This is a genomic window from Nonomuraea jabiensis, assembly GCF_014204795.1.
Taxonomy (GTDB): domain Bacteria; phylum Actinomycetota; class Actinomycetes; order Streptosporangiales; family Streptosporangiaceae; genus Nonomuraea; species Nonomuraea jabiensis.
The window spans coordinates 10,691,643-10,747,299 of the sequence record NZ_JACHMB010000001.1; the positions used below are offsets into that span (position 1 = coordinate 10,691,643).

At 72.5% G+C, this 55,657-nt stretch carries 56 protein-coding genes (2 of these 56 only partly in view); 18 read left to right on the forward strand and 38 right to left on the reverse strand.

The features are described 5' to 3' along the window. The 5 genes in view from HD596_RS48955 to HD596_RS48975 are tightly spaced (at most 3 nt apart) and all read right to left on the reverse strand, a layout consistent with a single transcriptional unit that may run on beyond the window. Positions 1-1,022 carry the 5' portion of a dipeptide ABC transporter ATP-binding protein gene (locus HD596_RS48955; protein WP_185076156.1) on the reverse strand. 547 nt of this gene lie to the left of the window's left edge, so only the first 1,022 of its 1,569 coding nucleotides appear in the window; its start codon is at positions 1,020-1,022; its stop codon lies off the left edge, out of view. Continuing rightward, the gene (locus HD596_RS48960; protein ID WP_185076157.1) at positions 1,019-1,822 is read right to left on the reverse strand and encodes an ABC transporter permease; all 804 of its coding nucleotides are present in this window, start codon (positions 1,820-1,822) and stop codon (positions 1,019-1,021) included. The genes HD596_RS48955 and HD596_RS48960 overlap by 4 nt, the downstream gene beginning before the upstream one ends. After that, positions 1,819-2,751: an ABC transporter permease gene (locus HD596_RS48965; protein ID WP_185076158.1), complete on the reverse strand. Its 933-nt coding sequence runs from the start codon at positions 2,749-2,751 to the stop codon at positions 1,819-1,821. Before HD596_RS48965 ends, HD596_RS48960 begins: the two co-directional genes overlap by 4 nt. Beyond that, complete coding sequence (locus HD596_RS48970; protein ID WP_185076159.1) at positions 2,748-4,367, reverse strand: ABC transporter substrate-binding protein; 1,620 nt, start codon at positions 4,365-4,367, stop codon at positions 2,748-2,750. Before HD596_RS48970 ends, HD596_RS48965 begins: the two co-directional genes overlap by 4 nt. Positions 4,368-4,370: 3 nt before the next feature. Then, positions 4,371-5,984, reverse strand: a complete 1,614-nt coding sequence (locus tag HD596_RS48975) for an ABC transporter substrate-binding protein (protein ID WP_185076160.1) — start codon at positions 5,982-5,984, stop codon at positions 4,371-4,373. 83 nt (positions 5,985-6,067) lie between these two features. Between HD596_RS48975 and HD596_RS48980 the strand changes: the two genes are divergently transcribed. Genes HD596_RS48980 through ssuE form a run of 4 tightly spaced genes read left to right on the forward strand, consistent with a single transcriptional unit; the run spans position 6,068 to position 10,081 of the window. Continuing rightward, positions 6,068-7,249 carry an SfnB family sulfur acquisition oxidoreductase gene (locus HD596_RS48980; protein WP_185076161.1) on the forward strand — a complete coding sequence of 394 codons (1,182 nt, stop codon included), beginning with the start codon at positions 6,068-6,070 and terminating at the stop codon, positions 7,247-7,249. An 8-nt stretch (positions 7,250-7,257) separates the two neighbouring features. Next, on the forward strand, positions 7,258-8,412 hold the full coding sequence (locus HD596_RS48985) for an LLM class flavin-dependent oxidoreductase (RefSeq protein ID WP_185076162.1): 1,155 nt from the start codon (positions 7,258-7,260) through the stop codon (positions 8,410-8,412). Beyond that, entirely contained in the window at positions 8,409-9,560 is a 1,152-nt protein-coding gene (locus tag HD596_RS48990; protein ID WP_221519944.1) for an acyl-CoA dehydrogenase family protein, read from the forward strand. Before HD596_RS48985 ends, HD596_RS48990 begins: the two co-directional genes overlap by 4 nt. Positions 9,561-9,574: 14 nt before the next feature. Next, the gene (gene ssuE / locus HD596_RS48995) at positions 9,575-10,081 is read left to right on the forward strand and encodes an NADPH-dependent FMN reductase (protein WP_185076164.1); all 507 of its coding nucleotides are present in this window, start codon (positions 9,575-9,577) and stop codon (positions 10,079-10,081) included. A gap of 9 nt (positions 10,082-10,090) precedes the next feature. Here ssuE and HD596_RS49000 read toward each other — a convergent pair whose 3' ends face one another. Beyond that, positions 10,091-10,390 (reverse strand): winged helix-turn-helix transcriptional regulator, encoded by a 300-nt coding sequence (locus HD596_RS49000; RefSeq protein WP_313046510.1) that lies wholly within the window; start codon positions 10,388-10,390, stop codon positions 10,091-10,093. A 26-nt stretch (positions 10,391-10,416) separates the two neighbouring features. Here HD596_RS49000 and HD596_RS49005 point away from each other — a divergent pair, with 26 nt between their 5' ends. After that, a complete protein-coding gene (locus HD596_RS49005; RefSeq protein ID WP_313046512.1) occupies positions 10,417-10,932 on the forward strand; it encodes an LUD domain-containing protein in 516 nt (171 codons plus the stop codon). A 29-nt stretch (positions 10,933-10,961) separates the two neighbouring features. On the opposite strand, the gene HD596_RS49010 is transcribed toward HD596_RS49005, so the two are convergent. From HD596_RS49010 to HD596_RS49090, 17 genes are all read right to left on the reverse strand, one after another. Then, on the reverse strand, positions 10,962-11,879 hold the full coding sequence (locus HD596_RS49010; RefSeq protein ID WP_185076165.1) for an MBL fold metallo-hydrolase: 918 nt from the start codon (positions 11,877-11,879) through the stop codon (positions 10,962-10,964). A gap of 51 nt (positions 11,880-11,930) precedes the next feature. Further along, positions 11,931-12,791: a dTDP-4-dehydrorhamnose reductase gene (gene rfbD, locus HD596_RS49015; protein ID WP_185076166.1), complete on the reverse strand. Its 861-nt coding sequence runs from the start codon at positions 12,789-12,791 to the stop codon at positions 11,931-11,933. Continuing rightward, positions 12,788-13,714, reverse strand: coding sequence for a dTDP-glucose 4,6-dehydratase (gene rfbB, locus HD596_RS49020; protein ID WP_185076167.1), 927 nt, complete (start codon positions 13,712-13,714; stop codon positions 12,788-12,790). Before rfbB ends, rfbD begins: the two co-directional genes overlap by 4 nt. Then, on the reverse strand, positions 13,711-14,778 hold the full coding sequence (locus HD596_RS49025; RefSeq protein ID WP_185076168.1) for a glucose-1-phosphate thymidylyltransferase: 1,068 nt from the start codon (positions 14,776-14,778) through the stop codon (positions 13,711-13,713). The genes rfbB and HD596_RS49025 overlap by 4 nt, the downstream gene beginning before the upstream one ends. Next, on the reverse strand, positions 14,775-16,133 hold the full coding sequence (locus tag HD596_RS49030) for an acetyl-CoA carboxylase biotin carboxylase subunit (RefSeq protein ID WP_185076169.1): 1,359 nt from the start codon (positions 16,131-16,133) through the stop codon (positions 14,775-14,777). Before HD596_RS49030 ends, HD596_RS49025 begins: the two co-directional genes overlap by 4 nt. Before the next feature lie 5 nt (positions 16,134-16,138). Further along, a complete protein-coding gene (locus HD596_RS49035; protein ID WP_185076170.1) occupies positions 16,139-16,717 on the reverse strand; it encodes an acetyl-CoA carboxylase biotin carboxyl carrier protein in 579 nt (192 codons plus the stop codon). After that, entirely contained in the window at positions 16,714-18,414 is a 1,701-nt protein-coding gene (accD, locus tag HD596_RS49040) for an acetyl-CoA carboxylase, carboxyltransferase subunit beta (protein ID WP_185076171.1), read from the reverse strand. Before accD ends, HD596_RS49035 begins: the two co-directional genes overlap by 4 nt. Further along, a complete protein-coding gene (locus tag HD596_RS49045; RefSeq protein WP_185076172.1) occupies positions 18,411-18,668 on the reverse strand; it encodes an acyl carrier protein in 258 nt (85 codons plus the stop codon). The genes accD and HD596_RS49045 overlap by 4 nt, the downstream gene beginning before the upstream one ends. A gap of 33 nt (positions 18,669-18,701) precedes the next feature. After that, complete coding sequence (locus HD596_RS49050) at positions 18,702-19,970, reverse strand: ketosynthase chain-length factor (protein ID WP_185076173.1); 1,269 nt, start codon at positions 19,968-19,970, stop codon at positions 18,702-18,704. Further along, positions 19,967-21,241 (reverse strand): beta-ketoacyl-[acyl-carrier-protein] synthase family protein, encoded by a 1,275-nt coding sequence (locus HD596_RS49055; protein ID WP_185076174.1) that lies wholly within the window; start codon positions 21,239-21,241, stop codon positions 19,967-19,969. Before HD596_RS49055 ends, HD596_RS49050 begins: the two co-directional genes overlap by 4 nt. Then, a complete protein-coding gene (locus HD596_RS49060) occupies positions 21,238-22,179 on the reverse strand; it encodes a 3-hydroxyacyl-CoA dehydrogenase NAD-binding domain-containing protein (RefSeq protein WP_185076175.1) in 942 nt (313 codons plus the stop codon). The genes HD596_RS49055 and HD596_RS49060 overlap by 4 nt, the downstream gene beginning before the upstream one ends. Positions 22,180-22,277: 98 nt before the next feature. Further along, positions 22,278-23,681 carry an MDR family MFS transporter gene (locus HD596_RS49065; protein ID WP_185076176.1) on the reverse strand — a complete coding sequence of 468 codons (1,404 nt, stop codon included), beginning with the start codon at positions 23,679-23,681 and terminating at the stop codon, positions 22,278-22,280. Beyond that, on the reverse strand, positions 23,674-24,735 hold the full coding sequence (locus HD596_RS49070; protein ID WP_185076177.1) for an LLM class flavin-dependent oxidoreductase: 1,062 nt from the start codon (positions 24,733-24,735) through the stop codon (positions 23,674-23,676). The genes HD596_RS49065 and HD596_RS49070 overlap by 8 nt, the downstream gene beginning before the upstream one ends. Continuing rightward, positions 24,720-25,181 (reverse strand): nuclear transport factor 2 family protein, encoded by a 462-nt coding sequence (locus HD596_RS49075; protein WP_221519945.1) that lies wholly within the window; start codon positions 25,179-25,181, stop codon positions 24,720-24,722. The genes HD596_RS49070 and HD596_RS49075 overlap by 16 nt, the downstream gene beginning before the upstream one ends. Further along, positions 25,178-26,134, reverse strand: coding sequence for an aromatase/cyclase (locus HD596_RS49080; RefSeq protein ID WP_185076179.1), 957 nt, complete (start codon positions 26,132-26,134; stop codon positions 25,178-25,180). The genes HD596_RS49075 and HD596_RS49080 overlap by 4 nt, the downstream gene beginning before the upstream one ends. Before the next feature lie 12 nt (positions 26,135-26,146). Next, positions 26,147-26,965: a 3-oxoacyl-ACP reductase FabG gene (gene fabG / locus HD596_RS49085; protein WP_185076180.1), complete on the reverse strand. Its 819-nt coding sequence runs from the start codon at positions 26,963-26,965 to the stop codon at positions 26,147-26,149. Between the two features lie 37 nt (positions 26,966-27,002). Then, entirely contained in the window at positions 27,003-28,211 is a 1,209-nt protein-coding gene (locus HD596_RS49090) for an acyl-CoA dehydrogenase family protein (protein ID WP_185076181.1), read from the reverse strand. A gap of 217 nt (positions 28,212-28,428) precedes the next feature. On the opposite strand from HD596_RS49090, the gene HD596_RS49095 reads away from it, so the two are divergent. Continuing rightward, the gene (locus HD596_RS49095) at positions 28,429-29,577 is read left to right on the forward strand and encodes a class I SAM-dependent methyltransferase (protein ID WP_185076182.1); all 1,149 of its coding nucleotides are present in this window, start codon (positions 28,429-28,431) and stop codon (positions 29,575-29,577) included. Positions 29,578-29,584: 7 nt separating this feature from the next. Here HD596_RS49095 and HD596_RS49100 read toward each other — a convergent pair whose 3' ends face one another. Then, on the reverse strand, positions 29,585-30,751 hold the full coding sequence (locus tag HD596_RS49100) for a nucleotide disphospho-sugar-binding domain-containing protein (RefSeq protein WP_185076183.1): 1,167 nt from the start codon (positions 30,749-30,751) through the stop codon (positions 29,585-29,587). A 63-nt stretch (positions 30,752-30,814) separates the two neighbouring features. After that, positions 30,815-31,666, reverse strand: coding sequence for an oxidoreductase (locus HD596_RS49105; RefSeq protein ID WP_185076184.1), 852 nt, complete (start codon positions 31,664-31,666; stop codon positions 30,815-30,817). Between the two features lie 143 nt (positions 31,667-31,809). On the opposite strand from HD596_RS49105, the gene HD596_RS49110 reads away from it, so the two are divergent. After that, positions 31,810-32,403 carry an NADPH-dependent FMN reductase gene (locus HD596_RS49110; RefSeq protein ID WP_185076185.1) on the forward strand — a complete coding sequence of 198 codons (594 nt, stop codon included), beginning with the start codon at positions 31,810-31,812 and terminating at the stop codon, positions 32,401-32,403. A 28-nt stretch (positions 32,404-32,431) separates the two neighbouring features. Here the strand turns inward: HD596_RS49110 and HD596_RS49115 are convergent, their stop codons facing one another. After that, positions 32,432-33,190 (reverse strand): TylF/MycF family methyltransferase, encoded by a 759-nt coding sequence (locus tag HD596_RS49115; RefSeq protein ID WP_185076186.1) that lies wholly within the window; start codon positions 33,188-33,190, stop codon positions 32,432-32,434. 183 nt (positions 33,191-33,373) lie between these two features. Between HD596_RS49115 and HD596_RS65335 the strand changes: the two genes are divergently transcribed. From HD596_RS65335 to HD596_RS49130, 4 genes are read left to right on the forward strand one after another with little or no spacing between them, the layout of a single operon-like run. Further along, the gene (locus HD596_RS65335) at positions 33,374-34,330 is read left to right on the forward strand and encodes an ABC transporter permease (protein ID WP_185076187.1); all 957 of its coding nucleotides are present in this window, start codon (positions 33,374-33,376) and stop codon (positions 34,328-34,330) included. Beyond that, entirely contained in the window at positions 34,330-35,145 is an 816-nt protein-coding gene (locus HD596_RS63025) for an ABC transporter permease (protein WP_246555390.1), read from the forward strand. Before HD596_RS65335 ends, HD596_RS63025 begins: the two co-directional genes overlap by 1 nt. Beyond that, positions 35,142-36,749 (forward strand): dipeptide ABC transporter ATP-binding protein, encoded by a 1,608-nt coding sequence (locus tag HD596_RS49125; RefSeq protein WP_313046525.1) that lies wholly within the window; start codon positions 35,142-35,144, stop codon positions 36,747-36,749. The genes HD596_RS63025 and HD596_RS49125 overlap by 4 nt, the downstream gene beginning before the upstream one ends. Continuing rightward, positions 36,746-37,612 carry a glutathione S-transferase C-terminal domain-containing protein gene (locus HD596_RS49130; protein WP_185076189.1) on the forward strand — a complete coding sequence of 289 codons (867 nt, stop codon included), beginning with the start codon at positions 36,746-36,748 and terminating at the stop codon, positions 37,610-37,612. The genes HD596_RS49125 and HD596_RS49130 overlap by 4 nt, the downstream gene beginning before the upstream one ends. 35 nt (positions 37,613-37,647) lie before the next feature. On the opposite strand, the gene HD596_RS49135 is transcribed toward HD596_RS49130, so the two are convergent. The 4 genes from HD596_RS49135 to HD596_RS49150 all read right to left on the reverse strand — a co-directional run bounded on the left by HD596_RS49135 (position 37,648) and on the right by HD596_RS49150 (position 41,347). Then, complete coding sequence (locus HD596_RS49135) at positions 37,648-38,493, reverse strand: SRPBCC family protein (protein WP_185076190.1); 846 nt, start codon at positions 38,491-38,493, stop codon at positions 37,648-37,650. A gap of 10 nt (positions 38,494-38,503) precedes the next feature. Continuing rightward, positions 38,504-39,529: a DUF6081 family protein gene (locus tag HD596_RS49140; RefSeq protein WP_185076191.1), complete on the reverse strand. Its 1,026-nt coding sequence runs from the start codon at positions 39,527-39,529 to the stop codon at positions 38,504-38,506. 120 nt (positions 39,530-39,649) lie between these two features. Continuing rightward, positions 39,650-40,564 (reverse strand): NADP-dependent oxidoreductase, encoded by a 915-nt coding sequence (locus HD596_RS49145; RefSeq protein ID WP_313046528.1) that lies wholly within the window; start codon positions 40,562-40,564, stop codon positions 39,650-39,652. Positions 40,565-40,684: 120 nt separating this feature from the next. Next, positions 40,685-41,347 (reverse strand): TetR/AcrR family transcriptional regulator, encoded by a 663-nt coding sequence (locus HD596_RS49150; protein ID WP_185076193.1) that lies wholly within the window; start codon positions 41,345-41,347, stop codon positions 40,685-40,687. 264 nt (positions 41,348-41,611) lie between these two features. Here HD596_RS49150 and HD596_RS49155 point away from each other — a divergent pair, with 264 nt between their 5' ends. The 4 genes from HD596_RS49155 to HD596_RS49170 all read left to right on the forward strand — a co-directional run bounded on the left by HD596_RS49155 (position 41,612) and on the right by HD596_RS49170 (position 46,590). Next, positions 41,612-43,225: an ABC transporter substrate-binding protein gene (locus tag HD596_RS49155; RefSeq protein ID WP_185076194.1), complete on the forward strand. Its 1,614-nt coding sequence runs from the start codon at positions 41,612-41,614 to the stop codon at positions 43,223-43,225. Continuing rightward, positions 43,222-44,361 carry an LLM class flavin-dependent oxidoreductase gene (locus tag HD596_RS49160; RefSeq protein WP_185076195.1) on the forward strand — a complete coding sequence of 380 codons (1,140 nt, stop codon included), beginning with the start codon at positions 43,222-43,224 and terminating at the stop codon, positions 44,359-44,361. Before HD596_RS49155 ends, HD596_RS49160 begins: the two co-directional genes overlap by 4 nt. A gap of 94 nt (positions 44,362-44,455) precedes the next feature. After that, positions 44,456-45,391: an aromatase/cyclase gene (locus HD596_RS49165; protein ID WP_185076196.1), complete on the forward strand. Its 936-nt coding sequence runs from the start codon at positions 44,456-44,458 to the stop codon at positions 45,389-45,391. 260 nt (positions 45,392-45,651) lie between these two features. Beyond that, positions 45,652-46,590: an AfsR/SARP family transcriptional regulator gene (locus HD596_RS49170; protein WP_185076197.1), complete on the forward strand. Its 939-nt coding sequence runs from the start codon at positions 45,652-45,654 to the stop codon at positions 46,588-46,590. A gap of 12 nt (positions 46,591-46,602) precedes the next feature. Here HD596_RS49170 and HD596_RS49175 read toward each other — a convergent pair whose 3' ends face one another. Then, positions 46,603-47,217: a class I SAM-dependent methyltransferase gene (locus HD596_RS49175; RefSeq protein ID WP_185076198.1), complete on the reverse strand. Its 615-nt coding sequence runs from the start codon at positions 47,215-47,217 to the stop codon at positions 46,603-46,605. Positions 47,218-47,485: 268 nt separating this feature from the next. On the opposite strand from HD596_RS49175, the gene HD596_RS49180 reads away from it, so the two are divergent. Further along, a complete protein-coding gene (locus HD596_RS49180) occupies positions 47,486-48,949 on the forward strand; it encodes a multicopper oxidase family protein (protein WP_185076199.1) in 1,464 nt (487 codons plus the stop codon). Between the two features lie 79 nt (positions 48,950-49,028). On the opposite strand, the gene HD596_RS49185 is transcribed toward HD596_RS49180, so the two are convergent. After that, positions 49,029-49,220, reverse strand: a complete 192-nt coding sequence (locus tag HD596_RS49185) for a hypothetical protein (RefSeq protein WP_185076200.1) — start codon at positions 49,218-49,220, stop codon at positions 49,029-49,031. Positions 49,221-49,279: 59 nt separating this feature from the next. Between HD596_RS49185 and HD596_RS49190 the strand changes: the two genes are divergently transcribed. Both HD596_RS49190 and HD596_RS49195 read left to right on the forward strand, forming a co-directional pair. After that, positions 49,280-50,200, forward strand: coding sequence for an NADP-dependent oxidoreductase (locus tag HD596_RS49190; protein ID WP_185076201.1), 921 nt, complete (start codon positions 49,280-49,282; stop codon positions 50,198-50,200). A gap of 48 nt (positions 50,201-50,248) precedes the next feature. Beyond that, positions 50,249-51,139, forward strand: a complete 891-nt coding sequence (locus HD596_RS49195; RefSeq protein ID WP_185076202.1) for a class I SAM-dependent methyltransferase — start codon at positions 50,249-50,251, stop codon at positions 51,137-51,139. Here HD596_RS49195 and HD596_RS49200 read toward each other — a convergent pair. The 6 genes in view from HD596_RS49200 to HD596_RS49225 are tightly spaced (at most 19 nt apart) and all read right to left on the reverse strand, a layout consistent with a single transcriptional unit that may run on beyond the window. Beyond that, the gene (locus HD596_RS49200; RefSeq protein WP_185076203.1) at positions 51,129-51,473 is read right to left on the reverse strand and encodes a 4Fe-4S dicluster domain-containing protein; all 345 of its coding nucleotides are present in this window, start codon (positions 51,471-51,473) and stop codon (positions 51,129-51,131) included. The genes HD596_RS49195 and HD596_RS49200 overlap by 11 nt on opposite strands. After that, on the reverse strand, positions 51,470-53,053 hold the full coding sequence (locus HD596_RS49205) for an FAD-dependent oxidoreductase (protein WP_185076204.1): 1,584 nt from the start codon (positions 53,051-53,053) through the stop codon (positions 51,470-51,472). The genes HD596_RS49200 and HD596_RS49205 overlap by 4 nt, the downstream gene beginning before the upstream one ends. 10 nt (positions 53,054-53,063) lie before the next feature. Then, positions 53,064-53,819 carry a DUF427 domain-containing protein gene (locus tag HD596_RS49210; RefSeq protein WP_185076205.1) on the reverse strand — a complete coding sequence of 252 codons (756 nt, stop codon included), beginning with the start codon at positions 53,817-53,819 and terminating at the stop codon, positions 53,064-53,066. Position 53,820: 1 nt separating this feature from the next. Further along, positions 53,821-54,846 (reverse strand): 2-oxoglutarate and iron-dependent oxygenase domain-containing protein, encoded by a 1,026-nt coding sequence (locus HD596_RS49215; protein WP_185076206.1) that lies wholly within the window; start codon positions 54,844-54,846, stop codon positions 53,821-53,823. Beyond that, complete coding sequence (locus HD596_RS49220; protein ID WP_185076207.1) at positions 54,843-55,514, reverse strand: alpha/beta fold hydrolase; 672 nt, start codon at positions 55,512-55,514, stop codon at positions 54,843-54,845. Before HD596_RS49220 ends, HD596_RS49215 begins: the two co-directional genes overlap by 4 nt. A 19-nt stretch (positions 55,515-55,533) precedes the next feature. Continuing rightward, positions 55,534-55,657, reverse strand: the final stretch of a protein-coding gene (locus tag HD596_RS49225; protein ID WP_185076208.1) for an ABC transporter ATP-binding protein. It continues 1,883 nt past the right edge of the window; 124 of the gene's 2,007 nt are visible here — the last part of the coding sequence; its start codon lies off the right edge, out of view; the stop codon is at positions 55,534-55,536.

Genomic DNA, 55,657 nt, shown 5'->3' on the forward strand with positions numbered 1-55,657 from the left:
GGGCGGCCGTGCACCTCGACCGTGCCGGTGTCGGGCCTGGTGAGCCCGAGGGCGATGCGGGCGGTGGTGGTCTTGCCCGAGCCTGACTCGCCGACGATCCCCAGGGTCTCGCCCGCGCGCAGTTCGAACGACACCCCCTGCACCGCGACCCGGCCGCCGAATGACTTGCCGACGCTGTCGGCCCGCACCACGACCTCGCCGGGGGCGGGGCGCGGGTCCGCGGGGGCGGTGCTGGACAGGCGGGTGCCCTTGGTGTGCTCGGCCGGGATCGCCCGCAACAGGCGCCGGGTGTACTCGTGAGCAGGACGGGTGAGCACCTCGCCGGTCGGCCCCTGCTCGACGATCACTCCGTCCTTCATGACGGCCACCCGGTCGGCCAGCCGGGCCACCACGGCCAGGTCGTGGCTGATCACCAGCAGCGACCTGCCCTCGGCTTTGATCCCGGCCAGCAGGTCCAGCACCTGCGCCTGGATCGTGACGTCCAGGGCCGTGGTGGGCTCGTCCGCGATGACGAGCTCGGGGTCTGCGGCCAGCGCGGCGGCGATCAGCGCGCGCTGCCGCAGCCCGCCCGACAGCTCGTACGGGAGCTGCCCGGCGCGCAGTTCGGGCTCCGGCACGCCGACGGCGGTCAGCAACTCCACCACCCGGGCCCGGCGGCGCGCGCCGGACAGGCCGGTGTGGGTGGTGAGGACCTCCTCGATCTCCTTGCCGACCTTGCGCAGCGGGTCCAGCGAGACCAGGGCGTCCTGGAGCACGAAGCCGATCCGGCCGCCGCGCAGGCGCCGCCAGCCGCGCTCGCGCAGGCGGGTGAGGTCCTGTCCGTCGAAGGTCAGCTCGCCGGCGGCGACGCGAGCGCCGCCTCCGGTGAGGCCGACCAGGGTGCGTGCGGTGACGCTCTTGCCGGAGCCGGACTCCCCGACCAGGGCCAGGCACTCCCCCGCCCCGATCTCGAACGACACCCCGTGCACGACCGGTGTCGCGCCGAAGGTGACGCGCAGGTCGTCCACCTTGACCAGGCTCACCCGGTCCTCCCTTCCGATCGCAATCTGAGTGCCCGGCCGACCACGGTCACGCTGATCACCGTCAGCGTGATCGCCAGGCCGGGGAAGACGCCGTACCACCAGGCCCGCGAGATGAAGTTGCGGGCGGTGGACAGCATGGAGCCCCACTCGGGTTCCGGAGGCGGCGTGCCGAGTCCCAGGAAGCTCAGCGCCGAGCCGGCCACCAGGGCGGTGCCGACGCCGATGGTGGCCAGGATCAGCACCGGCTTGACGGCGTTCGGCAGCACGTGGCGCAGGATCACGCGCGGCCCTGGCAGTCCCAGCGCGTACGCCGCCTCGACGTAGCTCGCCCGGCGGATGGCCAGCGTCTGGGCGCGGACGAGGCGGGCGTAGGAGGGGATGTTGGCCACGCCGATGGCGAGGATGGCGTTGGCGGTGCCGCCGCCCGCCACGGTGATGACGACGAGGGCCAGCAGCAGCTCGGGGAAGGCCATGCCGAAGTCGGACAGGCGCATGATGACGTTCTCGACGAGCCGGTTGCCCAGCCCGGCAGCCAGGCCGAGCAGCCCGCCGAAGACCAGGGCGACGGCGATCGCGCCGAAGCCGAGCAGCAGCGAGGCGCGCGTGCCGTGCACGACGCGGGCCAGCACGTCGCGGCCGTTCTCGTCGGTGCCGAGCAGGTGCGCGGCGCTGGGGGCCTGGAGGGTGGCGCCGCTGTCCACGGCGAGCGGGTCCTGGCCGGTGAACAGGCCCGGCGCGAGCGCGGCCAGGACCAGCACGGTCAGGACTGCCGCGGCGAGCCACACGCCGACCCGGTTCACGCTGTCTCCTTGAGGCGGGGGTCGATGACCAGGTAGAGCAGGTCGACCAGGAGGTTGACCAGGACGTAGACCAGCGCGGACAGCAGCACCACGCCGAGCACGAGCGGCAGGTCCTTGGCGTTCACGGCCGAGACGAGCAGACGGCCGATGCCCTGGCGGGTGAAGAGCGTCTCGGTGACGACGGCGCCGCCGAGCAGCGCGCCCAACCAGAAGCCGGTCATCGTGACCAGCGGGGTCAGGGCGTGCCGGAGCGCGTGACGCAGCCGTACGGCGGTGTCGCCCAGGCCGCGGGCGCGGGCGCTGACGATGAAGGGTTCGTCCAGCACCTCCTCCAGCGCCTCGCGCAGCACGTGGCCGAGCACGCCCGCGATCGGCAACGCCAGGCACAGCGCGGGCAGCACCAGCGAGGCCAGGCCCTGGCCGCCGGTCGAGGGGAACAGTCCCAGACCGAAGGAGAAGACGGTCAGCAGCACGATGCCCAGCCAGAACGTCGGCGTCGAGGCCGCCACCAGCTCCGCCGCCGAGGCCAGACCGCGCCACCGGCGGCGCCCGGCGGTGGCCAGCGCGACCGCGATCGCCAGGAGCAGCCCGGTGACGGCGGCGGCCACGGCCAGCTCCACCGTGGCGGCGGCCTGCTCGCCGATGGCCCGGGTGACCGGGGTGTGCAGGCGGTAGGAGGTGCCGAAGTCGCCGTGCGCGATGCGCCACAGGTGGGCGGCGTACTGCTCGTACCAAGGGCGGTCGAGCCCGTACTCGGCCCTGACCTGGGCGAGCACCTCCGGGGTGGGGGCGGCGCCCTCACCCCCGACGACGGCCTCGGCCGGGTCGCCGGGGGTGAAGTGCACCACCAGGAAGGTCAGGGTCGCCGCACCCCACAGCACGCCGACCCCGGCCAGCAGGCGCCATCCGATGAACTTCAGGGTCTTCATTCGTCCAGCCAGGTGTCGTAGAAGTACGGCGACGGGTAGGCGGGCGTGAAGGCCAGGTCGCGGACCTTCTTCTGGTAGGCGACCGGGCGCGGGTCGTCGTAGAAGGGGATGGCGGGGACGAGTTCGAGCAGCCTGGACTGCGCCTGGTTGTACAGCTCGGCCGGGTCCGCGGTGCCTCTCGCCTTCTCCAGGAGGTCGTCGAGCTTGGAGTCGGACAGGCGGGCGACGTTCTGGCCGCGTCGCTTGTCGGTGGTGATGTTCTTGGAGGAGTACTGGATCCACAGCACGTCGGCCGTGTTCGTGGCCCACAGGCCCGAGGTCAGGTCGTAGTCGCCCTTGATCGAGCGGTCCGTGAGCTCCTGCTCGGGCGGCGTCTGGATCTGGATGTCCAGGCCGATCTTCCTGGCCGCGGCCTGCGTCTGAACGGCGATCTGCATGCGCTGGGCCGGGAAGTTCGCCGCGATCGGGAAGTAGGCGGTCAGCCGCTTGCCGTCCTTGAGCCGGATGCCGTCCTTGTCCCTGGCCGTCCAGCCGGCCTCGTCGAGCAGCTTGCTCGCCTTGGCCGGGTCGTAGGCGATGGTGCCGGCCAGGCCCTGGGCGTAGCCGGGCGTGGAGGAGGTGACGAAGCCCTGGGCCACCTGGTACTGGCCGAAGGAGATGCCCTGGATGATGGACTCGCGGTCCACGGCGGCCAGCAGCGCCTGGCGCACCCGGATGTCGTCGAACGGCGGGCGCGAGGTGTTCAGCCAGAACGACATCGGGTGGCCGGGCCGGATCGCGGTGAGGAAACCGAGATCGGGGTTGGCCTTGACGTCCTCGACGTTCTGCGGCGGGGTGAAGTCGATGGCGTGCACCTCGCCGGCGGCCAGCGCGTTGTAGCGGGTCGCGTCCTCGGCCAGGAAGCGGATCTCCAGCTTCGCCAAATAGGCGGGGCCGGTGTGCTTGGCGCTCTTCGGACCCCACTTGTAGTCGGGGTTGCGGTGGTAGGTGATGCTCTGGCCCTTGGTCCACTTGTCGAAGACGAACGGGCCGGAGCCGATCGGGTGCTCGCAGATGGTCTGCGGTGACTCCTTGATCTGCTTGGGGGAGATCATGCCGAGGTAGCCCTGGGCGAGGATGTCGAGGAAGGGCCGGTACGGCGAGCTCAGGTGCACTTCGAGCGTGTAGTCGTCCACGATCTTCGCGTCCTTGTAGGGCGCGATGTACGAGGCGGCCAGCGGTGACTTGGTCGCCGGGTCGCGCATGTGCTCGAAGTTGACCTTGAGGGCCTCGGCGTTCCAGACCGCCCCGTCATGAAATTTCACGCCCTGGCGGAGCTTGAACGTATAGGTCCTGCCGTCGTTGGAGATCTCCCAGCTGTCCGCCAGCCACGGCTGGATCGTCCCGTCCGCGTCGAACCACACCAGCGAGTCGGCCACCGGGACCGTGCTCACCGGGCCGTCGGAGCTGGCGTTGCCGTGCGGGTCGAGGCAGGGCGGCTCCTGCCCGTTCTCGCCCAGGATCAGGGTGCCGCCGGACTTGGGGGTGTTCGTGGTGCCGCCCGAGGTCCCGGCCGCGCTGCCGCATCCGGCGAGCAGCAGCGCGAGGGTGAGGACGGCGAGAGGGGTCTTGGTCATGTGTCAGCTCACCCATGCGTCGTGGAAGGTGACGGCGCCGTAGGCGTAGTCCCAGGTCAGGCCGTGCACCCGCTTCTGTGAGGAGACGAGGCTGGGCCTGTTGTAGAGCGGGATGGCGGGCGCCAGTTCGAGCAGCCGGGCCTGCGCCCTGCCGTAGATTCCGGCCCGCTGGGCGGGGTCGGTGCTGGCCCTGGCCTCTTCGAGCAGCTTGTCGAGGTCGTCGTCGGAGAGCCTGGTGGTGTTCTGGCCGCGCCGCTCGGCGGTGGTGATGTTCTTGGAGGAGTACTGGATCCACAGCACGTCGGCGGTGTTCGTGGTCCAGATGCCGACGGACACGTCGAAGTCGCCCTTGGCCGTGCGGTCGGACGAGATCTGCGCCGTGACGTTCTCGATTTTGATTTCGATGCCCGCCTTGGCAGCGGCGGCCTGAGCCTGGACCAGGATCTGGGTGTTCTGCGGGTTCACGCCCGTGTCGAGGGCGACGGCGGTCAGGCGTTTGCCGTCCTTGAGGCGGATGCCGTCCTTGTCCTTCTGCGTCCAGCCCGCCTCGTCCAGCAGCTCGTTCACCCTGGCCGGGTCGTAGGCGATCTGCCCGCCCTGGGCGTGGTCGGGGGTGGAGGGGGTGACGAAGCCCGTGGCCACACTCCACTGTCCGAAGGAGACGCTGTCGATGATGGCCTTGCGGTCCACGGCCAGCGTGAGCGCCTGGCGTACCTTCTGGTCGCCGAACGGGGCGCGGCCGGTGTTGAGCCAGACCGAGAACGGGTGTCCCGGCCGGTCGATGGTGGCGAAGGCGAGGTCCGGGTTGGCTTTGACGTCCTCGACGCTGGCCGGCGGGGTGTTGTCGATCACATTGACCTCGCCGGCGAGCAGCGCGTTGTAGCGGGTCGCGTCCTCGGCCAGGAAGCGGATCTCCAGACCGTCCAGGTACGCGGGACCCGTGCGGCCGGTCGGCCCCCACGCGTAGCGGGGGTTCTTGCGGTAGGTGATGCTCTGCCCCTTGGCCCACTTGCCGAAGACGAACGGGCCGGAGCCGATCGGGTGCTCGCAGGTGCTCGCCGGGTCCTCCTTGAGCTGCTTGGGCGAGATCATGGCCAGGTACGACTGCGCGAGCACGTTCAGGAACGCCGAGTACGGCGAGCTCAGGCGCACTTCCAACGTGTGCTCGTCCACGACCTTCGCGTCCTTGTAGGGCGCGATGTACGAGGCGGCCAGCGGCGACTTGGTCGCCGGGTCGCGCATGTGCTCCAGGTTGAGCTTCAGCGCCTCGGCGTTCCAGGCCGACCCGTCGTGGAACGTCACGCCGTTCCGGAGAGTGAAGGTGTAGGTCAGGCCGTCGTCGGAGATCTTCCAGGCGGAGGCCAGCCAGGGCTTCAGGTTGCCCTCGGCGTCCTGCCACAGCAGGGAGTCGAAGATCGGGCGGCTCACGACCGTGGTGTTCGTGGTGGACAGCTGGTGGGGGTCGAGGCAGGCGGGCTCGTCGCCGTTCTCCCCGAGCACGAGCGTGCCTCCGGACTGCGGGCCGGCGTCGCCGACGACCGGTTGCGGCGTGGTGTCAGCGCCGCAACCGGCCAGCAGCAGGGCCGTGACGAGCAGCATTGTGAAGCGGGTCAGCATGGGAGTCCTTAAACAGATATTGCCTACCTGCATTGCAGGGATTACGGTGAACCATAACGTAACACGCAGAACGGACGAAACACATGACCCACGTGATCGCCGGCGACGCCGCGGCGCTTGCGGCGGCGCGCGAGCTCGCCGCCGGGTTCGCGGCCGAGGCGGCGGCCCGCGACGCCGAGCGCCGCCTGCCGGAGCCCGAGCTCGACAGGCTGTCGGCCAGCGGTCTGCTCGCCATCACCGTGCCGCGCGCGTACGGCGGTGCCGACGTGAGCGCGCGCACCCTCGCCGAGGTGTTCCGGCTGCTGGCCGCGGCCGACCCGAACCTCGCGCAGATCCCGCACAGCCACTTCGTCTACGTCAACGTCCTGCGGCAGCAGGGCACGGACATGCAGCGCAAGTTCTTCTTCGGCGAGGTGCTGGACGGCAGACGCTTCGGCAACGCGCAGTCCGAGGCGGGCACCAAGCACGTCCAGGACTACCGGACCTCGCTGACCGCCGCCCCCGCAGGGGGCTTCCTGCTGAACGGCATCAAGCACTACAGCACGGGCGCGCTGTTCGCGCACTGGATCCCGGTGCTGGCACGGCGGGAGGACCGAACGCTGCACGTGGCGTACGTGCCGCGAGACGCCCCCGGCCTGACCGTCGTGGACGACTGGGACGGCATGGGCCAGCGCACCACCGCCAGCGGCACGGTCCGGCTGGAGGACGTGCACGTGCCCGAGGACCGGGTGGTGCCGCACCACCTCACGTTCACCGGTCCGCAGCTCCACGGGGCGTACGCCCAGCTCCTGCACGCCGCGATCGACGTGGGCATCGCAGGCGGAGCGCTGGAGGAGGCGCTGGAGTTCGTCCGGACCAAGGCCAGGCCGTGGTTCGAGAGCGGTCAGGACCGCGCGGCCGACGATCCGCTCGTCATCCAGCGAGCCGGCGAGCTTGTCGTCAAGGTACGCGCCGCCGAGGCACTGCTCGACCGGGCCGCACAGGCCGTGGACGCCGCCCGGGACGACCTGACCGACGAGACGGCCGCCGCCGCCTCCATCGCCGTGGCCGCGGCCAAGGCGTTCGCCGACCCGGTGGCGGTGGAGCTGGGCGGCGCGATCTTCGAGCTGGGCGGCACCCGGTCCAGCCTCGACGGGCTCAACCTGCACCGCCACTGGCGCAACGCCCGCACCCATACCCTGCACGACCCGGCCCGCTGGAAGATCCAGCACATCGGCCGCTACGTGCTCAACGGCCAGCTTCCGCCCCGGCACGGCCTGCTCTAGGAGAGACGATGACTTTGACGTTCCACTGGTTCCTGCCCACGTACGGCGACAGCCGCGACGTCGTGGGCGGTGGCCACGGGCTCCCGGCGGGCGCGGCGTCCGGCGCCCGCCCCGCGACCCTGTCCTACCTGCGCCAGATCGTGCACGCGGCCGAACAGGTCGGCTTCGTCGGCGCGCTGACGCCCACCGGCGCGTGGTGCGAGGACGCGTGGCTGACCACCGCGATGCTGGCCGACACCACCGAGCGGCTGAAGTTCCTGGTGGCCTTCCGTCCCGGCCTGGTCTCCCCCACGCTCGCCGCGCAGATGGCGGCCACCTTCCAGTGGCACTCGCGGGGGCGGCTGCTGCTGAACGTGGTGACGGGCGGGGAGAGCCACGAGCAGCGCGCGTACGGCGACTTCCTGGACAAGGACGCCCGCTACGCGCGTACCGACGAGTTCCTGCAGGTGGTACGGGCGCTGTGGCAGGGCGAGACGGTGAGCCTGTCCGGTGATCATCTCCAGGTCGAGGACGCCCGGCTCAACCGGCTGCCCGATCCGGTGCCCGACGTGTACTTCGGCGGCTCCTCTCCCGCCGCGGGCCGGGTGGCCGCGCGGCACGTGGACGCCTACCTCACCTGGGGCGAGCCGCCGGACGCCGTGGCCCGGAAGATCGCGTGGGTGAACGGGCTGGCCGCCGCCGAGGGCCGCACGCTCAGGCACGGCATCAGGCTGCACGTCATCACCCGCGACACCAGCGAGCAGGCGTGGGCGCAGGCGCGCAGGCTGCTCGACGGCATCGACCAGGCGACTCTGGAGAAGGTGCAGGCCGGCCTGGGCCGCAGCGAGTCCGAGGGGCAGAAGCGCATGCTCGCCCTGCACGGCGGCAGGCGCGACGACCTGGAGATCTACCCGAACCTGTGGGCGGGCGTCGGCCTGGTGCGCGGCGGGGCGGGCACGGCGCTGGTCGGCAGCCACGCCGAGGTCGCCGACCGCATCGAGGAGTACCACCGGCTCGGGCTCACCGAGTTCGTGCTGTCCGGTTATCCGCACCTGGAGGAGGCGTACTGGTTCGGCGAAGGCGTCCTTCCCCTACTGCGCGAGCGCGGCCTGTGGCGGCATCCCGCGGAGCCGGCGTCCGCCGGACCTGCCTCGATCCCGTTCGCCACGGCGGGAGCCCAGTGAGCACGCTGACGGAGCTGCGGCAGCGCGCCGCCGAGCTGCTTCCCGAGCTGGCGGCCGGGGCCGGGCAGCGGGAGCTCGCCCGAGAGCTCCCGCAGGGTGAGATCCGCGCCCTGGCCGCCGCGGGCCTGCTCACCTTCCGCATTCCCGCCTCGTACGGCGGAGGCGGCTCCAGCGTGGCCGAGGTGTTCGACTTCCTCATCTCCCTGGCCGCCGCCGACTCCAACATCGCCCAGGCGGTCCGCCCCGGCTTCGGCCGGGTCGAGCACCTGCTCACCACCTCCGAGCAGGAACGCGAACGCTGGTTCCCGCGCTTCCTGGCCGGGGACGTGTTCGGCAACGCGGGCTGGGAGATCGGCGGCGCCAGCGGGGAGGTGCGCACCCGCATCGACCGCGACGGCGTCGTGAACGGCAGCAAGTACTACAGCACAGGCGCGCTGTACGCGGACTGGGTCAGCGCGTCCGCCGTGGACGACTCCGGCGAGCGGGTGTTCTTCACGCTGCCGCGCGACCGGGAGGGGTTGGAACTCCTCGACGACTTCGACGGGATCGGGCAGCGGCTCACGGCCAGCGGCACGACCCGGCTGAACGGGGTCAAGGTGCTGCAGGACGAGATCGCCGAACGTCCCGGGAACGGCGCCCGCTCCCCCGTCAGCGCGTTCATGCAGCTCTACCTGGCCGCCGTGCTCGCCGGGATCGCGCGGGGCGCCCTGACCGACGCCGTCGCCTTCACCCGCGAGCGCGCCCGCCCGATCCAGCACAGCGGCGCCGCCCGCTCCGTGGACGACCCGTACGTGCGCCACGCCGTCGGCGAGATCGCCGCCCGCGCCTACGCCGCCGAATCCGCGGTCCTGCGGGCCGCCGCCACGATCGACCGGGCCTGGGGCGGCGACCTGGAGCCCGGCCTGCTCACAGACGCGGCCGTCGAGGTGGCCCAGGCGCAGTTCGTCGCCGCGGAGTCGGCGCTGAAGGCCGCCGAGCTGCTGTTCGACGTGGGCGGCGGCTCCGCGGTCGCGCGCCGCCACAACCTCGACCGGCACTGGCGCAACGCCAGGACCGTCGCCAACCACAACCCCCGCGCCTGGAAGGCCGCCGTGGTCGGCGCCTACCACCTCACCGGCACGCAGCCGCCGCTGAACGGCCTGTTCTGAAAGGGATCTCCGTCATGACCCCCGTGCTTCTGATTTCGGGCAGCCCGTCCGCGACCTCCCGCACCGGACGACTCCTCGACCACGTGGCCGAGCTCCTGGACGGCGCGGTCTCCCTGCTCCACCTACGCGACCTGCCCGCCGAGCCGCTCCTGCTCGGCCGCGACCATCCGGACATCGTGGCGGCGGAGCGCTCCGTGGCCGAAGCCGACGTGATCGTCCTGGCCACGCCCATCTACAAGGCCGCCTACACCGGCCTGGTCAAGGCCTTCCTCGACGGGCTGCCGCAGAAGGCGTTCGCCGGCAAGACCGTGGTGCCCATCGCCACCGGGGGCACGCAGGCGCATCTGCTGGCGGTGGACTACGCCCTGCGGCCGGTGCTCAGCGTGCTGGGGGCGCGGCACGTGACGCGGGGGCTGTTCGTGCTGGACACGCAGATCACCCCGCTGGCCGAGGAGCTGCGGCCCCGGCTTCGCGAGCTGGCCGACGAGGTGAACGCGGTCCCGCTGCGCGCGGTCGCCTGACGCCGTTCGTCACCCGGGATCTCGGGCGAGGGGCAGCGAGCCCTGGGCCAGGCCGAGCGGCGTCAGCTCGTAGTCGACGCGAGGCGGCACCTCGGCGTAGACGCTGCGCGTGACCAGCCCATCGCGTTCGAGCAGGCGCAGGGTGGCGGTCAGCATGCGCTGGCTGATACCGGGAACGGCGCGCCTGAGCTCGTTGGAGCGGCGCGGGCCGGCTCCGACCTCGTTGACGACCGGCAGGGTCCACTTGTTCCCCACACGGTTCAGGACGTCGCGGACCTGGCAGGTCATCTCGTCGCGCGCCTTGAGCACGGAGCTCGCGCCGCATCGTGCACGTCGTGGACAGCGTCGCCGAGGCCCGCGAGCTCGTCACCGGACTGATCCCCGGCGACGAGAGCGTCTTCACCACCTCCAGCGAGACTCTCCGGCTGTCCGGCATCGCCGCCGACCTCGACGAGTCGGGCCGGTTCGCCTCCGTCCGGGCCGCAGCCGAGGACCCCAAGGGAGACGTGCAGGCTGTCATCCGCCTCGGCGCCACGGCCGAGTACGTCGTGGGCAGCGTGCACGCGGTGACGGAGGAGGGCCGCCTGGTCATCGCCTCGGCCAGCGGCAGCCGGCTCGCGCCGTACGCGTCGGGGGCACGCAAGGTCGTCTGGGTGGCCGGCGCCCAGAAGGTGGTGCCGGACCTGGAGACGGCACTGCGGCGGGTCCGCTCCTACAGCCTGCCGCGCGAGCACCGGCGCCTCCAGGAGTTCGGACAGTCATCGTTCATCGGCAAGATCCTCATCGTGGAGCGCGAGGCCCTGCCGGAGCGGGCCACGGTCGTGCTCGTGCGTGAGCCGATCGCGTTCTGAGCGACCCCCGGCTGATCCCAGGGCGATCGTCAGGCGTGGCAGGTCAGCGGTCCGCCGTGGAAGGCGACCATCTCCTGGAAGATGTCCAGCACGTCCAGCGGGACGCCAGGGGCACCGCCGAGCTGTTCGGCATAGGCGCGGTGCAGGTTGGCCGTCAGCCGCTCCGAGTCGCGCAGCGCGCCGAAGCCGCCGAGGTCGGCCTCCTTGGCGGCCAGCAGCGGCGGCAGGCCCGCACGCACGCCCTCCGCCGCCACCTTCCGCACCCACCTCAGGTACGCCTCGGCCTCGTCCAGCACCTCGGGTCCGGCCACCCGCCCGTGCCCGGCCACCACGACAGTGGCTCCGAGCGTGCGCAGCCACTCCAGCGCGCGCAGCGACCCGTCGATCGAGCCCATCAGGCAGAACGGCGTCACCCCCGACATCACCACGTCCCCGGTGAACAGCACGCCACGCTCCGGCACCCACACCACGGTGTCGTTGGTGGTGTGCGCGGGCACCGGCGGATGGATGAGCTCCACCCGCAGCTCTCCCAGGTGCACGGTCAGCCGGTCCTGGTAAGTGGCCTCGGGCAGGGCCAGCGCGAGGTCGCCCCACTCGACGCCGGGGAACAACCCGCACAGCCCGAAACCGGAGGCGGACATCTCCTCCCGGCACCGTTCCTGGGCCAGGATGAGGGAGTCCGGCGCGAAGACGAAGTTGCCGAAGGTGTGGTCGCTGTGGTGGTGGGTGTTGACCACCAGGCGGGGCGGGCCGCCGCCGATGCGGCTCACCGTGTCCTTCAGCCGGCGGGCACGTGCCTCGGTCGCCGCCGTGTCGACCAGTAACGCACCGGACTCGCTCACCACCAGCCCGGCGTTGTTCAGGCACCAGCCGCCGTCGGGCTGGACATAGGCGAAGACGCCGTCGGCGACCTCGTGCACCTCGGGCTCGGCGACCGTCTGTCGCATGGCCGTACCTCCTCAGGGTGTGAACGACAACGGTCCCGGTCCGCCAGGCGTTCATCGCCGCCACGCGTGACGAAGTGCGGCGCGGGCGAGGGCGGGCCAGGCGGCTCGCAGGGCCGTGTGCCAGTGGCGGATCGGATCCCAGCGCGTGTGGGCCAGCACGCTGTTGGCGGGGCGCATCGCCGGGCGGGGGTGGGCGGAGGTCGGCACGGGGCGTACCCGGGCGGGGTCCTCGCCCAGCAGAGTGAAGATCTCTCTGGCGAATCCGTGCCAGGTCGTCTCGCCCGCGCTGGTGCCGTGGTAGACGCCCGGCGGCAGGCCGGACTGCACCAACCGGACCAGGTAGTCGGCCAGGTCGGCGGTCCAGGTGGGCTGGCCGCGCTGGTCGTCCACGACGTCGAGGTACGGCCGTTCACCCGCCATGCGGATGATCGTGCGCACGAAGTTGTCGGCGCCATGTGTCCCGTACAGCCAGGCGGAGCGCACCACATAGTGGCCGTGCTCAAGTGCGGCCCGTTCTCCGGCCAGTTTGGTGCGGCCGTAGGCGTTCAGCGGTGCGGTCGGCGCGTCCTCCGGATAGGGCTCGGCGCTGGTCCCGTCGAAGACGTAGTCGGTGGACACGTGCACGAGCCGGGCTCCGGCCACGTCGCACGCCTCGGCGAGCCAGCGCACCGCGGTGCCGTTGACCGCCAGCGCTTGGTCCTCCTTCGCCTCCGCGTCGTCCACCGCGGTCCATCCGGCACAGTTGACCACCACCTTGGGCCGGTGGGCGGCCATGTGGTCGCGCACCGCGCGCCGGTCGCGCACGTCCAGCTCGGCGCGGCCCAGCGCGAGCACCGGCTCGCCGGTCAGCGCCGTGCGATCGAGCACGTCGGCGGCCAGCATCCCGCCCGCTCCCGTGATCAGCCAGCTCATGTCCTCCACCAGTCCCGGTGCTCGGCGTACCAGCGGACCGTGTCCTTCAGCCCCCACTCGAACGGCACCCGGGGGCGGTAGCCCAGTGCCCGCAGCTTCGAGTCGTCCAGGGAATACCTGCGGTCGTGGCCCTTGCGATCGGCCACGTGCTCGACCAGTTCCCAATCCCGGCCGCAGGCTTCGAGCAGGTGCGCCGTCAACTCCTTGTTCGTCAGCTCCGCCGTGCCCGCGATGTGATAGACCTCGCCCGGCTCGCCCTTCTCCGCGACCAGGCGAATGCCCGCACAGTGGTCCTCGACGTGGATCCAGTCCCGTACGTTGCCACCATCGCCATAGAGCGGTACCTTCCTGCCCCGCAGAAGGTTCGTGACGAACAGCGGGATCAGCTTCTCCGGATACTGCCGCGGCCCGTAGTTGTTGCCACAACGCGTGATCGACACGTCCAGCCCGTACGTGATCGCGTACGCGCGGGCGATCAGGTCAGCGCCCGCCTTGGACGCCGCGTACGGTGAGCGGGGCCGCAGCGGGGCCGTCTCGTCCCACGAGCCCACGTCGATCGACCCGTACACCTCGTCGGTCGACACCTGCACCACCTTCGGCACCCCCGCCTCCAGGCACGCCTGCAGCAGCGTCTGCGTCCCGAGAGTGTTGGTGCGCACGAACTCCCCCGCACCGGCGATCGACCGGTCCACGTGCGACTCGGCCGCGAAGTTCACCACGAGGTCATGACCCGGTACGACCTTTGCCAGCAGACCGGCATCACACATGTCTCCATGCACGAACTCGTGCCGCACCCCATCCAGATTGGCCCGATTCCCGGCATAGGTCAGCTTGTCGAGAACCGTGACCAACCCTTCGTGAAGGCTCCGGACGAAATGCGAGCCGATGAACCCGGCTCCCCCGGTTACCAGAATGCGGCTCATGACCCGATCTGCACCTTGCTGTGATCGCCCAGCAGCAGGCGATGCGCCTTGGGCGTCTGCGGCGCAGGGGTGACCTCCACGTCCCGGCCGATGAGCGACGACTCGATGCGCCCGACACCGGCGATGGAAGCCCTCGGCAGCACGATCGAATACTCGATCTCACTGCCCGTGATGACACACGAAGCCCCGATGGAGGTGTACGGACCGACATAACTGTCGCGCACCCTCGCCCCCGCGCCCACGATCGCCGGGCCCACCACGCGAGACCGCTCGACCACCGCCCCCGCCTCCACCGCCACCCGCCCGATCAGCTCACTGGCCCCGTCCACCCGCCCCAGCACACGAGGCTCCACCGACTCCAGAACCAGCCGGTTCACCTCCAGCATGTCCGTCACGTTCCCGGTGTCCTTCCAATAACCGGAGATCACCGACGACTCCACCCGCAACCCCGCGTCGATCAACCCCTGAATCGCATCCGTGATCTCCAGCTCACCCCGCCACGACGGCTTCAACTCCCCCACCACCGCATGCACCGCCGCGCTGAACAGATACACCCCGACCAGCGCCAGATCACTCTTCGGCCGCGCCGGCTTCTCCTCCAGCCCCACCACCCGGCCGCCCGCGTCCAACTCCGCCACCCCGAACGCCTGCGGCTCCGCGACCTTCGTCAGCATGATCTGCGCGGCCGGCCGCTCCCTCACGAACCGCTCGACCACCTCGTTGATCCCACCCACGATGAAGTTGTCACCCAGATACATCACGAAGTCCTCGTCACCCAGGAACTCCCGGGCGATCAGCACCGCGTGCGCCAACCCCAGCGGCGCCTCCTGCCGCAGATACGTCACCCGCAGCCCGAACGCCGACCCGTCGCCCACCGCCGCCTCGATCTCCGCATGCGTGTCCCCCACCACCAGGCCCAGCTCCCGGATCCCCGCCGCCGCGATGGCCTCCAGGCCATAGAAGAGAACCGGCTTGTTCGCCACCGGCACCAGCTGCTTGGCCGAGGTGTGCGTGATGGGCCGCAACCTGGTGCCCGACCCCCCGGCGAGCAAGAGAGCCTTCACCGCGGGTCCTCCTGCCGCAGGCGTTCGACCAGGCCGGTGTCATAGCGTCCGGCGCGGAAGTCCGGGCTGGCGAGGACCGATTCCAGGAAGGCGGTCGTGGTGCGCACGCCGGGGCCCGCGATCCGGACCTCGCCCAGCGCCCGCCGCATCCTGGCCAGCGCCCCGTCACGGTCGGGCGCCCACACCGACACCTTCGCAAGCAGGGAGTCGTAGAAGGCCGACACCGTACCGCCCGCGCCCGCGTGCGTGTCCACCCTGACGAAGGGGCCCGCGGGCACGGCGAACTGTTCGAGGCGGCCCGGCGTGGGCGCGAAGTCACGCACGGCGTCCTCGGCGTTGACCCGGCACTCGATGGCCACCCCACGCGGCACGACGTCCTCCTGACGCAACCGCAGGGGATGACCCGCCGCGATCCGGATCTGCTCCTGCACCAGGTCGATGCCCGTGACGAGTTCGGTGACCGGATGTTCGACCTGGATCCTGCAGTTGACCTCCATGAACGAGAAGCGGCCCGCGGCGTCCACGAGGAACTCGAAGGTGCCGGCACCGACGTAACCCGCGGCCCTGGCGCCTCGCACGGCGTGCGCGGCCATCTCGTCGAGCAGGTCGCGGCCGAGCGCGGGCGCCGGCGTCTCCTCCACGAGCTTCTGGTGGCGGCGCTGCACCGAGCAGTCGCGCTCGCCGAGGTGCAGGACGTTGCCGTGCCGGTCGGCCAGCACCTGGATCTCGACATGCCTGGCGGGGCTGAGGTAGCGCTCCAGATAGACGCGTCCGTCGCCGAACAGGGCGCTCGCGTGCCGCCTGGTCTCGCGGTAGACGGACGACAGGTCCTCGGGCGTCCGGCTCACCCCGATGCCGCGCCCGCCGCCGCCCGCGACGGCCTTGACCACCAGGGGCCAGCCGATGGCCGCGGCAGCCTCCTGCGCCTCGGCCAGGGTCTCGACGGGTTCCAGCGTGCCGGGCAGCATCGGCAGGCCCGCCCGCGCCATGAGGGAGCGGCAGGACGACTTGTCGCCCAGCGCCTCGATGACGTGGGGCGGCGGACCGATGAACGTCAGCCCTTCGGCGGCGCAGAGCTCGGCGAAGTCGGCGTTCTCCGACAGGAAGCCGTAGCCGGGATGCACGGCGTCCGCGCCGACCATGCGGGCGGCCTCCAGTACCGCCGGGATGTTGAGGTAGCTGTGCTTGGCCGCTCCGGGGCCGACGCACACCGCCCGGTCGGCGTAGCGGACCACCTCGCCGCCGGCGTCCTCGGTCGAGTACACGACGGCCACCTTGACGCCCAGTTCCCGGCAGGCCCGCGCGACGCGCAGCGCGATCTCGCCGCGGTTGGCGATGAGGACGGTGTCGAACATGCCGCTCACCCGCCCTGTGCCGGTGCGACGGCGAACAGCGGATGTCCGTACTCGACCGCGGTCCCGTCCGGCTGGAGGCAGGCGACGATGCGGCCGTGCCGGTCGGCCTCGACGGGGATCATGAGCTTCATGGCCTCGATCAGCCCCACCTTCTGGCCGGGTACGACGGTGTCGCCCTCGGCCACGAACGGTGGGGCGCCCGGCTCTGGGGCGCGGTAGAAGACGCCCACGGACGGCGCGACGAGGGGGACGGTCCCCTCGTCCCGCGGTGCGCCGGCCGGGGCGGGCGTGGGCGCGGGGGCCGGCGACGGCGAGGGTGATGCCGGTTCCTCGGGCCAGTCGAGCTCGATGGTCACCGGTCCCACGGCCAGCCGCAGCGTACGCGGCTGCCGGGGCAGGCCGGCCAGGAGGTCGAGTACGCCGGCCCGCGCCGCGGCCAGCAGATCAGGCAGCCCCTCCGGCGGCACGTCCTCCGGCAGACCGTTGCGCCGCCCGTCCAGGAGGGCATCTCGCCGCTCGTCCGACGGCCCGTCCCGGCGCCCGGTGACCAGCACGCCGTCGAACGTGTCTCCTTCCCGTCTCACCCCACCACCGCCCGGGACCCGAGCCGCCGGAACCGGGCTCTCCTGCGGGCCGTCAGCTCCGCGGCGGGCAGCGCCCGCAGCTCGGCCAGGGTCGCGGCGACGGCCTCGCCCAGCAGGTACGCCGTACCCGCCGGGTCGGCCTGGGCGCCGCCGTCGGGCTCGGGCAGCACCGCGTCCACCACGCCCCGGGCCAGGAGGTCGCGCGCGTCCAGACCCAGCGCGCGGGCCGCGCTCGGCGCCGCCGTTCCGTCGCGCCACAGGATCGCGGCGCAACCCTCGGGGCTGATCACCGAGTAGACGGCGTTGCTCAGCATCAGGACGCGATCCGCGACGGCCAGTCCCAGCGCCCCGCCGCTGCCGCCCTCGGAGATCACCACGGACACGATCGGCACCGGCAGGCCGGCCATGAGGCGCAGGTTCTCGGCGATCGCGACGGCCTGTCCTTCGCGTTCCGCCGACACTCCCGGGTACGCCCCTCCCGTGTCCACCAGCGTGAGAACGGGGATGCCGACCTTGGCGGCCAGCCGCATGAGCCGGCCGGCCTTGCGGTACCCGGCGGGGGCGGGCATGCCGAAGTTGCGCTCCCTGAGCTCGGCGGCGTCGTGTCCCTTCTGCTGGCCGATCACGACGATGGGCTGCCCGTCGAGGGTGCCGACGCCGCCGATCGTGGCGGGGCAGTCGCCACCCAGGCGGTCGCCGCGTAGCTCCTCGAAGTCGTCCACGAGCCAGTGCACGTAGTCGAGGGCGGTGGGCCTGTCGAGGCTCCTGGCCAGGCGTACGACCTGGTAGGGGTCGGTGGTGGGCAGCCGGTCCGGGTCGGTCAGGAGGATGGAGGGCCCGGCGGAGGACGACCGGGCGGTCGCCTTCGCGAGGGACGGCCGGCTCTCCGCGGGGGCGAGGGTGCGCAGCAGGCGTCGTAGCGTGGGGCGCAGCTCGTCGCGGGACCTGATGGCGTCGATCTGTCCGTGCCGCAGCAGGAACTCCGCCGTCTGGAAACCGGACGGCAGCCGCTCGCCGATCGTGCGCTCGATCACCCGCGGCCCGGCGAACCCCATCCGCGCCCCCGGCTCGGCCACGATGACGTCGCACAACGTGGCGAAGGAGGCCGCCACGCCGCCGTAGGTCGGATCGGTGATCACCGATACGGTCGGCAGGCCCGCCTGGTCCAGCGCCAGCAGCGCCTGGCTGGTCTTGGCCATCTGCATGAGCGCGAGCGCGCCCTCCTGCATGCGGGCGCCGCCGGACGCGGCCACGATGACGAGCGGCCGGCGTTCTGCCAGGGCGGTCTCGGCGGCGACCGTGATCAGCTCGCCCACCGCGCCGCCCAGGCTGCCGCCCAGGAAGTCGAACTCCATGACCACGAGCACCGCGGGCACGCCGCCGATCCGGCCGCGCGCCGCGATCGCCGCCTCGGCCAGCCCGGTACGGGCCCGCGCCTCGGCCAGCCGCTCCCGGTACGGCCGCGTGTCGGCGAAGCCCAGCGGGTCGTCGGGCGGGTACGGCACGTCCATCGGCTCGGCCGTGCCCGGATCCAGCAGCAGCTCGACCCGCTCCCCGGCGGGGATGCGCCGGTGGTGCCCGCACTCGGGGCACACACCGTGCGAGCGGGCCAGTCGCTTGGCGTAGACGAGGTAACCGCAGCCGTCGCAACGCCACCAGGGGGCGGTCGCGGCGGGGCGGAGCGTGGTCGCGGTCACGGCGCCGGCGCGATCTCGGTGCCCGCCAGCTCCAGCACCTTCCTTGGCGTGGCGTCACCGAGAACGTCCTCGTCGGACAGATTCACGCCGTAGTCCCTGCTCAGACACGCGGCCATCTCCAGGACGGCGATGGAGTCGTAGCCGAGTTCGGCGAACGGGACGTCGGCGATGTCGCCTTCTAGGGTCGCGGCGTCGTCCTCGCCCGCGACCTCACGCAGGATCGTGGCCAGGCCGGCCAGCGTGAGCGGTTTCATGAAGATCCCTCCTGGAATGTTGTCGGGCGCGGCTCAGACCGGCCCGCCCACCACCATCGCGGTGTTGAAGCCGCGCAGGCCCCTGGCCACGACCAGGGCGGTGCGGACGCGCCGCGGACGCGGCTCGCCCACGACGAGGTCGAGCCCGTAGTCCGGATGCGGCCGGACGTGCACCGCGGGCGGGACGAGGCCGTCCCTGATCGACAGCAGCGCGGCCGCCACGTCGAGCGGTCCCGCGCCGGCGCACAACCGGCCGGTCATGGTCTTGGGGATGGAGACGGGCACCGAGCGGGGCCCGAAGACGGCCACGAGCGCCTCCGCCTCGGCGCGGTCGAGGTCCGGGACGCCGGCCCCGTCCGCGAAGATCACGTCGATGTCGCCGGGGGCGCGGCCGGCTTCGGCCAGGGCCGATTCGATCGCCCGGCGCAGGCCGAGCGGGTCGGCGGGCGCGCCGGGGCGGGGCCGCCTGTCGAAGGTGGCCGCGTGGCCGAGGACGCGCCCGTAGACGCGGGCGCCGCGGGCCGCGGCCGCGGCGTCGTCCTCGGCGATCAGGATGGCTCCGCCTTCGCCGGGCACGAACCCCGAGGCGGCGGCGTCGAAGGGGCGGTAGGCGCCGGCCGGGTCGTCGGCCCGGCTGAGCTGCCCGGTGCTCACCTGGGCGACCCAGCCCCATGGGCACAGGGAGCCGTCCACGGCACCCGTCACGACCGCGGGCACGCCGGCGCGCACGTGCCTGCGGGCCTGGGCGATGGCGTCCAGGCCGCCCGCCTGGTCCGAGACGAGCACGCCGCTCGGACCGCGGAAGCCGTGCCTGATCGAGATCTGGCCGGTGTTGACGGCGTAGAACCAGGCGAACGACTGGTACGCGCTGACGTGCCCGGGGCCGTCGCGCCACAGCTTCTCCAGCTCTCGGTGGCCGAATTCGAAGCCGCCCGCTCCGGCCGCGGTCACCACACCGACGCCGTACTCAGGCTGGGTCTCCTGGGTGAGGCCGGCGTCGGCCAGCGCCTCCTCGGCCGCCACGAGCGAGAGCCTGGTCATGTGGTCGGTCTGCGGGATGAGCCGGCCGGGCAGGTGGTCGGCGGGGACGAAGCCGGAGACCTCGCCTGCCAGCACCACGGGGTATCTGGCGGGGTCGAACCGGGTGATGCGCCCGATGCCGGACCGGCCGGCCAGGGTCGCGGCCCAGTAGTCGGCGACGCCGAGGCCGATCGGCGCGACGACGCCGATGCCGGTGATCACCGTCCCCGCCACCGTCCTCTCCGTCGTGCCGGTCGCCGGTGCGGCCGTCGTCCCCCTCATCGGCGGCCCGCCCGCCGCGGCCCGGTGAGCACCATCGCGCTCTGGAACCCGCCGAAGCCGCTGCCCACGGTGAGCACGGTGTCGAGGCCGGCGGCGTTCCTGGCGACCAGCGGGACGTAGTCGAGGTCGCACTCGGGATCGGGCTCGTGGAGGTTGGCGGTGGGCGGGATCGCGCCGTGCTCGATCGCCAGCGCGCAGGCGGCGATCTCCAGCGAGCCGATCGCGCCGAGGGAGTGGCCGATCATGGACTTGATCGAGCTGACCGGCGTCCGGTAGGCGGAGTCACCGAGGGCGCGTTTGAAGGCGGCGGTCTCGTGCCGGTCGTTCTGGCGGGTGCTGGAGCCGTGGGCGTTGACGTAACCGACCTCGTCCGGCGCGACCCGGGCCTCGTCGAGCGCGGCGCTGATCGCCGCCGCCATCTCCTTGCCATCGGGTCGCAAGCCGGTCATGTGGAAGGCGTTGCAGCGGGAGGCGAACCCCTCGATGGCGGCGTACACGTGAGCGCCCCTGGCCAGGGCCCGCTCGCGCTCCTCCAGGACGAACACCGCCGAGCCCTCGCCGAGGACGAACCCGTTGCGGGTGTTGTCGAAGGGCCTGGAGGCCGTGGCAGGCTCGTCGTTGCGCGGGGTGGTGGCCCTGATGGCGTCGAAGCAGGCCAGGGTGATGGGGGAGATCGGCGCGTCCGACGCACCGGCGATCATGGTGTCGGCCGAGCCCTCCTCGATCAGCCGGACCGCGTGACCGACCGCGTCGAGGCCCGAGGTGCAGCCGGTGGAGACGACGGTGCACGGGCCCTGCGCCTCCACCGCCCAGCCGACCTCCGCGGCGATCGAGCTGGGCACGTAGTAGTCGTAGAGGTGTGGCACCGCGTAGTCGGGGTCCACGTGCCATTCGCGGCCGCCGTCGCTGACGACCACGTACTCCCGTTCCAGGCTGGTCGTGCACCCCACGGCGCTGCCGATGGCGACGCCGGTCCTGAACGGGTCGAGCTCCTGCGGCGCGAGCCCGCTGTCGGCCAGCGCCTGGCGGGCCGACACGACGGCGAACTGGGCCGCGCGGTCCATCCTGCGCAGCTCCTGCGGTGTCAGCCCCTCGGCGACCCCGTCGAAGTCGCATTCGGCGGCGACGGTGGAGCGGAACGGGGAGGCGTCGAAGTGGGTGATCGTCCGGGTGGCCGTGCGGCCGGATACGAGCAGGTCCCAGAAGGGTTTGACGCCGACGCCGCCGGGTGCGACGACGCCGATGCCGGTGATCACGGCTGTGCGGCTCATCGGGTCGCGTCCCCCTCGCCGAGCTCGGCCAGCGCGCGCAGCACCGCCGTGTGCCTGGCGTCCCGCTCGGCGGCGAGCTGCTCGTACGTACGGCCCGCGAACGCCTGATCGGCCTGGTCGATGAGCGTGCGCACGGTCTGCTCGTCCATCGGCGGGCTGCCGAGCCCGGCCCAGCCCTTCTCCAGCCCCGCGCCCAGATGGCTGAGCCAGTGGCGCAGTCCGCCGGGACCGCCGCCGAGGTGGAAGGACTGGAAGGGCCCGACGGTGGACCAGCGCAGCCCGATCGAGTTGACCACCACGGCGTCGAGCTGCTCCACCGTGACCACACCCGAGCGGACCAGGTGGATGCTCTCGCGCAGCAGCGCCGACTGCAGCCGGTTGGCCACGAACCCGTTGATGCCGTGGTCCAGCACGATCGGCGTCTTGCCCAGCTCCCGGTAGAACGCCACGGCCCGCTCGGCGAGCCGGGGATCGGCCCCTTCCGCGGCGACGACCTCCACCAGCGGGATGAGGTGCGCCGGGTTGAACGGATGGCCGACCAGGACCCTGCGCGGGTCGGGCAGATCGGCGCCGATGTCCTCGGGCAGGAAAGTCGAGGTGGAGCTGAGCAGCAGCGCGTCAGGCGGCGCCGCCGCGGCGACCTTGCCGAACAGCTCCCGCTTGAGCTCCAGGTTCTCCGGCGCGTTCTCCTGCACGACGTCGGCGCCGTCGAGCGCGCGGTCCAGATCCGGCTCGATCCGTAACCGCGTGACCAGTTCCTCCGGGTCGGCGCCGCCGCCCGGGATCGTGGGCGCGAACAGTTCCAGGCCCTCACGTACGACGCGCTCGGCGTCCGCGCGGCGGCTGTTCACGCGTACCCGGAGCCCGCGGGCGAGGAACAGGGCGGTCCACCCGAGCCCTATGGTTCCCGCGCCGATAATTGTCGCCTCAGCGGCCATGGGCCGTCACCATCCCCGATCGTTTCGGTTGCCGTACACCCGTCAGGATCACGGGCTCTCCTCGCGGTGCACTCAAGTCCAGGACGAACCAGGACAGATCACTCAGAACGGCGGCGGCCTGCCATGAGGAGCGCCGGCAGCAGCGTCAGCACGGTGAACCCGATGGCCCACCAGAAGGTCCCGGAGTAGGCGTCGGCGGCCCCGCCAGGATCGCCCAGCCGCCACTGCAGCACGACCGCGAGCACGGCGGTGCCGAACGACGCGCCCAGCCGCTGGACGATGTTGAACACGGTCGTCGCGCCCGGATAGTCCCGCTCCGGGATCCCGTAGTACGCCGCCGAGACGACGGGGATCACCGCCGCCCCCAGCCCGAGCCCGCGCACCCCCAGAGCCGGCGCGAGTACCGCCTGGTCCGCCGACGGACCGGCGAGCGCGAACGGGAGCGTGCCGGCGACGGCCAGGACGATCCCCGCCAGCACGAGAGGCCGCGGGCCGATCCGGTCCACCAGCAGCCCGACCAGCGGCATCGCGAGCATCGCGCCGATCCCCTGGGGAGCCAGCAGCAGCCCGGCCCGCAGCGCGTCCGCACCGTGGATCCGCTCGTAGAACAGGGGCAGCACGAACATCGTCCCGAGCAGCGCGGCCTGGGTGCAGAAGACCACGGCCGAGGCCGACGACAGCGAGCGTACCCGTAACAGGCGCACGTTCACGAGCGACACGGGCCGGCGCGACGCGCGGACGACGAAGGCCAGCAGCAGGACGATCCCCGCTCCGGCGCAGCCGGACGCCACGACGTCCGGGCCGTCGGGAGCCTCCCCGACCCGCGTCAGGCCGTAGACCAGCAGCGCCATCGCGGGCGCGAGCAGCGCCAGACCGGCCACGTCGAGCCGTCGCCCGGCGTCCCGGACGCCCCGCGGCAGCCCGCGGTGGCCGGCCACCAGCGCGACCAGGCAGATCGGCAGGTTGACGAAGAAGATCCAGCGCCACCCGAGCGTGGCGACGAGCACCCCGCCGAGTGTGGGCCCCGCGATGGGGGCGAGCTGGCCGGGCACCGCCAGGATCGCCATGGCCCGCCCGAGCCGCCGCTCTCCCGCGACCTGGGCCAGGACCGTCTGCATGACCGGGAAGATCATCCCGCCCGCCGCCCCCTGCGCCACCCTGGCCGCCACCAGGACGGGCAGCGACCAGGCCACCCCGCACAGCAGCGACCCGGCCAGGAACAGCAGCAGCGACACCGTCCAGACGGGCCGCCCACCATAGCGCTCGATCGCCCAGCCGACGAGCGGCACCACCATGGCGAAGGCCAGCAGGTAACCGGTGCTGACGAGCTGGATGGCGGCGACCGGTGCCCCGAAGGCCCGGCCCAGGTCGGGGATCGCGACGCTGACGATGGTGGTGTCCAGCAGCGGTGCCAGCGCGCCGAGCTGGAGGATCAGCCCGACGCGCAGCAGCCGGCCGTCCACGCGGGGCGGGCCGGCCTGCGGCGCCGCCTCGTCAGGCATGCAGCTTGGGCAGCACCCGGTCGGCCAGCAGGCGCAGGGTGCGCGCCGCGTCCTGGACGTCCAGGTGCCCGGAATGGATGCCCAGGCTGATCGTCACGTCGTCGCCGTACCAGCCGGCGATGCGCTCGAGCTGGCCGCGGACCTGTTCGGGGTCGCCCACCAGCACCTTGTCGTCCTTGAGCCGGTCGTCGAAGGTCGTCCGCGTGGTGAGGTCGGCCAGTTTCTCGTAGCCCGGGTAGGCCGCGCTGGTGGTGCCGCTCCAGGCGCGGACGGCGGCGGCGATGGCCGCGGTGTTCCGCTCCTCGTCGAAGCGCCCCTTGAGGACGGCCTGAGCGCCGTCCTCCGCCACCACGCAGGGATAGCTGAAGTGGACACGCGCCGCGCCCTCAGGATGGCCGGCCGCCGCCCAGGCGCCCCGGTAGATCGACAGGCGTTCCTGGAGCACCTCGCGCGACATCACGTTCGGCACCGTCTGCAGGTTGTAGCCGTCGGTGCCGGCCCGCTCGACCGACTCCGCGCTGCGCGCGCTGGTGACGAACACCGGCGGGTGCGGCCGCTGCACGACCCTGGGCAGCAGCGTGACGGGGCCGAACTGGTGGAAGCGCCCCTCGAACCGTACGTCCTCCTCGCTCCACAGCCGTACGCAGGCCGTCACCCCCTCGGTGAACCTGTCCCTGCTCTCGTCCAGCGGGATGCCGAAGGCGGCGAACTCGTCCGGCAGGAACGCCCGCCCGAACGCGGCGTCCAGCCGCCCGTGGGACAGGTTGTCCAGCATGGCGAGCTTGCCGGCGAGTTTGACCGGATGGGTGAAGGCGGGGATGGCCGCGCTGGTCCCGAGCCGGATCCTGCTGGTGCGGGCGGCCACGGCGGCGAGGAAGGTCACCGGGTCGGGGCTGTAGCCGCCGTAGGGAAAGAAGTAGTGCTCGACCGTCTTGACGTGCCGGAAGCCCAGATCTTCCGCCAGCTCCGCGAGGTGGAGGCACTCGTCGAAGTATTGCGGGGCCGGCTTGTCGCCGGGACCGACGGTGGGGAAGAAGACTACGCCGAACTCCACGGCGCCTCGCTCTCCAGCGGCCCGGCCGCGTCGTGACGGATGCTCCGGTGGCTGACCAGCCAGCCGTCGTGGTGCGGGACCAGCACGTCGTGCGCCTCCGCGCTGAGGTAGACGGCGAGCCCGCCGCCGGTCGGCGTGGACATCACCAGGGCGTAGTAGGTGGCGCCGAGCCTGCCGTCGGCCTCGTGATCGACCTCCAGCATGCCGAACCAGTGCCGGCGCTGCACCCCCTCCGCGGCGGTGGCGTCGGCGCGCTTGCGGGCGGAGGCGGCGATGGCCTCGCGGCCCTCCAGCCGCTCGCCCTTGACGACCTCCTCGAAGACGCCGTCCTCGGTGAAGGTGGCCGCCCATTCGTCGGTCCTGCCGCGGTCGAGCAGGCGGGTCTGCCTGGCGTAGAACGCCTGGATCTCGGCGTACAGGCCGCCCGGGGAGAGGGGACGGCTCACGACGCCGCTCCCACGGCGCTCTCCGCGTACTTCTTCGCGTGCTCCAGCGTGGCCAGGCTGTTGCCGCTCAGCGCCCGCTGGACCCATGCGCGGGCCGTCTCGACGTCCGCGTCCTCGCCCAGGACGGAGGCGATGGCCTCCTCCTTGATGACCACCGTGTGCTCGCTGGTCGCGGTGGTGCGGCCGTCGTGCTCGGCGAAGGTCCACCGGCCGTTGTGCACCGACAGCAGCGCGGGGAGCACCTGCTGCTTGTAGACGATGGACCGGTGGGGGAAGGTGACGCGTACGGACTCTGTGGTGTGCAGGTCACCCTTGGCCGTACGCGTGTCCAGGCCGAGCACCTGGACGTGGGGCTGCACCTCGCGCAGCGAGACGCGGGCCACGTGCGGCAGCCGCTCGGCCCAGTGCTGCGCCTGGTCGACGAAGTCGAAGACGTCCCGGGCGGAGCCGGCGATCTCGACGCTGTCGGCGAAGACCAGCAGCAACCGGTCCTGGGCCGCTTCACGCTCGGCGACCTGCTTGAGCGCGGCCAGCTCCGCCTCGCTGTTGCGATCGACCGCCCGCGCGATCCACTCGGCGCCGTCCGGATCGTCGCCGACCGCCCGGTAGTCGTGATGCAGCCGGACGAGCGACTCGCCGCCCGGCAATGGTTCGATCTCCCACCGGCCGCCCATCTCGGCGACCGGAGGCTGCGACACCTCCTGGCGGAACGAGATCCGCAGCCCGGCCCGGTCCAGCTCGCGGCGGGACGTCCAGGACTTGACCGTGTCGTTGGCGGTCGCCCAGATGGTGATCCGCTCGGCGGCCCCGTCCGTCTCCAGCCGCTGGACGTGCACGGTCGGCGGGAACACGCGCGGCCAGGCGGTCACGTCGGCGATCAGCTCGTAGACCTTCTCCGCCGGAGCCCGCACCGTGACGCGGTGCTCGGCCCGGTGCGTGCGCGGGTCGGCCATCTCACTCTCCTCTCAGTAGTTGCCCAGGCCGCCGCACACGTTCAGCGCCTGCGCGGTGATCGACGCCGCCGTGTCGGTGACCAGGTAGCCGACCAGACCGGCCACCTCGTCGGGGGTGGAGTAACGGCCCAGCGGGATCTTGGCGTTGAACCTGGTGAGCACCTCGTCGGGCGTGGTCCCCCAGACCTCGGCGTAGCCGTTCCTGACGCGCTCGGCCATCGGGGTCTCGACGTACCCCGGGCAGACGGCGTTCACGGTGATGCCGGACTTGGCCAGCTCCAGGCCGAGCGCCTTGGTCAGGCCGATCACGCCGTGCTTCGAGGCCGAGTACGGGGCGCCGAGGACGACGCCCTGCTTGCCGCCCGTGGAGGCGATGTTGATGATCCGGCCCTGCCTCCGGGCCGCCATGCCGCCGTTGGTCAGCACCTCGCGCGTGACCAGGAAGACGCTGTTCAGGTTGGTGTTGATGACGTCGAACCAGAGCTCGTCGGTGATCTCGGCGGTCACGCCGCCGCCGTTGCGCCCGGCATTGTTGACCAGGACGTCCACGGGGCCGTGGCGCCGCACCGCGGTCTCGACGAACGTGCGCACGTCGCCGGGGTCGCGCACGTCGGCCGGGACCCCGTCCACCGCCAGCCCCTCCTCGCGCAGCCCTTTGACCACCAGGGCGAGCTGGTCCGCCCTGCGGGCGCAGATGAAGACCTGGTGGCCGGCGGCGGCCAGCGACCTGGTCACGGCCAGGCCGATGCCGCTGGTCCCGCCGGTCACCAGCGCCAGCCTGCGCCGTGCGACCGTGGCCCCCGCAGCCCCGGTGCTGTGCTGTTCGGTCATGCCGTCTCCTCGCTTTCGCGCTGTCCCACCCCGACGGTCACACCCTGGCCTGGAGCCCGGCTGCCGCCCCGCTCGACTCGCGCTCGAACCGGTCCTCGGGGGAGGGGGTGAGCAGGTGGGCGGCGTACTGGAGGGCGGCGGGCTCGAAGCGCAGGGCCACGTGGCCGGCCACGCAGGAGACGTCCCGCCAGGCCCGTTGGAGGGGATCCCCGGCGGCCTGGACGCGGGTGCCCGCGCTGCGGAACAGCCGGTCGGTGGCCTCCCGCAGCAGCTCGACGGCGTACGCGCAGTCGCGGGCGTTGCGTGCCTCGTCCGGCGGGCCGCCCAGCGGGGCGCGATCGGCCGTCTCGGCGGCCCGGTTCAGCAGCAGCCGGGCCGTCTCGACCTCGGTCGCGGACCGCGCGAGCGCCAGCCGGGCGCTCTCGGCCGCGGACGCCTCCGCGCTCAGGCGGGCCCGCCACGCCTGAACGGCGGCCGTCGCGGCGCCGAGCGCGGGCCCGGCGAACAGCAGCCCGCTGACCAGCCGCAACGGCACGGCGTGACACCGCGCCGCCGGCTGCGCGGCCTCGCCCCGGTAGATCCGCTCGCGCGGCACCGACCGGTGCTCCGGGACGAACACGTCCGTCACCGCCACCGTGTCGCTGGCGGTGGCCCGCATGCCGAGCGCCCGCCACGTGGGCCGCACCGTGTACCCGGCGCGCGGGACGGCGAAGAACCTCGCCGCGTTGCCGCCGGCGCCGTCGCCCGGGCCGGTCGGCGCGCACAGCAGGACCCAGTCGGAGAACTCGGCGCCGCTGGTGTAGGCCCACTCCCCGGTCAGCCTCCAGCCGTCGCGCTGGCGCACCGCCCGCCCGGAGGGGATGAGCCCCGCCGCGACCAGCACGTCGGGCCCGCCGCCCCACAGGTCCGCCTGCCCACTCTCCGGCAGGTACGCCCCGAGCCGCGCGGACCCCGCCGCCAGCGAGGCGCACCACGCGACGGACGCGCACCGCTCCCCCACGGCCGCGACAGCGCCGAGCAGCGCGGCGAACCCGCCCGCCGCCCCGCCGTGCCGTTCGGGGACGAAGTGGCGGGCGAAACCGGCGGCCACGATGCCGGACACCGCCTCCTGGGCCGGCTCCCCCGACGCGTCCGCCCGCTCGGCGTGCCGCCCGGCGACGTCGGCCAGCTCGCGCACGGCCCGCTCGCCCGCCGCCACACCTCGCGCCGCAGGCTCCACGGCCGGCCCGCGTGTCCTGACGTTCATTCCGGTCACCTCCCTCTCGCGGCACGCCCGCCGGGGCGCGCCCGAACTCACTGTCACCGGCGTCCCTCTACCGGCGCTCAAGCGCGGGCGGATCCGGCCGCCCGTGCCGGCGGCGGGGACGGGCCGTCTCCAGTCCTTCTCCAGCACGCGTGGACGCCGCCTCCGCGCCCACCGGCCACTCTCGGCCGGTAGACGGGACGAGAAAGGGGTGCTTCGAATGACGGATGCGGAACCGTGGGGCGTGGTGGCGTCGCTGGTCGAAGCGGGCGACCTGGACGGCGGCCACGAGCGCGTGATCGCGGAGATCGGGCCGGAGAAGGTGGCAGGCGTGCTGGTCGCCGAGCTGCTCAGCCGCTGCGGGCCCGCCGCCGAGGAGTCGGTGGTCCGGCTGGAGCTGACCGGTCCTGACGCCGACGGCACCGGCCCGGTCCCCGGTATCGCCTTCGACATCGGCTTCGGGCCCGAGGGCGCGGCCGTGGTGGAGGGTGAGAGGAGCGGGGCCGACGTGCGGATCACGTACCCGATCGCCGACCTGGCGCGGGCGCTGTACGGCACGCGCGCCACCGGGCTGCGCAGGCAGCACGAGCTGCTGGCCCGCTGGCCGGACGACCCCGACCCTGCGGAGGTGCCGCCGCTGCTGGCGCGCAGGCGGCGCGGCGTGCGAGCCGGCCACGCGCTGCTGCGCGAGCTCCGGCCCGTGCCCCCGGCCCTCGACGACCTGGCCGTGACCTTCGGCTCCGACAAGTGGGGAGGTGTGCACTGGTACACGCCGCACTACGAACGCCATTTCGCGCCGCTGCGCGACGCTCCGGTGCGCCTGCTGGAGATCGGCATCGGCGGCTACGACGACCCCCGCGCCGGCGGCGGGTCGCTGCGCATGTGGCAGCGGTACTTCCGCCGGGGCCTGATCTACGGGCTCGACGTGCACGACAAACGGCTGGACGAGCCCCGCGTCCGCACGATCAGGGGCGACCAGAGCGACGGCGCCTTCCTGGCCCGCTTGGGGGCCGGGATCGGCGGGCTGGACATCGTCATCGACGACGGCAGCCACGTCAACAGGCACGTGCTGACCTCGTTCGCGGCGCTCTTCCCGCACGTACGCCCAGGCGGCTGGTACGTCATCGAGGACCTGCAGACCTCCTACTGGCCCTCCTACGGCGGCGGCCCCTCCGCGCCGGGCACCACGATGGGCCTGCTCAGGTCCCTGATCGACGGCCTGCACCACAAGGAGTACGACCACGGGCCCGGCCACGAGCCGTCCTACACCGACGCCCACGTGACCGGCGTGCACCTTTACCACAACATCGCGTTCATCGAGAAGGGTTACAACGACGAGCCCGGTCCCGCGCGCAAGCCCCAGGGGTGAGCCGCGCTCAGCCCTCCGCCGCGGCCAGGGCCTCCAGCCTCGGCACCAGCGCGGCGGGGGCGGGCAGCTCGCGTACGCGCCGCGCCGCCGCCCGCGCGGCGGCGCGTACGGGGCCGTCCTCCAGCAGCTCGGCCAGGACCTTCTGGTCGGCCTCCCCTGGTTCGCGGCTCAGCCCCAGACCCGCGCTGACGACGACGCCCGCATTGAGGTACTGGTCCGCGCCGTGCGGCAGGACGAGCTGCGGCACCCCGGCGGCCAGGGCGGTCAGCGTCGTGCCCGACCCGCCGTGGTGGACGACGGCCGCGCAGCGGGTGAGCACCGAGTGCAGGGGCACCCAGGGCACCTGCCGTACATTGGCGGGCAGCGGCCCGAGCGCGCCGGGCTCCGCCTGACCGCCCAGCGCCAGCACGAACTCCGCGTCGGTCTCCGCCGCGGCGGCCAGCAGCGGAGCCAGCCCGCCGAGCCCGGCCATCTTCGGCACCACGGTGCCCAGCGTGACCAGCACCCGGGGCCGTGCCGCGGGCTCCCAGAGCCAACCCGGCACCTCCCCGCCCGCGTTGTACGGGACATACCGCGCGGACCAGCCCTCCCCGCCGCCGATCATCAGCTCCGGCGGCGCGACGTGGACCGGCTGGACGCGCGGCTCGCGTGGCGGCACGCCGTTGCGGGAGAACAGCTCGGCGAGGTGCGGCAGGTAGCGGCGGGCGAAGCCGGGCTCGGCGACGAAGTTGAAGCCGTGCTCGACGGCCGGCACGCCCAGCGCGGCGGCGACGAGCAGGCCCGCCCCCTGCAGCCGGGAGTACACCACCAGCTCGGGACCCCAGTCGCGGGCCACCCGCAGGGTCTCGTCCGCCATCAGCGCGGAGACCCGCGCGAAGCGCTCGAAGACCAGGTCGGGCGTGGTGGCGCCGGCCTCGGCGATCTTCCTGCCGCGCTCGCGCAGGGTGCGGGCGCGTTCCTCCTGGGTGCCCTGACCCTGCCCGAAGACCGTGGCGGCGATGTCCACGCCGGGCGCCGCGTCCACGACCGGCAGCCCGGCGCGCACCGCGGCGTCCACCGCGCCGTCCGAGGTGACCACCAGCACCTCGTGCCCCGCCGCGCGCAACGCCCAGGCGAGCGGCACGACCGGGAAGAGGTGACCGAGCGCCGGCAGTACGACGACCATGACCCTCATGCTCCTGCTCCCTCCTGCACGCCGCACGTCACCTCACGAATCCACGACCGCCCGCGTCCGGTCTCATGCATCGAAGTCCACCTTCTCGGCCAGCTCGCGCCACGGTTCCCAGCCTGCGACGCGCTCGCGCAGAACGCGCGGGGCGAGCTCGGCCGCACCGCGGCCGAGCAGCAGGCGCAGCGGCGGCGGGTCGGCGTCGAGGACCTCCAGCAGCGCCTGCCCGAGCCTGGCCGGATCGCCTGGCTGCAGGTGCGCGTACACCCCCGACAGCCCGTGCCGCCGTTTGGCCAGCACGTCGTCATAGGCGGCCAGCGGCACGGCCCTGACCATGCTGCCCGCGCTCCACTCGGTGCGGAACTCGCCCGGCTCCACGATCGTCACCCGGATGCCGAAGCCGGCCACCTCCTGGGCCAGCGTCTCGCTCAGCCCTTCCAGCGCCCACTTGCTCGCGCAGTAGAGGCCGAGGTTGGGGTAGGTGGTGACGCCGGCGATGCTCGACATCTGGAAGATGTGGCCCCCGCCCCGGCGGCGCAGCACCGGCAGCACCGCCTGGACGCACCACAGCGCGCCGAAGAAGTTGACCTCCAGCTCCTCGCGCGCCTGGGTTTCGGAGACCTCCTCCACGGCCCCCGCCAGACCGTGACCGGCGTTGTTGACCAGGACGTCGATGCCGCCCGCCAGCTCCACCGCCCGCTCGACGGCGGCGAAGACGGCCTGCCGGTCGGTGACGTCGAGCGGCAGGGCGACGGCGCGGTCGCCGTGCGCGGCGACCAGGTCGTTGAGCGCGGCCGGCTTGCGCGCGGTGGCGATCACGGTGTCGCCCGCCGCCAGGGCCGCCTCGGCGACCGCTCGGCCGAGGCCGCGTGAGGCACCCGTGACGAGCCAGCGGCGCGGCCGTGAAGTGGTGTCGGTCATGCCGTCACCATGGGCGGGGCCGCTCGATTCCGGCTACACGGCCGCTGGACCGAGCCATGTGGAGCGATTCGCTCCGAACGGAGCGCACCGCTCCATTTAGTGTTACGATGCCCTCCAATCCGCCGCCCAGAAGGGAATCCCCATTGTCCGGCGCTCCTCTGAAACTGGCCGTGATCATCGGCAGCACCCGCGAGGGCCGCTTCGGCTCCATCGTGGGAAGCTGGCTCGTCGACCGGGTCCGCGACCACGGCGGCTTCGAGCTCGACGTCATCGACCTGGCCGAGGTGTCCCTGCCGATCGTCCAGCAGAAACACCCGGTCAGCACCGGTGAGTACCCCGAGCGGGAAGTACGCGACTTCGCCGCCCGCATCGGCGCCGCCGACGCCTTCGTCGTGGTCACGCCGGAGTACAACCACGGTTATCCCGCCTCGCTGAAGCTCGCCATCGACTCCGTCCACCCCGAGTGGTGGGCCAAGCCCGTGGCCTTCGTCTCCTACGGCGGCTACGCGGGCGGCCTGCGCGCCGTCGAACAGCTCCGGCTCGTCTTCGCCGAGCTGCACGCCACCACGATCCGCGAGACGGTCAGCTTCCACATGGCCTACACCCAGTTCGACGAGACCGGCAGGCCGCACGACGCCGAGAGCGTCAACGCCGCCGCCAAGCTCCTGCTCGACCAGCTCGGCTGGTGGGGCGAGGCGCTGCGGGCGGCGCGGGCGGCCCGCCCCTACGTCTGCTGACCGCCCGCCCGGGCCGGCGACGGCCCGCTCAGTCCGTACGCCGCCAGTAGACGCCGAAGGTGTCTATCGGCACGATCTCGTCCTTGATCCCGAACGTCGCCCGGTAGTCGTGCACCGCCTCCCGGCAGGCTCCGATGGCGTAGTCGTCGATGATGGCGAAGCCGCCGGGCGACAGCCTCGGGTAGAGATTCACCAACGCGTCGGTGGTCGACTCGTACAGGTCGCCGTCGAGCCGGATGACGGCCAGCGGCCCGGGAGGCGCCGTGGGCAGCGTGTCCTTGAACCAGCCCTTCAGGAACTTGACCTGGTCGTCGAGCAGGCCGTACCGCGCGAAGTTCTCCTTCACCGCCTCCAGCGACACCGCGAGCACGTGGTTGTAGCGGTGCACCGCCAGCCTGCGGTCGGCCTCGTGACTCTCCTCTCCCGTCACCGGCATGCCCTCGAAGGAGTCGGCCAGCCACACCGTGCGGTCGGTGACCCCGTGGGCCTGCAGGATCGCGCGGATCAGGATGCACACGCCGCCGCGCCACACCCCGGTCTCGACGAAGTCGCCCGGCACCCCGTCCTCCAGCACCTTCTCCACCGCCCAGTGCACGTTGTCCAGGCGCTTACGGCCCACCATGGTGTGGGCCACGGTGGGCCAGTCGAGCCCGATCTCCCGGATGTCGTCCCGGTAGCCCGAGATGCCGTGCTCGGCGGCGGGGTCGGGGAAGGTCGGGTCCTGGTAGATGACGTTCGTCAGGATCTTCTTGAGCAGTTCCAGGTAGAGCTGCGTCCCGTCGGGCATGTGATCTCCTCGTGGCAGGGGCCGGCGGCCGGATGGGGGGATCCTCGCCGCCGGGGCTCGAATACGGTTCGAGCCAGGCCGCTCCACCAGCACTCCAGCGGCGCTCCACCGTGGCTCGAGTGGCGGGAGAGATGCCGTTGTTAACGTGGAGATCATGATCGTCTTGTCCTCTCCGCCGCGCCGGTGAGCCGGTATCTCCTTCAGCGCCTGCTCTCCCTGGCCCTGGTCCTGCTCGTCGCGGTGTCGCTCTCGTTCGCACTCGTGCACCTCCTCCCCGGAGACCCCGTGGAGCTGATGCTCGACGGGAATCTCGGCGGGTTGCAGGCCACGCCGGAGCAGGAGGCCGCGCTGCGTCACGAGCTCGGGCTGGACCGGCCGATCGCGGAGCAGTACCTGGCCTTCCTCGGCAACGCGCTGACCGGCGACTTCGGCAGGAGCATCGCCTCCGGCCAGCCTGCGGTCCTGGCCATCGCCGAGGCGGCGCCCGCCAGCCTCGCTCTGCTGGCGCTCGCGCTCCCGCTGTCGCTGCTGGCCGGCGTGGCCGTCGCGGTGGCCGCCACGCTGACGCGCCGGCGCGTCCTGAGCGGCGCGCTCGCGGGGCTGGCCGTGCTGGGCGTGTCGATGCCGGGCTATTGGCTGGGCATCCTGCTGATCGAGGGGCTGTCGTTCCGGCTGCCGCTCTTCCCCGCCACCGGCAACGAGGGCCTGCGCAGCCTGGTGCTGCCGGCCATCACCCTGGCGGTACCCAGCGCGGGGATGATCGCCCAGGTGCTGCGCGGCAGCCTGCGCCACGCGCTCGCCGAGCCGTACGTCACCACGGCCCTCGCCAAGGGCGCGAGCCCGGTCCGGGTGAACCTGCGCCACGCCCTTCGTAACGCGGCCCTGCCCGCGGTCACGGTCGTCGGCATGCTGACCGGCGGGCTGATCGGGGGCGCGACCGTGGCGGAGATCGTGTTCGGGCGGGCCGGGCTGGGCCGGTTGCTGGTGACGGCCATCGCCCACCGGGACATGACGGTCGTCCAGGCGATGGTCGTCTTCGTCGGCGCCGCCTACATCGTGCTCAACCTGCTCATCGACCTGCTCTACTCGTGGCTCGACCCGCGGGTGACCGCGGGCCGCCCGGCCGGGAGGACCACCTGATGCCGTCGTTCATCCGGCGGCCGGCGACGGTTCTGTCCGCGCTGGCCGCCGTCGCCATCGGGTTCTGCGCGCTGTTCCCCTCCGTCGTGGCGCCCTACGGGCCGCACGAGGGCGACCCCGTGCGGGCCCTCCTGCCCCCGGGCGGCGCTCACCCGTTCGGGACCGACCAGCTCGGCCGCGACCTGTTCAGCGAGATCGTCTGGGGCGCCCGGCCCTCGCTGCAGGTGAGCCTGCTGGCCACGGCACTGGCGCTGGTCGCCGGCGCGCTGCTCGGGCTGGTGGCCGGTTACGTGGGCGGGCTGCTCGACGGGCTCGTCATGCGGGCGGTGGACGTGCTGATGGCCGTTCCCACCATGCTGATGATCCTCGTCGTCATCGCCGTGCTCGGCAGCGGCACCACCAACATCGCCATCGCGGTGGCGCTGGCCACGGTGCCCACCTTCGCCCGGCTCATGCGGGCCGAGGTGCTGCGCGTCCGCACCCGGCTCTACGTCAAGGCCGCCATCGCCGCGGGGGTGCGCACGCCGGTCGTCCTGCTCCGCCACGTCGTGCCCAACGCCGCCGCGCCGGTCCTCGCCTACGCGGTGCTGGCCGTCGGCGGATCGCTGCTGGCCACCTCCGGGCTCGGCTTCCTCGGTTTCGGCGCCCCGCCGCCGAACGCCGAATGGGGAGCCCTGGCCGCCGCGGGCCGCGACTTCGTGGGCACGTGCTGGTGGCTGACGACGTTCCCCGGGCTCATGGTGGTGCTCACCGTGCTGGCCGCGACGGGGCTCAGCCAGACCCGTCCCGAGGGCACCGCGGCGGTGCCCAGGTGAGCGGCGGGGAGGAGTTGCTGCGCATCACGGACCTGCGGGTCTCCTACCGGAGCGGCCCCGCCGTCGAGGGCGTCGACCTCGTCGTCGGCGAGGGCGAGATCGTCGCGGTCGTCGGCGAGTCCGGCTCGGGCAAGAGCACCACGGCGCACGCCGTGCTCGGGCTGCTGCCCGCCGGAGGGCGGATAAGCGGTGGCCGGGTGCTGTTCCGCGGCGAGGACCTGACCCTCGCCGGTCATCGGCGGATGCGTCAGATCCGTGGCAGGGAGATCGGCCTGGTGCCGCAGGACCCGATGGTCTCGCTCAACCCCGTCACGCGGGTGGGCACGCAGGTCGCCGAGACACTGCTGGTCCACGGCCTGGCCGAGCGGCGGCAGGCGCGGGAGCGGGCCGTGGAGCTGCTCGGCGAGGTCGGCCTGCCCGATGCCGCGGCCTGCGCCCGCCGCTACCCTCACGAGCTGTCCGGCGGCATGCGCCAGCGCGTGCTGATCGCCGTCGCGCTCGCCGCCGGGCCCCGGCTGCTGATCGCCGACGAGCCGACGAGCGCGCTCGACGTCACCGTGCAACGCCAGATCCTCGACCACCTCACCACGCTCACCCGCCGGTCGGGCACGGCCGTCCTCCTCGTCACCCACGATCTGGCGCTGGCGGCCGAGCGGGCCGGCAGGGTGGTCGTGCTGCACGAGGGGCGGTCGGTGGAGAGCGGGACGGCGGCCAGGATCCTGCGCGCGCCGGACCATCCGTACACGCGCCGCCTGATCGCGAACGCCCCGAGCCTCGCTCCCCCGCCGCCGCGGCCCGCCGCCCCCGCTCCTGACGAGCCCCTGCTGTCAGTGGAGGGCGTCACCAAGGTGTTCGGCGCGCCCGGCGAGGCGGTGGTCGCCGTGGACGACGTGACGCTGAGCGTGCGGCGGGGCGAGACGCTGGCCCTGGTCGGCGAGTCGGGCTCGGGCAAGTCCACGCTGGCGCTGATGGCGCTGTGCCTGCTCCCGCCGACGCGGGGCCGGATCGTGTTCGACGGGGACGACGTGGCCGCGGGCGGGCGCGGCGGCCTGCGGCGGTTCCGCCGCCGGGTGCAACCGGTGTTCCAGGACCCGTACTCCTCGCTCGACCCGCGGCGGAGCGTCGGCGACAGCGTGGCCGAGCCGCTGCGCGCGTTCGGCGTGGACGACCGTGCCGGTCGCCGGGCCCGCGTCGCCGAGCTGCTCGACCGGGTCGCGCTGCCCGCCTCGGTCGCGCGGCGGCGGCCCGCGGAGCTGTCCGGCGGCCAGCGGCAGCGGGTGGCCATCGCACGTGCCCTGGCGCTCGGCGCGGAGCTGGTCGTCTGCGACGAGCCGGTCTCGGCGCTGGACGTGACCGTGCAGGCCCAGGTGCTCGACCTGCTCACCGATCTGCAGGCCGAGCTCGGCCTCAGCTACCTGTTCATCTCCCACGACCTGGCGGTGGTACGGCAGATAGCCGACCGGGTGGCCGTGATGCGGTCCGGGCGGATCGTCGAGAGCGGCCCCGCCGCCGACGTCCTGCGCGAGCCCCGGCACGCCTACACCCGGACGCTGCTCGACGCCGTCCCCGTCCCCGCACAACCGACCATCGAGGAGCCCGCATGACCTCCGTCCCAGCGTTCGCCAGCCCCGTGGACCTCGACGTCCACGGCAGGTACGACCCGTTCCGCGGGCTGCCCGACCGCAGCGCGCCCCCCGCGTACGTCTTCGACGGCCGGATCGGCGACGACGCTCACCCGGCCGAGCCCGGCAGGTACCACCTCTACGTGGCGCTGTCGTGCCCGGTGGCCCAGCTCGCCAGGATCGCCCGGCTGCTGCTCGGCCTGGAGAAGGTGATCGGCGTCTCGGTCGTGGACGACGAGCGGGACGGCCGCGGCTGGGCCTTCAGAGAGCGTCGGGGCCCCGACGAGGTCAACGGCTTCACCCTGCTCAGCCAGGCGTACGAGGCCACCCAGCCCGGTTACTCCGGGCACATCTCGGTGCCGGTGCTGTGGGACCGGCACGAGGGCCGCATCCTGAGCAACGAGTACTTCCACATCCTGCGCGACCTCGGCACCCGGTTCGGCGAGCACGCGACGAGCGAGGTCCAGCTGTACCCGCCGGAGCTGGCCGCGCGCATCGACGCGATCAACACCCTCGTCCACGAGGAGATCTCGCTGGCCCTGTCGGCCACCGACAAGCGCCACGAGGATGTGCGTCCGCAGGTGATCGCGGCGCTGGACCAGTTCGAGGCACGCCTGTCGACGCACCGCTACCTGCTCGGCGCCGCGATCACCGAGGCGGATCTGCGCTTCTACACGACCTTGGTCCGCTTCGACCAGGGCGCGAACGCGCTGTCGGTCATCACCGGGCGGCCGCTCCCGTCGTGGCCGCGGCTGCTCGGTTACCTCCAGGACCTGTACGCGCTGCCCGCCTTCCGCGACACCACGCTCGTCGTGCCCGAGTATCTGGCGGCCGGGCAGCCGTAGCCGCCACGGGCCGGATCATCCGGCCCGCTGTTCTTTCAAGGCCGAGGAACCCCCGTGCCCGCGCGTTCCTCGGCGTAGGCGCGGGCGCGTTCGGCCACCACGACGCTGTTCCCGCCCAGTGCCTTGCGGATCCACTCCCGCGCGCCGGCCACGGTCGTGCCCTCGCCGAGCACGGCCGCGACACCGGAGGGCCGGATCACGACCGTGTGCGCCGCGGTCACCGCCACGGACCCGCCGGACTCCTCGATCGTCCAGCGCAGCACGTGCAGCGTGGCCAGCGGCGGCAGCAACCGGTGCTTCTCCACGATGGCCCGGCCGGGGAAGCCGACCCGCACCGCCTCGGTGGTGCGGACCGGGCCGCCGGGACCCGCGTTGTCGATCTCGATGAACCGGCCGTGCGGGCCGGCGGGCCGGGCGGAGGCCGCCGCGACGTGCGGGACGACCCGCGGCCACTCCTCCACCCGGTGCAGGAAGTCGTAGACGTCGCTCGCCGCGCCCGCGATCCGTACGGTGTCGGCGAACTCCAGGTGCACCTCCGGCTGCCCGGTCTCCTCCTCGGCCGCGATCCGGACGGGTTCGAGATCGGCCTCGCCGCGCAGCCTGCTCTCGCCCTCGCCCAGCGGCTCGGCCGTCCAGGTCCCGCCGATCGGCGGCCCGAGGCCGTCGCTCTGGAACCTCACGGAGCCGGTGCCGCCGTCGTACCCGACGACGGCCTCGGCGATCTCGTCGTCGCGCAGCCACCACACGCGGGCACTCCCGCCGTCGATCGGCTCGGCGTGCACCACTGACGGGAAGACTCGCGGCCAGGCCGCCACGTCGGTCAGCAACCGCAGGACGGTCGTGGCGGGGGCTCGTACCGTCGTGCTCGGAACGTCTGACATCGCCGCCCCCTCAGTGGCCGTGCCGGAGCGTGACGGACACGTGATCGACCTGGATCGAGATGCCCTGCCCCCACAGCCGGTTGCTCTCCAGGCTCTCGTCGTCGTAGAACTCCGCGGGCGTCGGCGCCCCCACGCGCGGCGCGTAGTAGACGTCGGGCAGGCTCGACAGGCGCACCAGCCCCCGCCCGTCGCGGCCGGCGCCGTCGAGGAAGGTGACGGTGCTGAAGCCGCAGTAGAGCTGGCGCGGCTGGGCGAGCTGCGGCGTGCCGCCGTGGTCGGTGAGCAGGTATTTGCGGTCGAAGGCCGGCTCGCCGATGCGGTCGAGCCTCAGCACCCGCCGCCCGTCCACCACCCAGCTCACCACACCCGCGTCCTTGTCGAACTCGATGGCCAGGCTGTTGGTCTGTGACGGCACCCGCGGCGTGACGGGGATGGCGTAGAAGAAGGAGGCGTGGTTCTGGCCGGGCTTGGGCTGCCGGGCGTAGGCGGCGTAGATGAGCTGGTTGGTCACGAAGTACGTGAACACCGAGCCGGTCTCGGGATCGGCCGACTGCACGGTCGCCGAGGCCAGCCGTAAATCGCGGTCCGGGTCGCCGGCCAGGTTGCCGAAGGGGTGGCCGGCGGTGCCGAAGGTGCGCACCGCCAGCGAGACCTCGCACCTGAAGACCGAGCCGGCCGGCACGTCGAACCCGCGGAACCCGTTGGAGGAGGTGTGGTTGACCGTGGCCCCCCACTTGACCTCGTCGCTGGCGCCGAGCCCGCCGTCGTCCTCCTGCGGGGTGGTGTAGACGAAGGCGGGCTCGCCGGTGGCCGGGTTGGTGCCGGACGCACGTACGTTCAGCCCGTCGGCCGAAGTGGTGGGGATCCCGTCGCGGGCCACCACCCAGGTGTTCACCGTGTCGAAACCTGCGCGGAAGTCGTCATGGAAGAGACGCTCGACGCGTCCCGTGACCGTCGCGGAAGCCGGAGCGGCCATGACCGCGACCAGAGCCGCCGAGGCGAGGACGCTCCCCATCGCGCGGTACAGACTCCTCATTCATTCTCCCTGTTCTGAGCAGCCGAAGATCGGCCTTGCAGCGGAGATTGAACGGGGAGCCGGTCGAGGACGCGTCGAGCGCGACTCGACCTCGCTCGTCGACGGCCCGTATAACCTCGCTCAGCCCACCGTCAGCACGACCTTGCCGCGCCCGTGCCCGAGATCGACCCGCTCGTGGGCCTGGACGGCGTCCGTCAGCGGGAACGCGGTGGTCGGCAGGATCAGCTCCTTGCGCGCGGCCAGGCCGGCCAGGTGAGCGAGGGTCTCCACGGAGCGGGCGCCCGACAGCCGCCTGATCCCATGTTTCGCGATGGCCTCCTCGGCGTCGACGAGCGTGCCGATCCGCCGGCGATCCTGGACCAGCTCGACCGAGACGTCGGTGGCCTCGCCGCCGATCGCGTCGAGCGCCGCGTCCACCCCGTCGGGCGCGGCCTCCCGGATCCGGTCGGCCAGGCCGGGGCCGTAGGTGACGGGCGTGACGCCCAGCGAGCGCAGATAGTCGTGGTTGGCCTCGCCGGCCGTGCCGATCACCTTCGCGCCGCGCAGGACGGCGAGCTGGGCGGCGACCGTGCCGACCCCGCCCGCGCAGGCGTGGATGAGGAACGTCTCTCCGGCCGCCACGCCCAGCTCTTCGACGAAGCCGTACGCGCCCTGCCCCACCACGGACAGCGCGCCGGCGATCTCCCACGACAGATCCGCCGGCTTGACGGCGAGCTGGGTCGCGGGTACGACGATCACCTCCGCGTACGCGACGAGGAGCGCCCAGCCCAGCACCTCGTCACCCGCCGCGAACCCGGTCACGCCCTCGCCGACCGCGTCGACCACTCCGGCGAACTCGTTGCCGAGCCGCTGCGGGAACGCCGCGGGGAAGAACTCGCGCAGTTCCCCGGCACGGAGCTTGGCGTCGAACGGCGCCACGCCTGCGGCACGGATTCTGACCCGGACCTCGCCGGCGCCGGGCTCGGGCTCGGCGATGTCGATGGGGTGGAGCACCGTGGGGGCGCCGTACTCGGAGAACGCGATCGCAACAGGCACGTGAGACCTCCTTGAGGACATGCCGCGGGCCGCCCGGTGCGCCGGGCGGTGCGGGGATGCGGAACCACGGGCCGGCGCGGCGCTGCGCGGCCCGGTCGTGCGCGGGGCGGAGGGAGCGCCTCAGCCCGGGTCGGTGTCCGGCTCCTTGGAGCGGCTCTTCATCGCCTTCTCGATCTCCTGCCAGTCGGTGGCCGGCGCGCCCAGCCGGTGGGACCCCTCCGGGCGCAGGCCGTCCAGCACGATGCCGAGGAAACGGCGGCTGAGCGCGGCCGCCGTCTCGCCCTTCTCCGCGCGCCGCTCACGCAACGCGTGGAGCAGGGTGATGATGTCATCGGCGTTGACGTCGGGACGCACGACCCCGGCCTCCTGCGCGCGGTCCACGAGCGTCTGGATGGCCTCACGGGCCCGCTTGCTGGCGGCCAGCACGTCCTCGGTGATCTCGAAGGTGCCGGCGAGCCTGGGCGAGCCGTCCACGCCGGCCTCCACGCAGGCGGTGACGAAACCCTCGAACCCCTCCCAGGCGTCATCGACGACGAGACCGCGCTCGGCCTCCTGCCAGGTCTGCTCCATGTGCGCCAGCGACAGGGCGCGCATCAGGTCTTCCTTGCTCGGATAGCGCCGGTACAGAGTGCCCATGCCGACGCCCGCGCGCTCCGCGATGACCGACACCGGAGCCTCGGGCCCCAGCTCGACGAAGACGGCCCGGGCGGCGGCGAGAATGCGCTGGTCATTGCGGCTGGCGTCGGACCGGCGCGGCCCTCGTCCAGCGGTGCTCCCTCTCACATCCCGAGACTAACATAGAACGGAGCCCTCCACTCCGTGTACGGTGACCGGTATCGCCGCTCGCGGAAGAGAGGTCGTCATGCCTTTCCCGTTGCGTCTGGTCTCCCGCCGCCACGTGGACTACTGCCGGATCGCCGGCCAAGCCTGTCACTGACCCCGGCCCCTCCCCCAGCACGCCACCCGATCCCGGCGGCGACCGCCACCGGGCCGCTCAAGCGCGCCTTGAGTTCGCACGTTTCACGTTCTCGACAGGAGCTCCGACAAGTGACAGTCGTGTCACCGGCAGGCCGCGGCCTCTGCGCGGTCCTCGCCTTCGCCCTCACCCTCGCCGCGGCCGGCTGCGGCGGCTCGGCGGAAGGAGTGGGCAGCGCCGCCACCACCCCCCGCCCCGGCGGAACCCTCAAGATCGCCGTGTCCGAGGACCCGGTCTGTCTGGACCCGCCGCAGGCGAACTTCTCCTCAGCCGTCAACGTCATGCGCCAGCTCTTCGACACGCTCACCGACCAGGATCCCCGCACCGGCGAGATCAAGCCGTGGCTGGCCACCTCCTGGGAGATCGGCCCCAAGGCCACCTCCTTCACGTTCCACCTGCGTAAGGGAGTGACGTTCAGCGACGGCGCACCCGTGAACGCGGCCGCGGTCAAGGCGAACCTCGACGAGGTGGTCAAGCTGGGCGCGAAGTCGCTGTTCGCCTCCACCTACCTGTTCGGCTACAAGGGCACGACCGTGGTGGACGAGCACACCGCCCGGGTCGAGTTCAAAAGCCCCAACGCCCAGTTCCTCCAGGCGACCGCGACCACCTCGCTGGGGCTCAGCTCCCCGGCGTCGCTGGCCAAGCCGGCCGCCGACAGGTGCCGGGCGCCGATCGGCTCCGGCGCCTTCGTGCTGGACAAGCTGCAGACCAACCACAGCGTCACGGTGAAACGGCGAGCCGGGTACGCCTGGCCCTCGTCGCTGGCCGCCCACCAGGGTGAGGCGTACCTGGAGGCGGTGGAGTTCCGTATCGTGCCCGAGCAGGGGGTGCGTACCGGGGTGCTGACCTCCGGCCAGGTGCAGGCGATCACCGACGTGCAGCCGGTCACCGAGCGGCAGTTCCGGCAGGGCGGATTCCAGGTGCTGAGCCGCTACAACCCGGGCCTTCCGTACGCCCTCTACCCCAACACGTTCCGGCCGCTGCTCGGCGACGAGGCGGTGCGCAAGGCCATCAGCAAGGGCATCGACCGCAAGCAGGTGGTGGACGTGGTCCTGACGCCCACCTACCGCCCGGCGACCAGCATCCTGACCAGCTCCACCCCGGCCTACGTCGACCTCGGCAAGGACCTGGCTCACGACCCCGCCGGGGCCGCGGCGCTGCTGGACGGGGCAGGCTGGAAGCCCGGCCCCGACGGGATCCGGCAGAAGGACGGCCGGAAGCTGAGCCTGAACGTGTACTTCACCACCGGCTTCAACCCGAACACCACGATCCTCGAACTGCTGAGCCAGCAGCTCCGCAAGATCGGCGTGGATCTTCAGCTACGGCCGGTGGACGCGGCCGGGTTCGGCGAGGCCCAGGCGAAGAAGCAGATCGACTTCCGCTGGGGCAACAGCACCAGGGCCGACCCCGACATCCTGCGCACGGTCTTCTCCACGAAGTTCTCCGCCGCCGCCTACCTGCCGCCCACCGACCTCGACGACCGGCTCGACCAGGAGGTCAAGACGCTCGACCAGGCCGGGAGGGCCGAGGTGGTGGGCGAGATCCAGCGGACCGTCCTCGACCGCGGCTACGCCATCCCCGTCTTCGAGCTGGCCCAGGTCGTGGGGGTGTCGAAGGCGGTGCGAGGGCTGACCCTGGACCCGTCCGTACGGCTGCGCCTGCACGACGCCTGGCTGGCCTCGTGAGCGGCGGGGGCGCGGTGCCGCTGTCCGTCCTGGACCTGTCGCCCATCACCTCGGGCGGCACGGCGGCCGGCGCCCTGCGCGAGACCCTGGACCTGGCCCGCCACGCGGAACGGCTCGGCTACTCCCGCTACTGGATCGCCGAGCACCACCTGAGCCCCAGCGTGGCCGCCGCCGCCCCGGCCGTGCTGATCGCGCTGGTGGTCTCGGCGACCGACCGCCTGCGGGTCGGCTCGGGCGCGGCGCTGATCGCCAACTCCACGCCGTTGCTGCTCGCCGAGCAGTTCGGCACGATCGCGCAACTCCATCCCGGCCGCGTGGACCTGGGGCTGGGGCGTTCCGGCTCCAGGCGGTTCGCGGAGGTCGCGGCCGAGTCCGGCAAGGCCCCGCCGGGCGGGGTCCTGGCGACCGCTCCCGGCACGGTGGTGAACGGCGTCGTGATCCCCGCCAGGACCAGCGTCTCCTTCGACACCGAGCTGTTCCGGGTCAAGGCCCGGCTGCTCGGCCAGGTGGACGGCGCCGACGACGACTACTCCGGTCAGGTGCGGGACGTGCTGAGCTTCCTGCGCGGCGACTACCGCACCGACCAGGGGGTCGCCCTGCGGGCGCTGCCCGCGGAGGACGCCGACCTGCAGGTGTGGATCCTCGGGTCGAGCGCGGGGGCCAGCGCCGCGGCCGCCGGGGAGCACGGCCTGCCCTACGCGGCCAACTACCACCTGGGCGGGGCGACCGTGCTGGAGTCGGTGGCGGCCTACCGGGCGGCGTTCCGGCCGTCGGAGGGGCTGGCGAAGCCGTACGTGATGGTGTCGGCGGACGTGATCGTGGCCGAGAACGACGAGAGCGCCGCCCGGCTGGCGGCGCCGACCGCGCTGTGGGTGCTGAACATGCGACGGGGGCTGGCGACGGGGCCCTTCCCCAGCACGGCCGAGGCGGAGGCGCACGAGTGGACCGACGAGGAGCGGGCCTACGTGGCCGACCGGATCAGCACCCAGATCGCCGGCTCGCCCGCCACGGTCGTGTCGCGGCTGCGCCGCCTGGCGGACGTCACGGGGGCCGACGAGCTGCTCGTCACCACGATCACCGCACGTCACGCCGATCGCGTGCGCTCCTACGAGCTGCTGGCCAAGGCGTGGAAATGAGGGGCTCGATCGGCAGTCGAGTGAGCTTCGGCAGCGGCACCAGGGACCGGTACCACGATGGCGGCCACGAAGACCCTCCAGGAAGGAAAGAGCATTGGCGCAACCGGACAAGCACGAAGTAGAGCACCGGGGCACCGCGCACGCTCCGGCGAAGACCGTCTACGGTCTGCTCGCGGACCTGACCGTGTGGCCGCGGATCTTCCCGCCGATCGTCCACGTGGAGTATCTGGAGCGGACGGCGGAGCGCGAACGGGCCCGGATCTGGCTCCACGGCGGCCAGGACGTCCGCCAGTGGGTGGCGCTGCGGACCCTGGTTCCCGAGTCCTTGAGCGTCTTCTACCGGCAGGAGGTGGCCCAGCATCCCGTCGCCGACATGGGCGGCGGCTGGATCGTCGAACCGGACGGGCCTGAGCGGTCGCTGGTACGGCTGCTGCACGACTACCGGCCTGTCAGCGAGGACTCCGTGCCCTGGATCGACGAGGTGCTCGACAAGAACAGCGACGCGGAGCTGACCGCGCTGCTCGCAGCGGCCGGGCTGGAGCCCCGGGCGTCCGAGCTGCTGCTCGAACTGCAGGACAGCGTTCACGTGGCCGGCTCCGCGCAGGCGGTCTACGACTTCCTGTACGACGGGAGCAGGTGGCACGAGCACTTCGAGCACCTCGCCCGCTCGGAGGTCCGGCCGGCCGGCGAGGAGGCGCACCTCCTCGAACTGGAGTCCCCGGACAAGGACGGCAACCCGCACACCACCCGTCAGGTACGGGTCGGGATCCCCGGCCGGAAGATCGTCTACAAGCAGCTCGTGATTCCGCCCCTGTCGAGTGGGCACACGGGCGAATGGTCCATCGAGGAGCGCCCGGACGGCGTGGAGGTGACCGCGCGCCAGACCATCGTGATCCGCGAGGAGGGCATCGCCGAAGTGCTCGGCCCGGAGGTGAGCCTCGCCGACGGCCGGGCGTGGATCGAGCGGGCGCTGGGAGGGAACGCGCGCCTGATTCTGGAGCGGGCCAAGGCACACGTGGAATCGGCCTAACGGGAGATCGCCGCGGAATCGTTTCCGCGGCGATTCACGAGCGCTATCGAGAATCGGCGATAGCGCTATTCGGCGTTGGCCGGGGCGCGCCCTAATTAACCGGAGAATGCAACAGGTAAAATCTGAATCCACCTGCCAAGAAACGTGACAATCGATTGCGAACCACTTAGTATCCATATAACCCGCAAATTTGGTAGGGAAAGTTCTAAACAAGCCGCCGCCGAGGACCCGGGGCGGACGCCACAGAACGGAGGCCCGTCATGCACGTCAGGGTGCTAGGCGCACTGCATGTCGAACAAGACGGGGTCGACATCACTCCCAGCGCCCACAAACCCCGGCAGATCCTGTCGTTACTGGCGCTCAACTCCAACCGCGTCGTGCCGAACGCCGGTCTTATGGAAGAGCTCTGGGACGACAATCCGCCGCGCAGCGCGGTGACGACGCTGCAGACGTACATCATGCAATTGCGCAAAAGCATGGCCGGGGCAATGGAAGTCCCCACCTCCGTCGTCGTCAAGGAGAATCTGATCACGACCCCCGGCGGTTATCTGCTGCGACTGCCGCCCGAATCCATCGACCTGCACAGGTACGAAACGCTCGACGCGCGCGGGCGCGACGCGCTCGATGCCGACGACGTCGCCGAGGCCGTGCGGCTGTTCGACGAGGCGTTGCGGCTGTGGCACGGCACGGCCCTGGTCGACGTGCCGCCGGGGCCGCTGTTGCAGCGCGAGATCGTCCGCATGGAGGAGGCGCGGTTCGGCACCATCGAGAAGCGGATCGAGGCCAACCTCCGGCTCAACCGGCACAGCGAGATGCTCGGCGAGCTGCGCGCGCTGTGTATGGAACACCAGTTGCACGAGTCGCTCCAGGCGCAGTACATGATCTGCCTGCACCACTGCGGGCGGCGGGACGAGGCGCTGGCCGCCTTCCGCACGCTGCGCTGGAGCCTGATCAAGGAATTAGGGCTGGAGCCGTCGGTAAAGCTCCAGCGGCTGCACCGCGCCATCCTCGCCGACGACCCCATCCTGCACCGCACACCCTCCTTCTTCCGCCTGCCCCCCGCGCACGCCGGGACGCCGGAGCGGGCCAAGACGCCCACCCCGGTGAGCGTGAACGCCACCGAGAAGGAGGGCGGCGAGCGCGCCCGCGGCAAGCCGTCGCGCCGCCGCAAGGCGCAGCACCGGCGCCGGCGCGGCTAGAGGTGTCCCGGGTCAGGAACGGCGCACCCGGGCCAGCCAGCCCGGCACGTCCACCTCCCGCAGCGGGTCACGCGGGTCGAGGCAGGTGAAGGGAGCGGCCTGGATCTCCTCGACGTGCCAGCCGTCGCCGAAGGCCGTGCGGTAGTCGGCCTGCCCCGCTCCCGGAGGGAAGCCCTCGGTCGGCGTGTCGGAGAGCGACAGGACGTGCACCCGGGCCCCGGGACGGCAGGCCCGGTGCAGGGCGGCGGTGTAACGGGCGCGGGCCTCGCCGTCGAACAGGTGGAACAGGCCCGTGTCGACCACGGTGGCGTACCCTTCCCCTCGCCCGCCGAGGCGCAACGCGTCGCCGAGTTCGAACGTGGCCGCGATCCCGCGCTCCTCCGCCTTGGCCCGCGCCTCGCTGATCGCCGCCGGCGAGCTGTCGATCCCCAGCACGTCGTAGCCGAGCGCGGCCAGCAGCAGCGTGTGCTCGCCCGTGCCGCAGCCCGCGTCCAGCACGGGCCCCTCGATCAGCCCGGCGCGCTCCAGCCGGACCACGACCTCCTGGGGGTGCCCCACGTCCCAAGGCGGTGCCTGCCGCCGTGCCTTGGCGCGGTACGCCTCCTCGAAAGGGTCCTTCTCCCCCATCCCGTCTCCTCTCCCTCGCCGGCGCCGCCGGCGTCCTGTCCGCCGGCGGCGCCGATGCGCTTCCCACTTTCCCGCGACCCGGTAGAGCGGCCCTCAAGACGCCATGGATCACGTTGTGAGCGGGGTGACCCGTGCCCGCTCCAGCCGCGGTCGAGGCGGGCGCGAGCGCAGAACGCCAGCCTTCCGACGACATCTCACAGCGATCTCACAGCCGATCGGCTGCGGGCTGGAGCAGCAGCAGCCAGCACCACACGGGGAGCCCCAGACCATGGTGAAACGACGTGACCTGTTCAAGCTGGGCGCCCTCGCGGGCGGCGCCGCCATGATTCCCGTCCTCGCCTCCGAAGACACCGGTGTCCAGGCGTTCGCACGGCCCGCCGGTCACCGCCACCACGCCACCACCACGTTCTCGGGACGCGCCGCGGACGCCCCCGACCCCTTCACCGTGCCCCTGCCCCTGCCCCCGGCGCTCAAGCCGGCCGCCGTCCTGCCCGACGCCGACGTCTACCGCGTGACCACCCGGCCGGCGGTCGCCGAACTGCTGCCCGGCCTGCAGACACCCGTCCTCACCTACGGCGGCTCGTACATCGGGCCCACCATCCGCGCCACGACCGGGCGCCGGGTGATCGTGCACCACACCAACACGCTCGACATGGGCACCGCCGTGCACCTGCACGGCGCCCACGTGCCCGCCGCCCACGACGGCTTCCCCACCGACCTCATCAACCCGGGCACCACCCGCACCTACGAATATCCGAACCGGCAGGCGGCCGCGACGCTGTGGTACCACGACCACGCCCACCACATGGAGGCCGAGCACGTCTATCGCGGTCTGCACGGCTTCTACCTGTTGGAAGACCCGGCCGAGCGCTCGCTCAAGCTGCCCAAGGGCGCGTACGACATCCCGATCATGCTGACCGACGCCCGCTTCGCCGACGACGGCAGCCTCGTCTTCATCATGGACGACTCGGGCAACCGCACGACCCTCCTCACCAACGGCCGCCCGGCCCCGTACCTGCCGGTGGCGGGCCGCCGCTACCGGCTGCGCCTGCTCAACGCCAGCAACATGCGGGTGTTCCGGCTCCAGCTCGCCGGAGGCGAGGAACTGGTGCAGGTCGCGAGCGACGGCGGCCTGCTGCCCGCCCCGGCGCCCACCGGAACGATCACGCTGAGCGCGGCCGAGCGGGCGGACGTCGTCGTCGACTTCTCCCGCTATCCGGCGGGCACCCGACTGGTCCTCAGCGACACGCTCACCGGTCTGCCCGTGCTGCGCTTCGACGTGGAGGGCCGTGTGCGTGACGACAGCCGGGTCCCCTCCGTGCTGCGCCCGGCGGCCCCGCTGCCCCCGGCCACGACCGTGCGCGACGTGACGTTCGCCTACGACTTCGCCCTCGGCTGGTTCACCATCAACGGCAGGCTCTTCGACCCCGACCGGGTGGACTTCACGATCAATCGGGGCAGCACCGAGATCTGGCGCATCCACAACTCGACGAGTCCCATCGGGGTGCCGCACAACCTGCATGTGCATCTCGTCCAGTTCCGGGTCCTCGACCGCAACGGCGTGCCGGCCGGGCCGGCCGAGCAGGGGCCGAAGGACACGGTGTCGGTGGCGCCGGGCGAGACCGTCCGAGTCCAGGCCACGTTCACCGATCACCTGGGCCGGTACGTCTTCCACTGCCACCAGCTCGACCACTCCAGCATGGGCATGATGGCGGTGTTCGAGGTCGTCTGAGCGGCAAGGCCGGGAGGGGCGCTCACCCGGCCACGCCCTCGATGAGGGAAGTACCCCCGCAACGGCAAGGTCGCCTCCGTCACGAGATGACCGCCCGCAGGACGGAGCCGAACGCTCCGGGCCGTTGCGGCTGCCACTGGGCCGCGGCGTCGGCTGCGCCGTCGCTGGGGGATTCGAGGCCGTACCAGATCAGGCATGGCTTCAGGGTTACGGCGAGAATCAGTCTGTCGGTACGTCTTCGCCGGCCCAGCCGTTGATCGGCATCGATCATCGCCTAAATCCTACCTGTTTAATTGGAATATTCTAGGCGCACAAGCGGTAGGAGGTCCGATGCCCAAGGCATATGTGTTCACCCAGTACGGCGGCCCGGAAGTGGAGGCGTTCGCCGAGGTCGAGCGGCCGGTCCCCGGTGCCGGACAGGTCCTGGTCTCGGTGCGGGCGGCCGGGGTCAATCCCGTCGATTGGAAGAGGCGGACGGGCTACCGTCCGCCGGGCGCCCCGGCCGCCGACTTCCCAGCCGTGTTCGGGGGCGAGGTCTCCGGGGTGGTCGAGCAGGTCGGGGACGGCGTCGAGGAGTTCGCGGTCGGTGACGCGGTCTTCGGCAACCCCGTCAGCGGCGGCTACGCGGAGTACGCGCTGCTTCCGGTCGGGCTGACCGCGCGCAAGCCCGACGGCCTGTCGTTCGCGGACGCGGCGACACTCCCCATCGCGGCGGCGACGGCGTACGACGGCGTACATCAGCTGGCGCTCCCACCCGGCGCCACCCTGCTGATCATCGGCGTCGGGGGCGGGGTCGGGGTGGCGGCGGCACAGATCGCGCGGCACACCGGTGTGAGGGTGATCGGCACTGCCAGCGCCGGCAAGAAGGACTTCGTCGAGGCGCTCGGCGCGGTCCACGTCGAGCCGGGACCGGGTGCCGCAGACCGGATCCGGGACGCCGCGCCGGAAGGCGTCGACGCGATCTATGACCTGGTCGGCGGCAGCGCGCTGGAGGAGGTGGCCGGCGTACTGGCGGATCGGTCGAAGCTGATCACCGCGGCCGACCGGGAGACGGTCGCGCGGCTCGGCGGCTCACCGGTCCAGCGGGTCCGTGACCGGACGGTGCTCGACGCGGTTGCGAACCTGGCCGTGGAGGGGGTGCTGCGGCCGTTCGTCACCCTGACCTTCCCCCTTGCGCAGGCACCCCAGGCGTTGCGCACGGTGGAGGGCGGCCACGCGCGCGGCAAGATCGTGATCGAGCTCGGCGCATGAGCGTTGCCGGCGAGTACGGTCGGAGAGCAGCAGCGCCTCGTTCACGTCGTGGGTGACCAGGAGCGCGGCGAAGTCGTGCTCGCCACGCAGGCGGAAGCTGGTGATCCCATGACCGGCGAGGTCAGGTTCGAGCCCGGCCTGTACCAGGGCACCGCCGGATATTACGACCGGTTCCGGCTCCCCTATCCCGGCCCGATGCTGGCCGACCTGACCCGCCGGGCGGCCCTGTCAGGCCGCGGACGCCTGCTCGACCTGGCATGCGGCACCGGCCAGCTCGCCTTCCCGCTGTGCGGCCTGTTCGCAGAGGTCTGGGCCGTGGACGCCGAACCCGGCATGACCGACGTGGTCCGCGCCAAGGCGCTTGCCACCGCCGCGGACCACCTCCGAGCGATCACCGCGAGCGCCGAGGACCTGTGCGTCGAGCCGGGCAGCTTGGAGCTGGTCGTCATCGGCAACGCCTTTCACCGGCTCCGCCGCGAACCGGTCGCCGAACGTGCCCACGCGTGGCTCAGACCCGGCGGCTGCCTGGCGCTGTGCTGGTCGACCTCCCCCTGGACCGGTCCCCGGGAATGGCAGCGGGCGCTCGCCGGCATGCTGCGCACCTGGCAGAACGCCCTCGGCGCAGCCGAGCGCGTCCCACCCGGCTGGGATCAGGCGCGGCGGCGACTGCCTGACCACGAAGTGCTGTCCCGCGCCGGGTTCGAGCCCGCCGGACGCCACGAGTACCCCGTCGAGCACCGCTGGACGATCGCTGAACTCGCCGGACACCTCCGATCGACCTCGTTCCTGCCGCCCTCGGTGCTCGCCGGCCACGCCGCCGAGTTCGACGCCGACCTTACGGCTGTACTCAGCCGTCACACGGCCGACGGCCACCTCACCGAAACGGTCAGTTTCGCCTATGAGCTGGCCCGCAAGCCGGCGCTTCCCATCACGAGATGATCACCTGCGACGTCGAGGGCAGCACCGGCCCGATCGCCCGCCGGGCGCCCGGGGTGCGCCCGTGTCCCCAGCCGATCTGCCGGCGGTATCCGCCCAGCAGCCCACGCTCGGCCAGTTCGGTCACATCGGGCGGCTCCGGGAGCGGGTGCGCGTCCGGGGCCACGTAGAGGGCGTCCACCGGGCAGTACGCCTCGCACATGAAGCACGTCTGGCAATCGCCCTGCCGCGCGATCAGCGGCACCCCGTCGTCCCCGCGTACGAACACGTCCGTCGGACAGGCCTCGACGCACTTGTCGCAGGCGATACACCGGTCGCGCAGCACGATCTCGATCACGACGCCACCGCCAGGGGCCACCCGGTCTCCGGCAGCACCCAGACCTCGTCGAGCCCGCCGGAGATCAGCCGGTGGTGCTGGGCGGGGTCGGAGCCGGGGTGGTCGGCACGCTTGTGCATGCCGCGGCTCTCGGTCCTGGCCAGCGCGCTGGCGTACATCCACCGGGCGTGGGCCGCCATCGCGGCGGCCGAGCGGGCGCGCACGACGTCGGGGCCGTCGGCGCGCAGGCCGTGCCTGGCCCGTTTCCAGGTCTCGTCGAGCGAGGCCAGCGCGGGCGCGAGCCGGTCGCCGTGGCGCAGGTAGTTCTTCTCGTACGGCAGCACCTCGGCCTGGACCGCCTCGATGATCTCGCGGTGCCCGGCCGGGTCGCCGCCGGTCGGCCGCAATCCGGCGCCGCCCGCTCCGCGCACGGCCCGCGTGGCCGCCCGGGCACCCAGAGCGCGGGCGTGACGGGCCGCGGCCTGCCCTGCCCAGGTGCCGGACGACATCGCCCAGGCCGCGTTGTGGCTGCCGCCGCCGGTGAAGCCCCCGCAGATCGGCTCCCTGGTGGCGGCGTCGCCGGCGGCGTACAGGCCCGCGACGGAGGTGGCGCAGTCGTAGCCGGTCAGGCGGATCCCGCCGGTCCCGCGTACGGTCCCCTCCGCCAGGAGCGTGACGGGGAAAAGCTCGGTGAACGGGTCGATCCCCTGCCGGTCGAAGGGCAGGAAGAAGTTGGGCTGAGCCAGCCGCATCGCCTGCCTGATCCCCTCCCCCGCCTGGTCGAGGCGGCAGAAGACGCGCTCGGACAGCAGCGCCCGCGCGATCACCGACCGGCCGCGCGTGCTCCCCGCACCCTCCAGGACGCTGCCGTCGGCATGGTAGAAGGTGGCATAGGAGTAGAAGGCGGTCTTGGTCACGGAGGTGAACTCCGGAGCGATCGCGTAGGCGTTGGAGAACTCCATGCCGGACAGCTCGGCCCCGGTCTCCGCCGCGAACAGGGCGCCGTCGCCGGTGTTGACGTCGCAGCCGAGCGCCTTGCTGAGGAAGGCGCAGCCGCCGGTGGCCAGCACCACCGCGCCCGCGCGCACCCGGTAGGAGCGGTCGTGCTGCCTGCGGTGGCCGGCCGCGCCCGCGACCGCGCCGTCCGCGTCCACCAGCAGTTCGGTGACAGGGCTGTGGTCGAGCACGCGCACCCCCGAGCGGCGCGCGCGGATGCGCATGCGGCGCATGTACTCCGGGCCCTGCAGGCCGCGCCGGATCTGCCCGCCGTCCTCACCCACCGGGAAGGGGTAGCGGCTCACCTCGGCCAGCTCGTTCATGTTCGCGTACGTCTGGTCCAGGACCCGGGCCATCCAGGCGCGATCGGCGAGGTACCCGCCCAGGGCCTCCCGGGAGGCCATCGCCGCCTCGCGGGAGGCCGGGTCGGGATCGACGTACCAGACGCCGGTGCCGGCGGCAGCAGTAGCACCGCTCGTGCCCAGGTAGCCCTTGTCGACCAGGACGACGTCGGCGCCCGACTCGGCTGCCTTGACGGCGGCCCAGGCGCCGGCCGGCCCGCCGCCGGCCACCAGGACGTCTGCGATGAGATCCAGATCGGTCATGACTCCCTCCTCATGGGAGATCCGCAGGGCGGCTCGTCAGTCCTGCGCTGAAGAAGGTGACGGGACGTTCCTGCCCGACGCCGTCGACGACGATGTCCACTGCCTCGTTGTAGAAGGCCACGTGCCCCTTGATCGGCGCGGCGGCCGGGATGGGGTCGGGGTAGGCCCAGGCGACGTCGGGCGGCGCGCCTCCGCCCTTGAACGCCCAGTAGGAGGCCACCCCCTTGTACGGGCAGCGGGTGTGCGTATCGGTCGGCTCCAGCAGGTCGAACCGCACGTCATCCGGCGGGATGTAGTAGCGGGTCGGCAGACCTGTCTCGAACAGCAGCACCGCGTGACGGGTGTCCGCGACCACCTGCCCGCCGATCTCGACGACGACATGCCGGGAGCTGGGGATCGGGTCCACCCGCTTGTACGGGTCGCGCGGGTGCACGAAGATCTCTTCTTCCTCCTCGTACCAGTGGTCGAGCACCACGTCCGGACGCCGGAACCACGCGAACGCGATGTGGTCGGGAAGCTCCGGATACCGCCAGGCGGCGTCGCGTACGAGCGCGTCCCCGACCGCGAGGTCGTAGCGGACGCCCGGCGGTTCCCCGGCGTCGCGCAGCAGGTCGGTACGCACGTCCCGGGCGGGGAAGGCGTACCCGGGCACCGGCCGGCCCGGCTCCCACACGAGCACGGGGGCGCGGCTGTCCACGACGACGACGCCGTCGCGCAGACCGCGCACCCAGCGCTCGCTCGGCTCCCAGCGGAAGTCCCCGGGCATGTCAGGTCTCCGCCAGCTCGGCCACGTACGGGCGGCCCTCGCGCCACGCCGCGACCTGGTCCGGCCGGCCGAACACCTCCAGATACTCCTCGACCTGCCGCTTGGCCTGGTCCCACAGCAGCACGGGCTCGTAGTCGGAGCCCTCGGGGCCGACGAACGGGGCCAGCGGCTCGATCACGGTGTCCAGGCTGGGATGCCAGAACACGCCGGTCGAACGCCTGGTGACCGAACCACCCGCGACCACCCGGTGCGTACCCGCGGACAGGCGGCCGTTCGTCCACTTGGTGAGGATGTGACCGGAGAACACCTGCAGGGCGCCGGGCACGATGGGGACCGGGATCCACTCGCCGTCGGGGCCGCGGCCCTGCAGCCCGGCGTAGTCGCCGCGCTGGTGCAGCACCGTGAGCGCGGAGCCGTCGGCGTGCTCCAGCAGGAGCAGCTTGTCCTGGTCGGTGTCGCCGCCGTCGTCATAGGTCCAGGTCGGGTAGTCGTTGACGACGAAGCTGGTGTAGTAGGGGCGTCCGGAGGTGGGAAAGGTGCCGACGGGGACGCCGAGCAGGCGCGCGTACAGGGTGAGCACCTTCTCGGCCACGCCGACCGAGGCGTCGTGGTAGCGCGCGGCCAGGTCCTTCAGGCCCGGCTCCTGCGGGGGCCAGACGTTGGGGTGGGCGTAGAGCTGCGCGTGCTCGTCGCTGAGCCCGGCCGCTTTCGCCTCCTCGACGCTGCCGAACTGGCCGATGATGAAGCGTTCCAGCTCCAGGCGGCCGAAGTCGTCCGGCCACTGCCGCCAGCCGCGGTAAGGGTGGCCGGTGGGGCTGGCCAGCTCGGCCTTGTCCGCGCGGGGCAAGGCCAGAACGCGGCCGATGGAGTCGTGGAAGCCGTCGATGAGCTCGTCGGGCACTCCGTGGTTGGTCACCTGGATGATCCCGATCTGCTCGGCCGCCTCGCGGGCGGCGTCGAGCAGTTCGGGCGGGGCGTCGTCGCTGAGGGCGAGTTCGAGGTCGATGAGGGGGATCTGGGCGGTCATGAGCTGCTCCTCGTGGTCGGGCCGGTCAGCAGGAGGTCGGCGAGCCGGGCGGGCGTGAGCCCGGCCGCGGTGGGTGGTGGTCCGTCGGGAGCGGGGCTGTGTCCCTCCGAGGCGACGAGCCGGGCGGACGGCACGCGCTCGCTCAGCTCGGCCACGGCGGCGTCGCTCAGGCTGCCGCGGACGACGGTGACGGGTGCTCCCCCGGCGGCGAGCCGGGCGAGCCCTTGCCAGAGGTACTCGGCGTCGTCCGAGGGAGCGGGATGCCCGGGGAGGGTTCCGATGAGAATGAGGGCGGGGACGAGGTGCGGGTGCCGGGCGGCCAGCGCGGCGGCGGCGAGCGCGCCGAGCCCGGTCCCGGCCACCGCCTTGGCCTTCGGGGCGAACGATCTGATCGCCTCGGCGATGGGCAGCACCAGTTTGCGGGGCGCGTAGGCGGAGCTGTGTCGGCTGGAGCGACCGTGGCCCGGCAGGTCGAGGGCCAGCGCGGGACGGCCGAGCCCGGCCAGCGGGCCGTCCCAGTCGCGGGCGCTGCCGCCGGCGGCGTGCAGCAGGACGACTTCCGGCGGTCCCGACCCCCAGGCGACGCCGCTCACGTGGTCGCCGGTGGAGACGGTGACCCATCGGCGCTGCACGGGGCCGGGCAGACCGGCGAACTCGTGGTCGGACATGCTTCCTCCCGGAGAGCGGTTATGGTGACGTGCTGTTCCCGGCTCGGCGTGGGAGCCGGTCGGGATCGAGGTGACAGCGGACGACGTGCCCCTGTCCGAGGTCGCGCGCCGGTGGCGCGCTCGTGTCGCACAGTCCGCCGACG

Excerpts from the sequence above, each read along its gene's own strand:
- HD596_RS48965 (WP_185076158.1), bottom strand. The coding sequence starts at position 2,751 with ATGAAGACCCTGAAGTTCATCGGATGGCGCCTGCTGGCCGGGGTCGGC.
- HD596_RS48970 (WP_185076159.1), bottom strand. The coding sequence starts at position 4,367 with ATGACCAAGACCCCTCTCGCCGTCCTCACCCTCGCGCTGCTGCTCGCC.
- HD596_RS48975 (WP_185076160.1), bottom strand. The coding sequence starts at position 5,984 with ATGCTGACCCGCTTCACAATGCTGCTCGTCACGGCCCTGCTGCTGGCC.
- HD596_RS48980 (WP_185076161.1), top strand. The coding sequence starts at position 6,068 with ATGACCCACGTGATCGCCGGCGACGCCGCGGCGCTTGCGGCGGCGCGC.
- HD596_RS48985 (WP_185076162.1), top strand. The coding sequence starts at position 7,258 with ATGACTTTGACGTTCCACTGGTTCCTGCCCACGTACGGCGACAGCCGC.
- ssuE (WP_185076164.1), top strand. The coding sequence starts at position 9,575 with ATGACCCCCGTGCTTCTGATTTCGGGCAGCCCGTCCGCGACCTCCCGC.
- HD596_RS49010 (WP_185076165.1), bottom strand. The coding sequence starts at position 11,879 with ATGCGACAGACGGTCGCCGAGCCCGAGGTGCACGAGGTCGCCGACGGC.
- rfbD (WP_185076166.1), bottom strand. The coding sequence starts at position 12,791 with ATGAGCTGGCTGATCACGGGAGCGGGCGGGATGCTGGCCGCCGACGTG.
- rfbB (WP_185076167.1), bottom strand. The coding sequence starts at position 13,714 with ATGAGCCGCATTCTGGTAACCGGGGGAGCCGGGTTCATCGGCTCGCAT.
- HD596_RS49030 (WP_185076169.1), bottom strand. The coding sequence starts at position 16,133 with ATGTTCGACACCGTCCTCATCGCCAACCGCGGCGAGATCGCGCTGCGC.
- HD596_RS49045 (WP_185076172.1), bottom strand. The coding sequence starts at position 18,668 with ATGAAACCGCTCACGCTGGCCGGCCTGGCCACGATCCTGCGTGAGGTC.
- HD596_RS49050 (WP_185076173.1), bottom strand. The coding sequence starts at position 19,970 with ATGAGGGGGACGACGGCCGCACCGGCGACCGGCACGACGGAGAGGACG.
- HD596_RS49055 (WP_185076174.1), bottom strand. The coding sequence starts at position 21,241 with ATGAGCCGCACAGCCGTGATCACCGGCATCGGCGTCGTCGCACCCGGC.
- HD596_RS49060 (WP_185076175.1), bottom strand. The coding sequence starts at position 22,179 with ATGGCCGCTGAGGCGACAATTATCGGCGCGGGAACCATAGGGCTCGGG.
- HD596_RS49065 (WP_185076176.1), bottom strand. The coding sequence starts at position 23,681 with ATGCCTGACGAGGCGGCGCCGCAGGCCGGCCCGCCCCGCGTGGACGGC.
- HD596_RS49080 (WP_185076179.1), bottom strand. The coding sequence starts at position 26,134 with ATGGCCGACCCGCGCACGCACCGGGCCGAGCACCGCGTCACGGTGCGG.
- fabG (WP_185076180.1), bottom strand. The coding sequence starts at position 26,965 with ATGACCGAACAGCACAGCACCGGGGCTGCGGGGGCCACGGTCGCACGG.
- HD596_RS49090 (WP_185076181.1), bottom strand. The coding sequence starts at position 28,211 with ATGAACGTCAGGACACGCGGGCCGGCCGTGGAGCCTGCGGCGCGAGGT.
- HD596_RS49095 (WP_185076182.1), top strand. The coding sequence starts at position 28,429 with ATGACGGATGCGGAACCGTGGGGCGTGGTGGCGTCGCTGGTCGAAGCG.
- HD596_RS49100 (WP_185076183.1), bottom strand. The coding sequence starts at position 30,751 with ATGAGGGTCATGGTCGTCGTACTGCCGGCGCTCGGTCACCTCTTCCCG.
- HD596_RS49105 (WP_185076184.1), bottom strand. The coding sequence starts at position 31,666 with ATGACCGACACCACTTCACGGCCGCGCCGCTGGCTCGTCACGGGTGCC.
- HD596_RS49115 (WP_185076186.1), bottom strand. The coding sequence starts at position 33,190 with ATGCCCGACGGGACGCAGCTCTACCTGGAACTGCTCAAGAAGATCCTG.
- HD596_RS63025 (WP_246555390.1), top strand. The coding sequence starts at position 34,330 with ATGCCGTCGTTCATCCGGCGGCCGGCGACGGTTCTGTCCGCGCTGGCC.
- HD596_RS49130 (WP_185076189.1), top strand. The coding sequence starts at position 36,746 with ATGACCTCCGTCCCAGCGTTCGCCAGCCCCGTGGACCTCGACGTCCAC.
- HD596_RS49135 (WP_185076190.1), bottom strand. The coding sequence starts at position 38,493 with ATGTCAGACGTTCCGAGCACGACGGTACGAGCCCCCGCCACGACCGTC.
- HD596_RS49140 (WP_185076191.1), bottom strand. The coding sequence starts at position 39,529 with ATGAGGAGTCTGTACCGCGCGATGGGGAGCGTCCTCGCCTCGGCGGCT.
- HD596_RS49170 (WP_185076197.1), top strand. The coding sequence starts at position 45,652 with ATGCACGTCAGGGTGCTAGGCGCACTGCATGTCGAACAAGACGGGGTC.
- HD596_RS49175 (WP_185076198.1), bottom strand. The coding sequence starts at position 47,217 with ATGGGGGAGAAGGACCCTTTCGAGGAGGCGTACCGCGCCAAGGCACGG.
- HD596_RS49180 (WP_185076199.1), top strand. The coding sequence starts at position 47,486 with ATGGTGAAACGACGTGACCTGTTCAAGCTGGGCGCCCTCGCGGGCGGC.
- HD596_RS49185 (WP_185076200.1), bottom strand. The coding sequence starts at position 49,220 with ATGATCGATGCCGATCAACGGCTGGGCCGGCGAAGACGTACCGACAGA.
- HD596_RS49190 (WP_185076201.1), top strand. The coding sequence starts at position 49,280 with ATGCCCAAGGCATATGTGTTCACCCAGTACGGCGGCCCGGAAGTGGAG.
- HD596_RS49205 (WP_185076204.1), bottom strand. The coding sequence starts at position 53,053 with ATGACCGATCTGGATCTCATCGCAGACGTCCTGGTGGCCGGCGGCGGG.
- HD596_RS49210 (WP_185076205.1), bottom strand. The coding sequence starts at position 53,819 with ATGCCCGGGGACTTCCGCTGGGAGCCGAGCGAGCGCTGGGTGCGCGGT.
- HD596_RS49215 (WP_185076206.1), bottom strand. The coding sequence starts at position 54,846 with ATGACCGCCCAGATCCCCCTCATCGACCTCGAACTCGCCCTCAGCGAC.
- HD596_RS49220 (WP_185076207.1), bottom strand. The coding sequence starts at position 55,514 with ATGTCCGACCACGAGTTCGCCGGTCTGCCCGGCCCCGTGCAGCGCCGA.